Here is a 55,640-nt window from a genome sequence, read left to right on the forward strand (position 1 = left end):
AGGGCTTGGCCGAGCGGGCCGCCAGGATGTACCAGCCGACCGCCCCGGAGAGCACGTAGGTCAGCATCCGGTTGCCGAACTCGATGGCGCCGTGGAAGCCCTGTGCCTGGGTCGCGATCAGGCTGTCGTCCGTGCACTTGGGCCAGGTGTCGCAGCCGAGTCCGGAGCCGGTGAGCCGCACAGCGCCGCCGGTGACGACGATGGCCACGCTCATGAGGAGCGCGGCGAGCGCGGCGCGCCGGACGATCCGGGGTGACGGAGTCCAGCGACTGGCGATGAAGGCGAGTGGGTTCAACACGGCCCCTATCGTAGGCGGAGCCTTGTGCAAAGTTTCACGAGGGGGTGGCCGGTGGTGCGTCGAGGCCGGCGGTCAGCCGGAACCGGGCGCCCGCCGGGTCGCCCTCCTCGTGCCACCACACGTGGATGCGCCAGGGGACGCCGGGGCCGGGATGGTCCGCCGAGGCCTCGAACCCCCGTACCAGTTCAGCCCCTATGTCTGCTGCTGTCCTGTTCCTCACTTCCGTGGCGCTGTGCCAGGGATGGGCGAGTATGTTCCACAGTCCGTCAGGACCCCGAACCTCGACGCGCCACACCGCGAGCCAGGGAGTGACCTCCAGCATCGTGCGCACCTGCTCGGCCTCCAGGCCCAGCCGGGCCGCGATCCCGGCCTCCGGCGCCCCCTGGACGCGGGCGGCCACCACGGCCTGGGGCAGCAGCCGTTCGGGCAGCAGGCCCTGTGCGCGCAGGCCCGCCAGGGAGTCGAAGGACAGGAAGCGCAGGCGCAGTTCCAGCTGGTGCCCGATGTGGTCCAGGGCCTCCTCGGCCTCCGCGGACTCCTCCGAGCCGTGGTCCGCGAGCAGCAGCTGCCGGAAGTCCGACTCGGCGTCCACCGCCCAGGCCACCGCGTCCTCGGCGGCGCCGAGCTCCGCGAGGCGGTCCCCGAGGAACACCTTCGCCTGGGCCAGGCCGCGGCGGTTGACGGGGTCCCGCTGGTCCAGGCCCGCCCAGACGGCGACCGCGGCCCGGGTCAGGTCGCGGGCGCGCTCCCCGGCCGCCCGCTCCATCGCGGAGGGCCCCTGCTCGGCGGCGGGGCCCAGCGGATGCCTCGGCAGCCGGTGCCCGTCGCTCAGCGGCCAGGCCAGCCACACCCCGTGGTTGATCAGCCCGCGGGCGTACCAGCGGGCGAACTCGGGCGCGTACGGCGCCGCGCGCTCGGAGCTGCGCAGCCCCTCCTCGATCAGCGCGAGGGCCGAGGCGCGGTCCCCTTCGGCGAAGCGCAGCGTGGCCCGGTCGGACAGGCGCAGGCCCAGCAGCGCGGCGCACTCGGGGTCGTCAGGGTGGGTGCGCAGGGCCCCGATCAGCTCGTCGAGCAGCCGCTCGCGCTCCCGGGGCTCCGCGTGCGCCGCCCCCGACCGCACCCGCGCCCACTGCTCGTCCAGCCGTAGAACGGCCTCCCGCTGCACCATGTCCGCCCCCCGGCTTCATGTGTGGAGGCGCCCATCCTCCCGGGAATGCCGGCGGGAGGGGAAGGGATTCACTCCCAGCGGAACCACCGTGCGGCGGCCCCCAGGCCCACGGCGGCCCAGGCCGCCAGCACGGCCGCGTCGCCCCACGGCAGCGCGGCTCCGTGCTGGAGCACCTCGCGCAGGCCGTCGGACAGGGCCGTGATCGGCAGCAGGCCCAGGGCGGACTGGACGGCGTCCGGGAACTTGTCCAGCGGCACGATCACCCCGCCGCCGACCAGCAGCAGCAGGAACACCAGGTTGGCGGCGGCCAGGGTCATCTCGGCCTTGAGGGTGCCGGCCATCAGCAGGCCGAGCCCGGAGAACGCGGCGGTGCCGAGCAGGACCAGCGCGGCCGCCGACAGCGGGTTCCCGTGCGGGGACCAGCCCAGCGCGAAGGCGATCGCCGTCAGCAGGGCGATCTGGAGCACTTCGGTGACCAGCACGGACAGGGTCTTCGCGGCCATCAGGGCCCAGCGCGGGAGCGGGGAGGCCCCGAGCCGCTTGAGGACCCCGTAGCGGCGGTCGAAGCCGGTGGCGATGGCCTGGCCGGTGAAGGCGGTGGACATGACGGCCAGCGCCAGGATGCCGGGGGCGAGGAAGTCCACGGACTTCTCGGAGCCCGTCTCGACGATGTCCACGGAGGAGAAGAGGGTCAGCAGCAGGGCCGGGATGATCACGGTCAGCAGCAGCTGCTCCCCGTTGCGCAGCAGCATCCGGGTCTCCAGGGCCGTCTGCGCGAGGATCATGCGGGACACGGGCGCCGCGCCCGGGCGGGGGGTGAACGTGCCGGCGCTCATCCGCGCAGCTCCTTACCGGTCAGCTCGAGGAAGACGTCCTCCAGGGTGTGCCGCTCCACGGAGAGGCTGTCCGGCATGACGCCGTGCTGCGCGCACCAGGAGGCGACGGTGGCGAGCAGCTGCGGGTGGACGTCGCCGGTGACCCGGTAGACGCCGGGGGTGAGCTCGGCGGCCCGGGTGCCGTCGGGCAGCGCCTTCAGCAGGGAGGCGAGGTCGAGGGAGGGGCGGCCGGTGAAGCGCAGGGTGTTCTCGGCGCCGCCCCGGCACAGCAGCTCGGGGCTGCCGTGGGCGATGACCCGGCCCGCGTCCACGATGGCGACCTCGTCGGCGAGCTGCTCGGCCTCGTCCATGTGGTGCGTGGTGAGGACGACGGTGACCCCGTCGGAGCGCAGTTCCCGTACGAGGTCCCAGGTGGCGCGGCGGGCCTGCGGGTCCAGGCCGGCGGTGGGCTCGTCGAGGAAGACCAGCTCGGGGCGGCCGACCACGGCCATGGCCAGGGCCAGGCGCTGCTGCTGGCCGCCGGAGAGCCGGCGGTAGGCGGTGCGGCCGCAGCCGCCGAGGCCGAGGCGCTCCACCAGGGGGCCCACCTCGAGGGGGTCGGCGTAGAGCTTGGCCATGTGCTGGAGCATCTCGACGGCCCGGGCTCCGGAGTAGACCCCTCCGGACTGGAGCATCACGCCGATCCGCGGGCGCAGCGCCCCGGCCTGGGCGACCGGGTCGAGGCCGAGGACGCGGACGGTACCGGCGTCGGGGCGGCGGTAGCCCTCGCAGGATTCCACCGTGGTCGTCTTGCCCGCGCCGTTGGGACCGAGGACCGCGGTGACGGAGGCCTTGGGGACGGTGAGGTCCAGGCCGTCCACCGCGCGCTTGGCTCCGTACCTCTTCACCAGTCCGCGGATCTCCACGGCGGGGTCGTTGCTCATGGGGGATGAGTCTACGGAGCCGGGGGAGGGGCCCTAGGTCCCGGGGTCGGGGGGTGACGGGCCCGTTCATTGATGACCTTTTCCGTGCCGTCCGGGGCCGGTCGGCGGCCTAGCGTCGAAGGGTGAACAGCATCGCTCAGAACGTCGAAGCCACCTCGGGACAGGCCGAGCACAAGGCCCACGACCTGGGGCATCCGCCGCGCTACTTCGTCTCGGCGATGCTCGCGGGCGCGTACATCGGGGTCGGCGAGGTGCTGCTGCTCGTGGCGATCTCGCCGTTCGTGGCGCAGGGCTCGGCGGCGGTGAAGCTGCTGGAGGGAGCGGTCTTCCCGATCGCGCTGACGATCGTGATGTTCGCCGGCGCCCAGCTGTTCACCAGCAACGTCATGGTGATGCTGGTCGGTGCGCTGTCCGGCCGGACCGGGGTGCGGGACCTGGTCTCCTCCTGGTGCCTGTCGCTGGGCGGGAACCTGGCCGGGGCCTTCGCCTTCGGGGCGATGGTGCACGCCTCGGGCGTGACCTCCTCGCCGTCCGCGCGGGCGATGCTCGCCGAGATGGTGCACGGGAAGACGGCGCTGGGCGGCGGGCAGCTCTTCTGGCGGGCGGTGCTGTGCAACATGCTCGTCTGTCTGGCGATCTGGATGTTCACCCGGGCCCGTGGCGACGCGGCCAAGATATTCGTCCTGTGGCTGCCGGTGGCGGTTTTCGTGGCCGTCGGATTCGAACACTGTGTTGCGAACATGGCTGTTTTCAGCTTGGCGATCCTGGATGGCTCAGCGTCGTTCAGTGATCTTTTCCGGAATCTGATGTTCACGGTTCCCGGCAACGTCGTGGGCGGTGGATTGCTGGTGGGAGCGGTGTACTGGTTCACCGGAGGGGCTCGGAGAGAACCCGGAGCGTTCCCCTCCGAATAACTCTGCGTCGACAAATTAGGTAACCCTTAGTGATGGAGACCACCAGGAGTGGCCTCCATCACGGCTTGTCCGCGCTCGGTTAATTACGCAACAATGGCGTTGTGAAAAACGGCGAACGGCAGAACGAGGCCCCCCAGGGGGAGCTCGCCACCGGGGAGCGGTCCACCCGCAACCGGGTGGCGCGGTCCATCCTGGACCACGGCCCGTCCACCGTCGCCGACCTCGCCCAGCGCCTCGGCCTCACCCAGGCCGCCGTCCGCCGCCACCTCGACACGCTCGTCGCCGACGACGTGGTCGAAGCCCGTGAGCAGCGCGTGTACGGCGCACGGACCCGGGGGCGGCCCGCCAAGGTCTTCGCCCTCACCGACTGCGGGCGCGACGCCTTCGACCAGTCCTACGACACCCTCGCCGCGGACGCCCTGCGCTGGATCGCGCAGTCCGTCGGCGGCGGGGAACAGGGCGAGGCGGCCATCGCCGCCTTCGCCCGGGCGCGGATGGAAACGCAGGCGCAGACCTACCGGGAAGCCGTCGAGGCGGTTGCCCCGGAAGGCCGTGCGGAGGCCCTTGCGAGGGCATTGACCGCAGACGGGTACGCTGCTACGGCGAAGAGCGCTCCCGGTCCGCACAGCGGTGAACAGCTCTGCCAGCACCACTGCCCGGTGGCCCATGTAGCCGAGCAGTTCCCGCAGCTCTGCGAGGCGGAGACCGAGGTCTTCTCCCGCCTGCTCGGGACGCATGTGCAGCGCCTCGCCACGATCGCCCATGGCGACGGAGTGTGCACGACGTTCATTCCGCGCAGCGCGAGCGCCACACAGACCGACACATCAGTATCTGCAAGTACGGCCGGGAGGAACCCCGCATGACCACGGAGACTGCTCACCCTGAGCTCGATGGCCTGGGCACCTACGAATACGGCTGGGCCGACTCCGACGCGGCCGGCGCCGCTGCCAAGCGGGGTCTGTCCGAGGAAGTCGTCCGCGACATCTCGGCGAAGAAGTCCGAGCCGGAGTGGATGCTGAACCTCCGCCTCAAGGGCCTCAAGCTGTTCGACCGCAAGCCCATGCCGAACTGGGGTTCCGACCTCTCGGGCATCGACTTCAACAACATCAAGTACTTCGTGCGCTCCACCGAGAAGCAGGCCGCTTCCTGGGAGGACCTGCCCGAGGACATCAAGAACACGTACGACAAGCTCGGCATCCCGGAGGCGGAGAAGCAGCGCCTCGTCGCCGGTGTCGCGGCCCAGTACGAGTCCGAGGTCGTCTACCACCAGATCCGCGAGGACCTGGAGGAGCAGGGCGTCATCTTCCTCGACACGGACACCGCGCTCAAGGAGCACCCGGAGCTCTTCCAGGAGTACTTCGGCACGGTCATCCCGGTCGGCGACAACAAGTTCGCCTCGCTGAACACCGCCGTGTGGTCCGGCGGCTCGTTCATCTACGTCCCCAAGGGTGTCCACGTGGACATCCCGCTCCAGGCCTACTTCCGCATCAACACGGAGAACATGGGCCAGTTCGAGCGGACGCTGATCATCGTCGACGAGGACGCCTACGTCCACTACGTCGAGGGCTGCACCGCCCCGATCTACTCCTCGGACTCGCTGCACAGCGCCGTCGTCGAGATCATCGTGAAGAAGGGCGGCCGCTGCCGCTACACGACCATCCAGAACTGGTCGAACAACGTCTACAACCTGGTCACCAAGCGCGCCGTGGCGTACGAGGGCGCGACCATGGAGTGGATCGACGGCAACATCGGTTCCAAGGTCACCATGAAGTACCCGGCCGTCTACCTGATGGGCGAGCACGCCAAGGGCGAGACCCTGTCCATCGCCTTCGCGGGCGAGGGCCAGCACCAGGACGCCGGCTCCAAGATGGTCCACATGGCGCCGAACACCTCCTCGAACATCGTCTCCAAGTCGGTGGCGCGGGGCGGCGGCCGGACCTCCTACCGCGGTCTCGTCGAGATCGGCGAGGGCGCGCACGGCTCCAAGTCCAACGTGCTCTGCGACGCCCTGCTCGTCGACACCATCTCCCGCTCGGACACGTACCCCTACGTGGACGTCCGCGAGGACGACGTGACGATGGGCCACGAGGCGACCGTCTCCAAGGTCTCCGACGACCAGCTCTTCTACCTGATGGCCCGCGGCCTGACGGAGTTCGAGGCCATGGCCATGATCGTGCGCGGCTTCGTCGAGCCGATCGCGAAGGAGCTGCCCATGGAGTACGCGCTGGAGCTCAACCGGCTGATCGAGCTGCAGATGGAGGGCTCGGTCGGCTAGTACCGGCCGTCCCCCGCCCGGCAGCACATTCTTTGTAGACGTAGGAAGAGAGCAAGACGACAGCCATGGCTGAGGCTCAGAACATTCCGGCGGGCTCCACCACCGCCGGCGCGATCGCGGTGGCCGCCGAGTCCACCGTCGCCACCCGGATGAGTGCGCCCCCGTCCTTCGACGTGGCCGACTTCCCGGTTCCGAACGGCCGCGAGGAGGAGTGGCGGTTCACCCCGCTGGCCCGCCTCAAGGGCCTGCACGACGGCACCGCGGTCGCCAACGGCACCATGAAGGCCCAGATCGACGCGCCCGAGGGCGTCACGGTCGAGTCCGTCGAGCGCGGCGACGAGCGGATCGGCAAGGCCGGCGTCCCCGTCGACCGCGTCGCCGCCCAGGCCTTCTCCTCGTTCGCCAAGGCCACGGTCGTCACCGTGCCCAAGGAGACCGTGCTCGCCGAGCCGATCCGCGTCGCGCTGCACGGCGAGGGCGGTACGACCTTCGGGCACACCGTCTTCGACATCAAGCCGTTCGCCGAGGCGATCATCGTGATCGACCACACCGGTGACGGCGTGCGCGCCGCCAACGTCGACATCCTCGTCGGCGACGGCGCCAAGGTGACCTTCGTGTCCGTCCAGGACTGGGACGACACCGCGGTCCACACCTCGCAGCACAACGCCCTGATCGGGCGCGACGCCGTCTTCCGGTCCGTGGTCGTCACCTTCGGCGGCGACCTGGTCCGCCTGCACCCGCGCGTCCGCTACGCGGGCCCCGGCGGCGAGTCCGAGATGCTCGGCCTGTACTTCACGGACGCCGGCCAGCACCAGGAGCACCGCCTCCTGGTCACGCACGACGCCCCGCACTGCAAGTCGAACGTGGTCTACAAGGGCGCGCTCCAGGGCCAGGACGCCCACGCCGTCTGGATCGGTGACGTGCTCATCGAGAAGACCGCCGAGGGCACCGACACCTACGAGATGAACCGCAACCTCGTCCTCACGGACGGCGCCCGGGTCGACTCGGTGCCGAACCTGGAGATCGAGACCGGCGAGATCGTCGGCGCCGGCCACGCCTCCGCGACCGGCCGCTTCGACGACGAGCAGCTCTTCTACCTGCAGGCCCGCGGCATCCCGGCCGACGAGGCCCGCCGCCTGGTCGTGCGCGGGTTCTTCACCGAGCTCGTCCAGCAGATCGGTGTCGCGGACATCGAGGAGCGCCTGATCTCCAAGATCGAGACCGAGCTCCAGGGTTCCGTCTGATGAATTACGTCAAGGCCTGCACGCTGAGCGAGCTGGAAGAGAACACCCCCAAGCGGGTGGAACTCGACGGCACGCCGGTGTCCATCGTCTCCACCGAGGGCGAGGTGTTCGCGATCAACGACATCTGCTCGCACGCGAACGTCTCCCTCTCGGAGGGCGAGGTCGAGGACTGCATGATCGAGTGCTGGCTGCACGGGTCGGCCTTCGACCTGCGCACCGGCAAGCCCTCCGGTCTGCCCGCGACGCGCCCCGTTCCCGTATACCCCGTAAAGATCGAAGGGGACGACGTGCTCGTCTCCCTCACCCAGGAGTCCTGAGGTATCCATGGCAACGCTTGAAATCCACGACCTGCACGTCTCCGTCGAGGCCGAGAACGGCGCCCGCGAGATCCTCAAGGGCGTCGACCTCACCGTCAAGCAGGGTGAGACGCACGCCATCATGGGTCCGAACGGCTCCGGGAAGTCCACGCTGGCGTACTCGCTGGCCGGTCACCCGAAGTACACCATCACCGGTGGCACCGTGACCCTCGACGGCGAGGACGTCCTGGAGATGTCCGTCGACGAGCGCGCCCGCGCCGGCGTCTTCCTCGCCATGCAGTACCCGGTCGAGGTCCCCGGCGTCTCGGTCTCCAACTTCCTGCGCACCTCCGCCACCGCCATCCGCGGCGAGGCCCCCAAGCTGCGTACCTGGGTGAAGGAGGTCAAGGCCGCGATGGAGCAGCTCCAGATGGACCCGGCCTTCGCCGAGCGCAACGTCAACGAGGGCTTCTCCGGCGGTGAGAAGAAGCGCCACGAGATCCTGCAGCTGGAGCTCCTCAAGCCGAAGATCGCGATCCTCGACGAGACCGACTCGGGCCTCGACGTCGACGCGCTGCGGGTCGTCTCCGAGGGCGTCAACCGCGTCCGCGAGGGCGGCGAGGTCGGCACCCTGCTGATCACGCACTACACGCGCATCCTGCGCTACATCAAGCCCGACTTCGTGCACGTGTTCGCGAACGGCCGCATCGCCGAGTCCGGCGGTGCCGAGCTCGCCGACCAGCTGGAGGCCGAGGGCTACGACAAGTACGTGAAGGGTGGCGCGACCGCGTGACTCAGCTGCCTGGCCTCCTCGACATCGAGGCGATCCGCAAGGACTTCCCCCTGCTGGATCGTGTGGTCCACGACGGGAAGAAGATCGTTTACCTGGACAACGCGGCGACTTCGCAGAAGCCGCGCCAGGTACTCGACGCGCTGAACGAGTACTACGAGCAGCACAACGCCAACGTCCACCGCGGCGTGCACGTGCTCGCCGAGGAGGCCACGGCGCTGTACGAGGGTGCCCGCGACAAGGTCGCCACCTTCATCAACGCGCCGAGCCGCGACGAGGTGATCTTCACCAAGAACGCCTCGGAGTCGCTCAACCTGGTCGCGAACATGCTCGGCTGGGCGGACGAGCCCTACCGGGTCGACCGCGACACCGAGATCGCCATCACGGAGATGGAGCACCACTCCAACATCGTGCCGTGGCAGCTGCTCTCGCAGCGCACCGGTGCGAAGCTGAAGTGGTTCGGCCTCACCGACGACGGCCGGCTCGACCTGTCCAACATCGAAGAGGTCATCACGGAGAAGACGAAGATCGTCTCCTTCACGCTGGTCTCCAACATCATGGGCACGGTCAACCCGGTCGAGGCGATCGTCCGGCGCGCCCAGGACGTCGGCGCCCTGGTGCTGATCGACGCCTCCCAGGCCGCTCCGCACATGCCGCTGGACGTCCAGGAGCTCGGCGCCGACTTCGTGGCCTTCACCGGCCACAAGATGTGCGGCCCGACCGGCATCGGCGTCCTCTGGGGCCGCCAGGAGCTGCTGGAGGACCTGCCTCCGTTCCTCGGCGGCGGCGAGATGATCGAGACCGTGTCGATGCACGCCTCGACGTACGCCCCGGCGCCGCACAAGTTCGAGGCCGGTACGCCCCCGATCGCCCAGGCCGTCGGCCTCGGCGCGGCCGTGGACTACCTGACCGCGATCGGCATGGACAAGATCGCCGCGCACGAGCACGCGATCACCGAGTACGCGATCAAGCGCCTCGCGGAGGTGCCCGACCTGCGGATCATCGGCCCCACCACGGCCGAGGACCGCGGCGCGGCGATCTCCTTCGTACTCGGCGACATCCACCCGCACGACGTCGGCCAGGTGCTGGACGAGCAGGGCATCGCGGTCCGCGTGGGACACCACTGCGCGCGCCCGGTCTGCCTGCGGTACGGAATTCCGGCGACCACCCGGGCGTCTTTCTATCTGTACTCCTCTCCGGCCGAGGTCGACGCACTGGTCGACGGGCTGGAGCACGTACGGAACTTCTTCGGCTGAGCCAGGGCGACGAGGACGAGGACGCTGTGAAGCTGGATTCGATGTACCAGGAACTGATCCTGGACCACTACAAGCACCCGCACGGGCGTGGCCTGCGCGACGGCGATGCCGAGGTGCACCACGTCAACCCGACGTGCGGGGACGAGATCACGCTGCGCGTGAAGTACGACGGCGAGACGCTCACCGACGTCTCGTACGAGGGCCAGGGCTGCTCCATCAGCCAGGCCAGCGCGTCCGTGCTGAACGAGCTGCTCGTCGGCAAGCAGCTGGCCGAGGCGCAGAAGATCCAGGGCGTGTTCCTGGAGCTGATGCAGTCCAAGGGCAAGCTGGAGCCGACCGAGGAGATGGAGGAGGTGCTGGAGGACGCGGTCGCGTTCGTCGGCGTCTCCAAGTACCCGGCGCGTGTGAAATGTGCTCTGCTGAGCTGGATGGCGTGGAAGGACGCGACGGCCCAGGCACTGGGCGACGCGGAGAGGAAGTCGGCATGACCGAGAACGCGACGCCCGAGGCGTCGACCAAGCCGGCCACCGAGGAAGAGGTCCGCGAGGCCCTCTACGACGTGGTCGACCCCGAGCTGGGCATCGACGTCGTCAACCTGGGCCTGATCTACGGCATCCACATCGACGACGCGAACATCGCCACTCTGGACATGACGCTGACCTCGGCGGCCTGCCCGCTGACGGACGTCATCGAGGACCAGGCGAAGTCGGCGACGGACGGCATCGTCAACGAACTGCGCATCAACTGGGTCTGGATGCCCCCGTGGGGCCCGGACAAGATCACGGACGACGGCCGCGAGCAGCTGCGCGCGCTCGGCTTCAACGTCTGATCACCCGCGTGTGAGGGCCCCCGGCACGGTCGTGCCGGGGGCCCTCACCGTTGTCCGGGCTTCTCCGACAAGAGGGGCGGCGAGTACTCCTACCCGTACGCGCTCCACCAGGGGGACGGCGTCGCGGGCCGCGCGCCGGTCAAGCGGGCCGACCCGCCGACCGCTGACCGGGGCGGCCTGCTTCACCCCCGGCTGGCCCCGGGGCGCGTCGCGAAGGCCCCGCCGCGGTGCTCCCGGCGCAGCCGCCGGTCCGCGTACAGCAGGCCGGCGGCCAGCCGGGGCACGGGCAGCAGCAGGGTCGCGGCGAGCAGCGCGCCCGGCGGTCCGGACCCCGCGTACAGGGCGTACGCGGCCACCGGCGCGAGGACCCCGGCCGGCGCCGTGACGGCGAACGTCCGCCACCAGGCCCCGCGCACCAGCGCGGCCGAGCGGCGCAGCGCCGCCGCCGGGCCGAGCCCCTCGTACCCGGCGGCCGTGGGAGCCAGCGCGAACAGCACGCCCAGCCAGAGGGCGACCGGCGCGAGGGGGAGCAGCGCGAGCGGCGGCAGGCCCGCCGCGAGCGCGGCCCCGCCCGGCCCGGCGGCCGCCGCCAGGGCCAGCAGCCGGGTGCCCAGCACCGCCGGGATCCGCGGTACGGCGGCCCGCAGCAGCCCGGTGACGGTCACCGGCCGGCCGAGCAGGGCGGGCCGGAGCACCGCCGCGGCCAGGGCCGTCGCCAGCGCACCGGCGTAGAGCAGGAACAGCCCGGCGGCGGGGACGAGGGTGTGGACGAACACCCGGGTTCCGCCGGTACGGGTCGCGGAGGCCAGGGCCGCCGCCCCGGCCGCGGCTCCGACCGGCAGCAGCCCGCCCAGCAGCCCCAGGAGCAGGGCGCCGAGCAGCCGGGCGCCGTACCGGGACAGGAGGGCGAGGACCCCGCCGAGGAGGTCCCGCCGCCCCAGCGGGCGCAGGGGCACCACACCGGGCCGCGGCGAGCGAGGGGGCAGCCAGCCGCCGCCCCGGTGGGTCCAGTGCTGCGCCATGCGGGAGCCCCCAGTCGCCGGAGGCGGACAGGGTAGCGCCGGGGGCGGCAGGAGTCCCGGGAGAGGCGGCGGGGCTTCTTGTGTACGGTCGTACGCATCGATGTGTACTCTTGTACACATGCCCTATGTACTGCTTGCCGCGGCCATCGCCGCCGAGGTCGCCGGGACCACCGCCATGAAGTACAGCGACGGCTTCACCAAGCTGTGGCCCTCGCTGGGCACGCTGCTGGGCTACCTCATCGCGTTCACCCTGCTCGCGCAGACGCTGAAGACGATGTCGGTGGGCACGGCGTACGCGATCTGGGCCGGGGTGGGGACCGCCGCGATCGCCGCCATCGGGATGGTGTTCCTGGGGGAGGCGGCCACCGCGGCGAAGATCGCCGGGATCGCGCTGGTGATCGCCGGCGTGGTGCTGCTCAATCTCGGCGGGGCGCACTGATGGCCCCCGGCGCGCGCCGGTACGACCCCGGGCGGCGGCAGCGGATCATCGACGCGGCGATCCGCGTGGTGGCGGCCAAGGGCATCGCGGGCCTGAGCCACCGCAGCGCGGCCGCGGAGGCGGACGTACCGCTCGGGTCGACCACCTACCACTTCAAAACCCTGGACGATCTGCTGGTCGCCGCCCTGCGGCAGGCCAACGAGGGCTTCGCGCGGGCGGTGGCGGACTCGCCCGCGCTGGCCGACCCGGAGGCGGACCTCGCGGGTGCGCTGGCCCGCCTGCTGGGGGAGTTCCTCGCGGTGGACCGGGCGCGGGTGGAGCTGGAGTACGAGCTCTACCTCGCGGCCCTGCGGCGCCCGGCGCTGAGGCCGGTGGCGGCCGAGTGGTGCGAGGCCATGGCGGCGGCCCTGACCCCGCGCACGGATCCGGCGACGGCCCGCGCGCTGGTCGCGGTCATGGACGGGATGAGCCTCCAGGTGCTGCTGACGGACGTGCCGTACGACGAGCCGTACGCGCGCGAGGTCCTGGGCCGGGTGCTGCGGCGGGCCTAGGCGGCCGGCCCGGCCGTTCCGGCTGCCGCGGCGGACTCCCCGGCCTCGCCGACGGAGCGGGCCGCGGCCAGGGCCGCCCGGACGCTCGCCTCGATGTCCTGGACCGGGTAGAAGACCTCGCGCACCGTGCGGTCCCGGTCGAGGACCAGGGTCAGCCGCTTGAGCCGGGTCACGCCCGCCGCGCGGAACGTCGGCAGCCGCAGCGCCGCCGTCAGGGCGAGCTCCGCGTCCGAGAGGAGCGGGAAGCGCAGCCGCTCCTGCTCCGCGAACTCCCGCTGCTCGTCCGGGCGCTGGGTCGACACCCCGTGCACGGTGGCGCCCGCCGCGGTGAACTCCGCGAGCTGGTCGCGGTAGGTGCACGACTCGAAGGTGCAGCCCTTGGCGCCCGGGATCCCGGCCCAGCCCGGCGGATAGGACTCGGCGCGGGCGTACGCGCCCGGAAAGCAGTACAGGACCGTGGACGCGGTCTCGGCCACCGGGTCGCGCAGCTCGCCGAAGCGGTCCGGCAGCAGCAGCTCCGGCAGCCGGGTGCCGCGCAGCGCGTGGACGCGTTCCGCCTCCCGCGAGGCCTCGGCCGTCGTCGCCGTCATCTCTCCCTCTCCCAGGATCCAGCTGTCCCCCCAGTCCTGGAGGGCCACCAGCACCGGCAGCAACCCCCGTCCGCGCGGGGTCAGCCGGTACTCGTGCCGCACCGGACGCTCCCGGTACGGCTCGCGCGTCAGCACCCCGGCCTCGACCAGCAGCTTCAGCCGCTCGGCCAGCACCTTGCGGGACATCCCCAGCTCGCGCTGGAGCTCGTCGAAGCGGTGCAGGCCGCGCGCGGCGTCGCGCACGATCAGCAGCGTCCACCAGTCGCCCACCACGTCGAGGGCCTGGGCGATGGAGCAGTCCGCGTCGCCGAGGTGCGTGCGCTGGGCCATGGGCACTCCTTTGTCCGTTGACCCAAGGCTGTCATGCTGACATAGTCCGTTCCCAAAAGAAACTTACTCGGGGACGCGGGGGACACGGGTGTGCTGCAGGGGTTCAAGGACGTACCGAGGACGGTGTGGCTGCTGGCCGCGGGGGTCTTCGTCAACGCCGTCGTCAGCTGCACCTTCGTCTTCGTCTTCGTCTGGCTGACCGGGCCGCGCGGACTCGGGGCCGCACAGGCGGGACTGGCCGTCGGCATCGGCGGAGTCGGCCTGGTCGCGGGGAACTTCACCGGCGGCTGGTACGGGGACCGCTTCGGCCACCGCAGGGTGCTGCTCGCCGCATCCACCCTGGGCGGAGTCGTCCTCATGGCGCTGCCCGCGCTGTCCACCGCACTGCTGTACGGGGCCCTGCCGGCCGCCCAGTACGCCGCGGGCGTGGTCCGGGCCGCCAACTCCGCGCTGGTCGCCGTCACCGTGCCCGACGGATCCCGGCGCCAGGCCTTCGCCGTCACCCGCTGCCTGTCCAACGGCGGCTTCACGCTGGGCACTCCGCTCGGGGCCCTGGTCGCCACCGGGTTCTCGTACGACTGGCTCTTCGTCGCGGAAGGCCTCGGCACGCTCTTCCTCGCCCTCTGGACCGCCCGGGTCGTCCCGCCCCGGGCGGCCACAGCCCCCTCCGCGGCCCCGGACGGGGGTCTGGGCCGCGGAGGGCTGTGGCGGGAGCTGCGCGCGCGGCCCGCCGTACTCGTCCTGCTCGGCGCGATCGCCGTCGCCGACATCGTCTACCGGCAGCACTACACGACCTTCCCGGTCTCCCTGGCCGAGCACGGCCTGGACACCCGCGCGTACGGATTCCTCATCGCGATCAACGGCGGTGTCATCCTGCTCCTGGAGATCCCCGCCGCCCTCGCCCTGCGCCGGCGCTCCCCGCTGCACCTCGTCGGCACCGGGCTGGTGCTGGTGGGCGGCGGCTACGCGGTGCTCATGCTCGGCGTGGGTGCCGCGTCCGCCGTCGCGATGATGGTGCTGCTCACGCTCGGGGAGATCCTCTACAAGACCACGGCCACCGCGTACGTGGCGGACGAGTCGCCCGAGCACGCCGTCGGCCGGTTCCAGAGCCTGTACGCGGGCGTCTCCGTCAGCGGCGTGGTGCTCGCCGGGCCGCTGGGCGGGGCCCTGTACGTCACCGCACCGGGCCTGCTGTGGCCGCTGTGCGCGGTGCTCGCGGCGGGGGCGGGCGGGGCGGTGCTGTGGGCGGGCCGCCCCGCAGGCCGACCCGCTGGCCGACACGAGGGCCGACACGCGGTGAGACCGGCACATGAGACCGGTTCGCACCCTCGGGCGGTCGCCGGTTAGGTTTCTGGCATGACTGCTACGCGTACCACCGGCGCCGTCGCCGCCGGACTTGCCACCCTCACCGCTGACGGCACCGTCCTCGACACCTGGTTCCCCGCCCCCGAGCTGGTCGCCGACCCCGGCCCGGCCGGCACCGAGCGCCTCACCGCCGACCAGGCCGTGGAGCTGCTGGGCGCCGCCGCGGCGAAGGCGATCCGCCAGGACGCGGTCCGCGGAGTCGAGGTCGTGGCCGTCCGTACGGTGATCTCCTCCCTGGAGGACAAGCCGCTGGACGCCCACGACGCGTACCTGCGCCTGCACCTGCTCAGCCACCGCCTGGTCAAGCCGCACGGCCAGAACCTCGACGGGGTCTTCGGCCTGCTGGCCAACGTGGCCTGGACCTCGCTGGGCCCGGTCGCCGTCGACCAGGTCGAGACCGTCCGCCTCAACGCCCGCGCCGAGGGCCTGCACCTCCAGGTCACCTCGATCGACAAGTTCCCGCGGATGACGGACTACGTCGCCCCCAAGGGCGTGCGCATCGCCGACGCGGACCGCGTCCGCCTCGGCGCGCACCTCGCCGAGGGCACCACCGTCATGCACGAGGGCTTCGTCAACTTCAACGCCGGCACCCTGGGCACCTCCATGGTCGAGGGCCGCATCTCCGCGGGCGTCGTGGTCGGCGACGGGTCCGACATCGGCGGCGGCGCCTCCACGATGGGCACCCTCTCGGGCGGCGGCAAGCAGATCATCTCGATCGGCGAGCGCACCCTGATCGGCGCCGAGGCGGGCGTGGGCATCGCGCTGGGCGACGAGTGCGTCGTCGAGGCCGGCCTCTACGTGACCGCGGGCACCCGCGTCACCCTCCCGGACGGCCAGATCGTCAAGGCCCTGGAGCTCTCCGGCGCCAGCAACATCCTCTTCCGCCGCAATTCGGTCACCGGCGCCGTCGAGGCCCGCCCCTACAAGGCGGCCTGGGGCGGCCTGAACGAGGTCCTGCACAGCCACAACTGACCCGCACCGGGCCGGTACGCCAAGACGCCCTCCACCCCCGGCCGGGGGTGGAGGGCGTCTTGGCGTCTTCGCGGTCGCGGTCAGCGCGGCGGGAGCGTGCGGATCAGGCCCGCGAAGGCCTGCTGCTCCGCCTCGGTCAGCGCCACCGACTCCAGCGGGTGCGAGGCCGAACTGCGCTGGGCCGGGATCACCGGGAGGCCCTCGAAGGCGGCCGGCTCCGGGTGGTGGAAGCGGCTGTCCCACAGCATGTGGCCGAGGCCGACCACCCAGACGAGGGCGGCCGCGAACAGGACGGCGAGGCCGATTTCCTGGGCGAGGGAGATGGAGGGGAACACGCGGTCCTCCGGGGGTGGGGTACAAGGCGGTACAAGATCGGGCGTGTGGACACTCAACACCACGGGCGGGCGATTCGGTAGGGATGTGGCGAGCATCACGCCAGGGTCGAAAGTCCCCTACTTGTCCGGCAACGGCCCCCCGCGCTCGAGTCGCGGCGTGCGGCCCGCACGGCCGCGCGCGCATGGCAGAGGGCCCGGACGGGACGGCGTCCGGGCCCTCTGCGGTCGTGGGGGCTACGGCTTGAAGCGCAGCACCTGCGGGTCGTGGTCGCTGTTCTGGGCCGCGAACTCCGCGTTGATGTGCACGCTGTCGTACGTGAACTTCTTGATCGCCGGGCTGGTCAGGATCTGGTCCAGCACCTGGGCGTTGCCCTGGAAGACGTACGAGTAGCGCTCCGACTTCGGCAGCGACTTGATGGCCGGGTACAGCGCCCCGCCGTCGGCCAGCGCGTCCGTCGTCGCCGAGAACTCGAAGTCGTTGATGTCGCCGAGGACCAGCACGTTGGCGTTCTTGTCCGCCGCGAGGATCTCCTTGACGAAGCCGTTGACGGCCTGCGCCTGGAGCAGCCGCTTGGCCTCCGAGGAGCGCACCGGCGGCTGGTGGTGCGAGGTCAGGCCCTCGTCGCCGCCCTTGGAGCCGAAGTGGTTGGCGATCACGAAGACGGTCTTGCCGCGGAAGGTGAACTCGCCCGCCAGGGGCTTGCGGCTGTCGGCCCACGCCGGGTTCGCCGGGTCGACGCGGCCGGGGGAGTGGGTCAGGGCGGCCTTGCCGTTCTCCTTGACCACGCCGGTCGCCGTCACCGCGTCACCCGGGGCGCGCTCGGTGAAGGAGACCCGCGCCGGGTTGAAGAGGAGCACCTGGCGGATGTTGCCGCCGGGCTCGCCGCCGTCCTTCTTGTCCTCCGGGTTGACGGTCCGCCACTGGTAGGCCGGGCCGCCCGCCGCCGTGATCGCCGCCGCGAACTTCGTCAGCGTCTGCTCGGCGGAGACGGTGCCGTCGTTCTTGGCGCCGTTGTCGTCCTGGATCTCCTCCAGGGCGAGGATGTCGGGGGAGGCCAGGTTCTCGACGACCGCCCGGGCGAGGGCGTCGAACTTCTCCTGCGGGTCGGTCGGGTCGAGGTTCTCGACGTTGTACGTGGCCACCGCGAGCTCGTGGTCGGCCTGCGCCTTGGTCTTCTCGGGGGCGAGGGTGCCCGCCTTGACGGTGCCGAGGGTGCGCGCCACCAGGGTGTAGCCGCCGAACTGGTTGAAGTCCAGCGGGCCCTCGGTGGTGCCGGTCAGCTTGTCGCCGACGTTGGCCACCGGGAAGGGCTGCTGTGCGATGGGCGCGAGCTGCTGGATCTGCAGGCGGCCGGTGTTCTGGGACTCGTAGGAGCCGTAGAGCGTGCCGCCGCGCTTGGTGGGGTTCTCCCAGCCCTTCACGCTGACCCACAGCTCGGAGTACGGGTCGGTGGCGCCGACCACGCGGGAGGTGCCGATCTTGACGTTCATGCCCTCGAGGGACTCGTAGTAGTCCAGGGCGTAGCGCGAGGGATCCAGGGCCAGGCCGTTGATGCTGCCGGCGGCGGCCGGGTCGCCGGCGGGGGCGTACTCGGCGGGCACCGAGTACTCGTTGATCGCGGCGGCCTCGGGCAGTGCGTTGCCCGCGGAGACGACCGTCACGACCGGCTTGGATATCTGGGTCACCGACTGGTTGCCCGAGCCGGTGCCGCCGGGGACGTACTCGCCGACCAGGCCGGAGACCTTGACCGCGTCGCCCACGGCGACGGTGGGGACCGCGTTGGTGAAGACGAACACGCCTTCACTGGTCGCCTCGTTGTCGTCGGCGTCCGGGTCCTGGATCCAGAAGCCGCGCGAACCGTATGTCCGCACGCCCGTCACGATGCCCTCGACGTCGGCGACCTGCTTGCCGGCGAGGGGGGATATCCGGGTGGTGCCCTGGATGTCGTGAATGCGTACCGGACCGTCGGCCGCGGAGCCTTCGGCCGCGCCGGCGGAGCCCGCCAGCAGGCCGGTGGCCAGGGCGGTGGCGACGAGGGCCGCGACGGCGGCGGAACGGGGATGCGAGGAGCGCATGGGCGGGAACTCCGGTGTGGGATGAGGGAGACGGCAGGGATGGGGCGCAGGGACTGCGGCAGGACGTCTGCGGGAGGTTTGCGGCTCCCGAAACATCTACGCGCGTCAATTTCCTGTGTGGCCAGCAAAGTTGTCAAGGGCTCCAGGGAAGACGGCAGCTGACTGTGGGATGAACCAAAGGGGATGGCCCGCCGGAGCCGCCCGAAATGCGTCTACGCTGGGGCGCCGGGCAGGGCGGTCGGGCGGTGCGCCGACCGGCCTTCACGGCCTTGCCCCATGCCGTCCGGCTCCACCCGCTCGACCGGCGGGTGTGGCCAAGACCACCCGCTCCGCCCCACCCGCACCACCCCGCCCGCACCACCCCGCCCCACCGAGTCCGCGATCCGCGAGGAGAACCGCCCCATGTCCGCTGAGCCGCACTCCACGCTGCCGCCGGTACGGCTGCACTCCGATGCGGAGCTCGCCCGCGACGCCCTCGTCGCCCCGCTGTTCGCCCGAGCGGTACGCCTGGCGCGCTGGGCCGGCCCCGGCACCCGCGTGGACACCGGCGGCGAACTCGTCGCCGACCAGCTCCCCGAGGCCGCCGCGGCGCTCGGCCTCGACACGGCCGACGCGGACTCCGTGGTGTACGCGAGCCAGGCCTGGCGGGTTGCCGTGGACACCGGCCTGGTGGACGTGACCGAGCCGGAGGAGGACGGCCTCGCGGGCGGCGGCGCGGCGGACGGGGCGTCCGGCGCGTCCGGCGCGGACGGGGCGGAGGGGGCGCAGTTCGGCACCGCCGCGCCCGGGGAGGACCTCGCGCTGGTGACCGGCGGGGCGCCCGGCGAGGTGCTCGACCTGTGGCTGGCTGCCCTGGACACCGTGCTGGCCGACGCGGCCGTGCCCGACCTGGACGACCTCGTCGACGCCCTGGACGCGGGCGGGGACATCGACTTCGACCAGCTGGACTGGAACCCGCGGCGCGAGGCGGACTTCCTGGACGAGGTCCTCGCCAACCTCTACCTGCTCACCGTCAGCGAGGGCGGGGCCGCGGACCGGCCGGTTCCGCTGCCCGTGCTCGCCGCCTCCATGGTGGTGCCCGAGGACATGGGCGAGCCGACCGACGCCGTGCTGGAGCAGGTCTCGGACGCGATGATGCGCCTCGACGACCAGTTCCGGCAGCTGGAGCCCATCGGGCTGGTCGAGTTCCGGCCCGTCGACGAGGAGCTGATGGCGGAGGCGGACGACGAGCAGATCGCCGGTGCCGTCGCCGACGACGAGGACGTCTCCCGCTACGGGATGGTCCGCCTGACCCCGCTCGGCCTGTACGGGATCCGCGCCCGGCTGCTGGAGGCCGGGGTCGAGGCGCCCGCCGTGGGCGAACTGGCCGCCAAGGGCGCGGACGCCCTGCTCGACGCGGTCTCCCACTACCCCGAGAGCGCCGCCCAGGCCGAGATCGAGGCCTGGCTGGAGGGCCGTGAAGTGCCCGCGGCCGTCGCCGAACTGCTGGCCGCCGCCCGCGGTGACGACGAGGACGGCCCGCTGCGCCGGCTGCGCTGCCAGCAGGCCCTCGCTCCGGCCGGGCCGGAGGCCGAGCCCGCGGTCCGCGCCGTGCTCGACGACGGGGAGCTGGGCGGGCTCGCCCGGGTGTGGCTGGCCGAGCGCGGGGTGGCCGACGTACCGGCGCCGGACGCGACGATGGTCTTCTGGCTGACGGTCGACACGATCGCGGCGCAGCTCGCCGCCGACGGCGAGACCGAGGAGCTGCCGCTGCTGATGGAGACCCTGACCGCCCATCACGCCGGGTTCTTCGAGCAGGTGTGGCGGGTGGAACACCCGGCGACCGTCCACGTCCTGGAGGCGATGGGACGGCTGCACCCGGACAAGAAGGCGGCGAAGGAGGCCCGCAAGGCCGCGTTCAAGGCGCGCTCGCGGCGGTCCTGAGCACCGCCCGGGAGCGAGGCCCCGGGGGCCCGGGTGACGGGCGGGATGCCGGGGCCGAGCGATGACAATGCGTCATTTCCCGACCCGGAGTTGGCCATTCCCACTCCGGGCAAGGGGTCTCTCGCGCTTATCGGGTAGTTCAGCCGCCGTTCACGTGCGGGCGGGAGCGTGTGCGCCGACGACTGCACGACAGGCGCACCACTCCCCACCCCTGGAGACCCGATGCCGCTCAGCCGCAGAGACTTCACCGCCCGCACCGTCCTCGCCGGCGCCGGCGTCGCGCTCACCGGGACGGTCGGCGCACTCGCCACCGCCCCGGGCGCCCTGGCAGCCGACGACAGCACGGCCCGCGACGAGCACGGACGGCCCTGTGAGCCGGGCTACGGGCCGCTGCTCCCCGACCCGGCCGGCATCCTCGCCCTCCCCGCCGGCTTCACGTACCGCGTGATCACGCACAGCGGGGTCACCACCCTGGAGTCGGGCGAGAGCACCCCGTCCAACCACGACGGCACGGCCGCCTTCGAGGGCCGCCGCGGGGTCACCCTCCTCGTCAACAACCACGAGCTCAAGGGGAGCCGGAACAACTGGGCCCGCCCCGTTCCGCTCGCCGAGGGCCTCGTCTACGACCCGGCCGCGGCCGGCGGGTGCACGGTCGTCGAGGTCCGCCGCGGCGGCGAGGTCGCCGAATGGGTGGGCATCGCCGGTACGTCGACCAACTGCGCGGGCGGCTCCACCCCCTGGGGCACCTGGCTCACCTGCGAGGAGAACTCCGACCTCGCGGGCAAGAACGGCATGACCAAGGACCACGGCTACGTCTTCGAGGTCGATCCGCACGACCGCCGTGCCAACCGCGACCCGAAGCCCGTCAAGGCCTTCGGGCGGTACGACCACGAGGCCGTGGTCATCGACCCGCGGCAGGGCCACGCCTACCTGACCGAGGACGCCTCCGGCCCCAACGGGCTGCTCTACCGCTGGACCCCGCCCCGCGGCTTCCACCACGGGCGCGGCAGGCTGCGTACGCTGGCGGCCGACGCGGGCGTGCTCCAGGCCGCCAAGTGCATCGACAGCTCGGGCCGGTTCGTCGACGACCTCTCGCGCGCCACGAAGATCGGCACCGTCTACGGGGTCGACTGGGTGGACGTACCGGACCGCGACGCGCGGACCGTGCCGGTGCGCAAGCAGTTCGCCGACGGCGTCGTGACGCGGGGGCGCAAGCTCGAGGGCATGTGGTGGGCCGACGGCGGCGCGTACTTCGTGTCCTCCTACGCCCGGGAGGAGAGCCCGGGGGCGGCGCACGACGGCCAGGTGTGGTTCTACAACCCCAAGCGGCGCACGATCCGGCTGACCGTCCTGATCGGGGTCAACGCGGACCCGTCGGCGGACGGCGGCTACGACGGCCCGGACAACATCACCGTGTCGCCGTACGGGGGCCTGGTCATCGCCGAGGACGGCTCGGGCCTGCAGCACCTGTTCGGCGCGACCGAATCGGGCCGCACCTATCCGCTGGCCCGCAACGAGCTGAACATCGGGTCGGCCGAGGAGCCGGAGTACTCCGAGTTCACCGGCGCCTGCTTCTCCCCCGACGGGCGCACGCTGTACGCCAACATCCAGGACCCGGGCATCATGCTGGCCATCACCGGGCCGTGGCGGCGCGCTCACTGACGCGGCAGCGGAGGCGACAGCGGCGGCGGGCGTGGGGCAGCGGGCGCGACCACGCGGCGCGCCCCGCGGCCCCGCGCCTACGGGGCCGCGGAGACCTCCGGGTGGGAGGCCGCGGACCACTCGGTGAGCAGGAACTCATACGCCTCCGAGGGCCACTCGTCGTCCACCCGGCTCTCGACAAGGTGCCGTATCGCCTCGTTCGCCTCCGCGGCGGACGGGCGGGCGGGCCCTGTGGGGATGACTGACTCGTGCATGAGTTCAAGGCTACGGGCGGGCACTGACAGCCACCTCCGGATTACGCGTGGCATCCATCACCCGGCAAGCCGCCCGGGTGGCGCCGGGCGGCTTCCCGTGCCCGCCCACCTGCTCAGAGAGCCTGCGAAGCCGGCTTGACCATGCCGCGCACTGTGCGGGACTTCACAAAGTCGCCCATGGCCGTCATCTCCCACTCACCGCTGAACTGCTTGATGAGCTTCGCCATCATGACCCCGGTCTGCGGTTCGGCGGAGGTCAGGTCGAAGCGCACCAGCTCCTCGCCGCTCGCGGCGTCCATCAGACGGCAGTAGGCCTTGGCGACCTCGGTGAACTTCTGGCCGGAGAAGGAGTTGACCGTGAACACCAGGCCGGTGGCGTCGGCGGGGATCCGGCCGAGGTCCACGACGATCACCTCGTCGTCGCCCGCGCCCTCGCCCGTCAGGTTGTCGCCCGAGTGCTTGATGGCGCCGTTCAGGATCGACAGCTTGCCGAAGTAGCAGCTGTCGATGTGGTTGCGCTGGGGGCCGTACACGATGACGGAGGCGTCGAGGTCGATGTCCCGGCCGCGGAACGCGGGCTCCCAGCCGAGGCCCATCTTGACCTGCGAGAGCAGCGGGCGGCCGCCCTTGACCAGGGAGACGGTCTGGTTCTTCTGGAGGCTGACCCGGCCCTTGTCCAGGTTGATCTTTCCGGCGCCGGCCGCAGCCGCGGCCGGCGCCGGGGCCGCGGGCGGCGCGGGCGGAACCGGGGCGCTGGGAGTCGTGGGCGTCGTACCGCCGAGCCAGGGGGAGGGCGGGTAGGAGGCCGGCGGGGCCGGGGGTGCGGCCGGGGGCGCGGCCGGGGCGACGGGGGCGGGGGCGGCCGGCGCGGCGGCCGGCTCCTCCTCCACGGAGACGCCGAAGTCGGTGGCGATGCCGGCGAGGCCGTTCGCATACCCCTGGCCGACCGCGCGGACCTTCCACACGCCGCCGCGCTGGTAGACCTCGACGACCACGAGCGCCGTCTCGGAGCCGAGCTGCGGCGGGGTGAAGCTGGCGATCACCGCTCCGCCGTCCGCATTGCGCACGGTGGCGGTGGGCTCGACGCCCTGGAAGCTCTGACCGGCGGCGTCCGGGCTGGCCGTGACCACGATGCGCTCGATCCCGGGGGGCAGCGCGGAGGTGTCCACGGTGATCGAGTCCGGCGCCGCGCCACCGCCCGACCGGTAGCTGATACCGGGCCCGGAGGGCTGGTTGTAGAAGATGAAGTCGGCGTCGGAGCGCACCTTGCCGTCCGCCGTCAGGAGCAGTCCGGACACGTCGAGCCGTACCGGCGCAGCCACGTCCACCGTCACACGGACGGCATTGAGCGGCAGGTTGGATCCAGGGGTCATAGCGGTCATGCCCGGAGAACGACCGGAGGTGCTTTGCCGTTCCCTTACCCTCGCGACGGATTTCAGCGCCGGTTGCGGGGGTGGTTCTTCGCCATGCGCTCGTTGCCGAACTTGTACGCGCCGGTCCAGCGGGCCATGACCAGCTGCGCGTCGCCGGACTCCACCTCGGTCAGGAACTTCTCCGCGCGGCTCCCGCGCAGGGTGGCGGCGGTGCGGCCCTGGTGGGTGATGACGACGGAGTGGTCGCGGTGGCGTTCGTACGAGAATCCCTGCGGCTTCGGCATGCGCCGCAGCCTGCCCCGGCGGGGTCGGGGCGGGCAACGGATTTTCGGCGTTCCGGCAGGCCGGGGCGGCTTCGGGGCGGCTTCGGGGCGGGCTGGGGCCGGCCGCCGGCCGAAGGGCCGCCGGCCGCGGGTGGGCCGGGGCGGCCTCCGGACGGGTGCGGGCGGGGCCGCCCGGGGCGGGGCCTGCCGGAGCCGGTGGTCCGGGCGGGCCCGCCGGTCCCGGTGGTCCGGGCGGTCCCGCCGGTCCCGGCGGGCCCCGTCAGCTTTCGGAGGCTCCCGCGGCTCCCGCGGCTCCCGCGGCTCCCGTCACGCGGCGCGGCAGCCCGAGCGGGTTGGCCTCGCGCAACTCGGGCGGAAGCAGGGCGTCCGGCACCGACTGGTAGACCACCGGGCGCAGCCAGCGCTCGATCGCGGTCCCGCCGACCGAGGTGGAGTGGGAGGTCGCCGCCGGGTACGGGCCGCCGTGGTGCTGGGCCGGGGCCACCGCCACCCCGGTCGGCCAGCCGTTGACCACGATCCGGCCCGCCAGCTCCGTGACCTGCCCGATCAGCTCGGAGGCCGGGCCCGGCGCGCCCTCGGTCTCGGCGGCCGACAACTGGAGGGTCGCGCTCAGGTTCCCGCCCAGCCGCCCGAGCACCGCCGCCGCCTCGCGCTGGTCGGCGTACCGCACGACGACGGTGACGGGACCGAAGCACTCCTCCAGCAGCACCTCGTACGCCCCGCCCGGGGCGCTGTCGAGGATGCGGGCGGCCGCCACGGTCAGATAGCCGGCGCCGACGGTGTGCTCACCGCCCGATCCCGGAGTGACGGGTGCCTCGACGCCCGCCAGCGCGGCCCGCTCGCGCACTCCGGCGACGAAGTTCTCCCGCATCCGGTGGTCGAGCAGCACCCCCGGCTCGGTCTCCCCGAGCGCCTTGGTGAGCGCGCCCGCGAGGCGGTCGCCCGCCGCGCCCTGGGGGACCAGCACGAGGCCGGGCTTCACGCAGAACTGGCCCACGCCGAGGGTGACCGAGCCCGCGAGCCCGCTGCCGATCTCCTCGGCGCGCTCGACGGCCGCGGCCGGGGTGACCACCACGGGGTTGAGCGAGCCCAGCTCACCGTGGAAGGGGATGGGCACGGGCCGGGCGGCCGCCGCGTCGAACAGGGCGCGCCCGCCCCGGATGGAACCGGTGAATCCGGCGGCGGACACCAGCGGGTGGCGGATCAGCGCCAGGCCGGCGTCGAACCCGTGCACCACGGAGACGACTTCGGCCGGGAGCCCCGAGGCGACGGCCGCCCGGCGCAGCAGCGAGGCGCACAGCTCGGAGGTGGCCGGGTGGTCGGGGTGCGCCTTGACGACCACCGGGCAGCCGGCGGCCAGCGCGCTCGCGGTGTCCCCGCCGGGGACGGAGAAGGCGAGCGGGAAGTTGGAGGCGGCGTACACCGCGACGACGCCCAGCGGCACCTTGTAGCGGCGCAGTTCGGGGCGCGGCGGGCTGAGCGAGGGGTCGGCGCGGTCGATCCGGATGTCGAGGTGGGAGCCGTCCTCCAGCGCGTCGGCGAAGGCGCGCAGCTGGCCGGTGGTGCGGGCCAGCTCTCCCGTGAGCCGGCCCGGGCCCAGCGCGGTCTCGGCGTCGGCGGCCTCGACGACGTGCGCGGCGGCTGCGTCGAGCAGGTCGGCGGCGGTGCGGAGGAAGGCGGCGCGGGCGGCGGAGTCGGCGAGCGCGCCGCGGGCGGCGTGGGCGTTCCGTACGGCTTCGTCCACCTCCTGGGGTGTGGCCTCGACCGCAACCTGTTCGCGCTGCTTCCCGGTGCGGGGGTCCACACTCCAGACTGGTGTCGTTGTCATGGCCCACTGCCTCCTGGATCGTTCAGTATTCTGAACGCCGTTCCGGTGGATGAATGATCACATCTGCTGTGGACTCTATTTCCGCGTCCTCGGCGTGACAAGAGGCGGCCAGAGGGGAAGCAGGCGCATGACGACGACCGAATCGGGGGGCACGGTCCCGGCGTCGCCGGTCAAATCGGCGGTGCGGACGGTCCTGTTGCTGGAGCACTTCGCGGCGCGGCCGGGGCTGCACAGCCTCGCCGACATCCAGAACGACCTCTCCCTCCCCAAGTCCAGCCTGTACATGCTGCTGCGCACGCTGGTGAACCTGGGATGGGTGGAGACGGACGCGACGGGCACGCGCTACGGCATCGGCGTCCGGGCGCTGCTGGTCGGCAGCTCGTACATCGACGGCGACGAGGTGGTGGCGGCCGCCCGGCCCTCCCTGGACCGGCTTTCCGACGACACGACGGAGACCATCCACCTGGCCCGGCTGGACGGGACGAGCGTGGTCTACCTCGCGACCCGCCCGTCCCGGCACTACCTGCGGCCCTTCACCCGGGTCGGGCGGCGGCTGCCGGTGCACTCCACGGCGCTGGGCAAGGCGCTGCTGGCCACGCACACGGACGAGGAGGTGCGGGCCCTGCTGCCGCGGCGGCTGGAGGCGGTCACCGAGCACACCGTGACGGACCGGGAGCGGCTCATCGAGGAGCTGGCGCTGGTGCGGGAGCAGGGCTACGCGGTGGACCGGGAGGAGAACACGCTCGGGCTGCGCTGCTTCGGGGTGGCGGTGCCCTACCGCACGCCCGCCCGGGACGCGGTGAGCTGCTCGGTGCCGGTGGCGCGGCTGACGGCGGAGCACGAGCAGGCCATCAAGGCGGCCCTGTTCGAGGCGCGGGACCGGCTGTCGGTGGTCACGCGGCGGATGTGACGCGCCGGAGGGGGTGATTCCTCCCCCGGCCGGGGGAGGCGGTTCCCCATGGAGGGGGAGGCGGTGGGGCGGCGCGGGCGGGACCGTTGGTGCATGACCACACGAGCCGTTCACGCGACGTACGCGACGCAGCCGCCGAGCCCCGGCCCGAGCCCCGGTCCGATCTCCGGCCCGATCCCCGGTCTGGGGACCGGCCCGATCCCCGGACCGGGGACCGGCCCGATCCCCGGACCGGGGACCGGCCCGAGCCCCGGGCCGGGGACAGGCCGGCGGATCCTGCGGGCGGCGGCCATCGCCGCCACCGTGCCCTATCTGGCGCTCAAGACCGCCTGGCTGGCCGGGAGTCAGATCGGCATACCGGCCGGCAGCGCGCTGAGCGAGCCCAGCCTGTTCCTCACCGCGGCCAACTCCGTCACGCTGGCCATGGACGCCTGCGTGGTCCTGCTCGTGCTGGTGCTCACCCGCCCCTGGGGCCTGCGGGTGCCGTCCTGGCTGCTGACCGTCCCGGTCTTCTTCGCGACGGGGCTGCTGGCCCCGATCCTCCTCGGCTATCCGGGCCAACTGCTCATACGGCTGCTCGGGGCCGGGGCCGGGGCCGAGCCGGCCGCGGCGAGCGGGGGGCAGCCCTTCCTGGAGCCCTGGGTCTTCCACGTCGTCTACACCGGGTTCACCGTCCAAGGACTCGCCCTGGCCGGTCTGTTCGTGCCCTATGCGCGGGAGCGCTGGGGCCGGCGCAGGCCGGGTGCGCCGGGGCCGGGGTCCTCCCCGGACGGAGTCCGGGGGAGGCTGCCGTCGCCCACGGGGGTGGTGGCGGCGGCCTCGGCGGCGGCCGGGATCGCGGTCGCGGCGGTGCAGGCGTACTGGGCCTTCGGCGGCACGGCCTGGCTGGGGGCCGAGCGGGCGGCCGCGTACTCCGCGGAGGCGGGCGCGGCCACGGCCGTCCACGGGGTGTGCGCGCTGGCCGCGGGAGCCGGGGCCGTCCTCCTGGCCCGGGGCGGGCAGCACCGGGCGCGAGGGCCGCGGTGGGCGCTCGGTGCCGCCTGGATCGGTTCGGGCGCGACGCTGAGCTGGGGGACGTGGCTGCTGATCGCCGCGCTGGGGCCGGAGTTGGACGGGGGAGGAGGGCCCGGCGGGGTGGTCCTGCTGACCTACGCTGGGCAGATGATCACCGGACTGCTCTCGGCCGCCGTTCTCATACGGTTCCTCACGGCCGCCCGCGTCGAGTGAACCGGCTGTTCGGCGCCCGGGCCAGGCTGCGCTGGATCCACCTGATACTCGGCGGGGCCCTGCTGATGCCCTACTTCCTCCTCGCCCAGGTGGGGGTCGGCATGGCGGCCGGCGGGGTCAACGCCCTCAGCTCCCTCCCGCTCACCCTCGCCGCCTACGCGGCCGCCCTGCCCCTGGCCGCGGTGACCGCCGTGTACGGGCTGGTCCGGCCGCTGTCCGTGGCCGCCGTGCGGGCCATGTGCGCGGTGCCGGGGGAGCGGCTCGCCGCCGGGCCGGCGCGGTCCTGGGCCGCCCGGGGCCGGACCTCGGCCTGGTGGACCCTGCACCTGGGGGTGGGCGCGGTGGTCAGCGGGATGACCCTCGCTGTCCCACCCATGGCGGTGGCGCTGATCGCGCTGCCGTTCGCGGGCGGGCTGCGGGACGCCGGGCTCGGGCTGGGCCGGCTCAGTACCGGGGCCGAACCGTATCTCGCCCCGCTGCTCGGGGCGGGCCTGCTGGGCGGGCTCGCGCTGTGCGCCGCCGGAGCCGGGGCGCTGCTGGCCCGGCTGGCGCCCGTACTGCTGGGGCCGACGGCGGCGGACCGGCTGGCCGCCGCCGAGGAGCGGGCCGCCGACCTGGCCGTGCGCAACCGGCTGGCCCGGGAGCTGCACGACGCGGTCGGGCACGCGCTGAGCGCCGTCACCCTCCAGGCGGCCGCCGCCCGGCGGGTGCTCGACAGCGACCCCGGGTTCGTCCGGGAGGCGCTGGCCGCCATCGAGGACACCACCCGGCGGACGGTGGGCGAACTGGACGCCGTCCTCGGCCTGCTGCGGGACGGCGACCCGGCCCGGCGGGACGCCGCGCCCGCGCCGACGCTGGCCGCCGACCTCGACGGGCTGCTGTCCCGCACCCGGGCCTCGGGCACCCCCGTCACCGCCCACCAGGACCCCGGCCCCGGCCGGGACTGGGCGCACCTGCCGGCGATCGCCTCCCGCGAGGCGTACCGGATCGTCCAGGAGGGCCTCAGCAACGCGCTGCGCCACGGCGCGGGACCCGTGGACCTGCGGGTTCTCGTACGGGACGCGGCCGGGACCGGACACCGCGAACTGGAGATCACCATGACCAACCCGCCCGCCGCACCGCCACACGGGGAGCCGCGCACCACCGGGGGCCGCGGACTGCGCGGCGCCGCAGAACGGGCCGCCCTGCTCGGCGGCCGCGTCGAGGCCGGCCCGCACGGGGACCGGTGGCGGCTGCGAGCCGTCCTGCCACTCGCGGAGGACGCCCGATGACCGTGCCGAACGCGCCCGCCGCGGCGGGCCGGCCCCCGCTGCGCATCGTGCTCTGCGACGACGAGCGGATGGTGCGCACCGCCCTGCGGGTCATCCTCGAGGCCGAGGACGACCTGGAGGTAGTCGGCGAGGCGGCCACCGGGGTGCAGGCCGTCCCCCTGGTCCGCTCCCTCGCCCCGGACGTGGTGCTGATGGACGTCCGGATGCCCGAGATCGACGGGATCCGGGCCACCGAGCAGATCCTCGCGACCATGGCCGAGCCGCCGCGCATCGTGGTCGTCACCACCTTCGAGAACGACGCCTACGTCTACGGGGCGCTGCGCGCGGGTGCCGCCGGGTTCCTCCTCAAGCGGGCCGATCCCGACGAGCTGATCGGCGCGGTCCGGCTCGTCGCCCGCGGCGACTCGGTGCTCTACCCGGCCGCCGTCCGCTCCCTCGCCGCCGCCCACACGGCCGCCGCCGCGCCCGCTGCCGCACCCTGGGTGGCCCGGCTCACCGGCCGGGAGGCCGACGTCCTGCGGCTGATGGCCACCGGGCTGTCCAACCACGAGATGAGCGAGCGCCTCGGGGTCGGACCCCAGACGGTCAAGACCCACGTCGCCGCGGTCCTCGCCAAGACCGGAGCCCGGGACCGGACCCAGGCCGTCATCGCCGCGTACGAGGGCGGCTTCATGAAGAAAAGCTGAGAACCCCGCCACAATCGGGGCAGAGCGGAACGGCCGGGGCCGTTGGTACGTCCTTCTGGGGGATGAACAAGACGATCAGGCGTGCGTCGGTCTTCTGCCTGCTCCTGGTGCTGGCCCTGCTGGTCCGCGTCACCTGGGTGCAGGCATACCAAGGCCAGGCCCTCGCAGACGACAAGCACAACCGGCGCAACCTCATCGGGCAGTACGAGAACCCGCTGGGCAACATCATCGTGGGCGGGGAGGCGATCACGGGCTCGACGAAGACGGGCGGCAAGGACTTCGGGTACAAGCGGACCTACACCGACGGCCCGCTCTACGCGCCGATCACCGGCTACAGCTCCCAGGCCTACGGCACGACCATGCTGGAGGGCGTCTACAAGAACATCCTCAACGGCTCCGACAGCCGGCTGAAGACCATGATGGACATGCTCACCAACAAGCGGGCCGACCCGGGCAACGTCCTGACCACCATCGACCCGGACGTGCAGAAGGCCGCGTACGACGCGCTCCAGGGCAAGCAGGGTGCCGCCGTCGCCATCGACCCCGCGACGGGCGCGATCCTCGGCGTCGTCAACAACCCCTCCTTCGACCCGGGCCGGATCACGGGCGCCAACGACAAGGAAGCCTGGGCGGAACTCTCCGCCGACAAGGGCAAGCCGATGGAGAACGTGGCCCTGCGCAAGCCGCAGGCCCCCGGTTCCACCTTCAAGCTGGTCACGCTCGCCGCGGCGATCGAGAACGGGCTGGTCACCGACATCGACCAGCCGACCGGCATCCCCGACCCGTACACGATCCCCGGCACCCGCACCCCGCTGCCCAGCGAGGCGGGCTCGGCAGCCTGCAACAACGTTTCTCCGCGCACCGCCATGCGGCTGTCCTGCAACAACGTCTTCGCGGAGCTGGCGTACAAGCTGGGCCAGGACAAGATGCGCGCCATGGCCGAGAAGCTCGGCTTCAACACGCAGATCGACACCCCGGTCCGCACCAACCCGCCCAGCAAGTACCCCTCGAAGAAGATGTCGATCGACCAGGTCGCGCAGACGGGCATCGGCCAGTTCGACGTCCAGGCCACCCCGCTGCAGATGGCGATGGTCACGGCCGCGATCGAGAACGGCGGCAAGCTCGTCGCCCCGCACATGGTCTCCGAGGTCACCGACGCCGGGGGCACCGTGCTGGAGAGCTTCAAGGACCCCAAGTCCCAGCAGGTGATGAAGGAGAAGACCGCCTCGATGCTCCGCGACGCCATGCGGACGGTGGCCAGCGAGGGCGGCGGCAAGCCGGCCCAGGTGGCGGGCGCCGAGGTGGGCGGCAAGACCGGCACCGCCCAGCGCGGTGTGAACAACAGCCTGTCGCCGCTGGCCTGGTTCACCTCGTACGGGAAGCTGAACGGCAAGCAGATCGCCGTGGCCGTCGTGATCGAGCGGTCCGACACCGACCGTTCCGAGATCGGCGGCGGCAGGCTGGCCGCCCCCGTCGCCCAGAAGATGATGGAGGCGTGGCTCAAGAAGTAGCCACGCGGGCGGCGGCCGTCCGGAACGGACGGCGGCGGGCGCACACGCGGTACGGCGGCGGACGCGCCGGGAACCGGCACGGTTCCCGGCGCGTTCTCCTTTCCGTGATCAGGACCGCGCGCCCCGCAGACCTCGACGCCATCACAGCCCTCCACACCAGGGCCCGGGCCACCTACTACCGGGGCCGGGTCCCCGAGGAGACCTACGCCGGCGAACCGCACCGCGCCCTTGCCCGCGAGGCGTGGTCCCGCGCCGTCGCCCGCCCCGCCGCCGAGGGCGGGGTGCTGTGCGCGGAGCAGGACGGCGAGGTCACCGGTGTCGCCGCCTTCCTCACCGCGGACGGCGAGACCACCCTCACCCAGCTCCACGTCGATCCCGCCCACTGGCGCCGCGGCACCGGCGCCGCCCTGCATGCGGCCTGCCTCGACGCCTGGCGCCGCGCCGGAATCGAGCGGGTCCGCCTGGAGGTGTACGCGCACAACCTCCGCGCCCAGGCCTTCTACGCCACCCGCGGCTGGCTCCCGGACCCGGCCCCGGCGCCCGCCCACTCCGGCTCCCACCTGACCCTCTGGCTGACGGTGTCCGGGGAATGAGACGCACTTCCGGGTGGTTGAAGGGGGAACTGTCTGTTCACCCGTCCGGAGAGAGAAGAAGGAACATGCGCGTCGAGATCTGGAGCGACATCGCCTGCCCGTGGTGCTACATCGGCAAGGCCCGTTTCGCCAAGGGGCTGGCCGAGTTCGCGCACCGCGACGAGGTGGAGGTCGTCTTCCGGTCCTTCGAGCTCGACCCGAACGGCGCCAAGGGCGTCACCGCGCCCGTCCTGGAGATGCTCGCCAAGAAGTACGGCCGCACCCTCGACGAGGCGCGCGCCATGGAGGAGCACGTCGCGGCGAGCGCCCGCGCCGAGGGCCTGGAGTACCGCACCGACGGGCGTGACCACGGGAACACCTTCGACATCCACCGCCTGCTGCACCTGGCCGCGGCCCGCGGCCGTCAGGAGGAGCTGCTCGACCTCGCCTACCGGGCCAACTTCGCCGAGGAGCGGTCCGTCTTCGACCCCGAGGTGCTGGTCGCCCTCGCCGTGGAGGCGGGGCTGGACGAGGCCGAGGCGCGCACCGTCCTCGCCGACGACTCCGCCTACGCCGCGCAGGTCCGCGCCGACGAGCGCGAGGCCGCCGAGCTGGGTGCGAACGCCGTGCCGTTCTTCGTGCTCGACCGCCGCTACGGGATCTCCGGCGGCCAGCCGGCCGAGGTGTTCACCCGCGCCCTGGAGCAGGCGTGGGCCGGCCGGGAGGTCGAGGAGCCTGCGGCGGGCGCCGAGGCGTGCGAGCCCGACGGGGCGTGCGCCGTCCCCCAGGTATAAGCATTCCTTGAGGGTGGCGTACAAAATTAGGCAATGGACTTTGGGTCGCTCGCGGAGCAGAGTGGACCCATGGATCTTCCCATCGCCGAAGCGGTCCGGGCCGAGTTCGCCCATTCCACCGTCTACCTCAACACCGCCACCTGCGGGATCCTCCCGCGTTCCGCCGTCGCGGCCGTACGTGAGCTGGCCGACGCGGCGGGCGCCGGGATCCCGACCGGATTCGGCGACTTCGACCGCGTGAACCGGGTCCGGGCCGCCTTCGCCCGGCTGGTCGGGGTCGACGTCGAGAGGGTGGCCGTCGGCTCGGCCGTGGCCACCCATGTCGGGCTGGTCGCCGCGTCCCTCCCCGCCGGAGCCGAAGTGCTCTGCCCGGAGGGCGAGTTCGCCTCCGTCATCAACCCCTTCGTGGTGCGCGGAGACCTCAAGGTGCGCTTCGCACCGCTGGAATCCCTGGCCGAAGCCGTCGGCTCGGGCACCGCGCTGGTCGCGCTGAGCGCCGTACAGTCCGCCGACGGGCGGACGGCCGACCTGGCCGCGGTCCGCGCCGCCACCACCGCGCACGGCGCCCGCATGCTGGTGGACGCGACCCAGGCGGCGGGGTGGCTGCCCTTCGACGCCTCGCCGTACGAGTACACGGTCACGGCCGGCTACAAGTGGCTGCTCGGCGCCCGCGGGGCCTCGTACCTGACCGTGTCGCGGGAGGCCCAGGACACCCTGACCCCGCTGCACGCCGGCTGGGTGGCGGCGGAGTCCATGTGGGAGGCCACCTACGGCCCCATGCCGGAACTGGCCCACGGAGCCCGGCGGTTCGACGAGTCCCCCGCATTCCTCGCCTACCACGCGGCCGAGGCCTCCTTGACCCTGCTGGAGCGGATCGGCGTCGGGCAGCTCCACGCCCACAACACGGCCCTGGCCGACCGCTACCGGGCCGGGCTCGCCCGCCTGGGCCGCGAGCCCGTGCCCGGCGGGGGCGCCATCGTCTCGGTGCCCGGCCTCGCCGACCGGCAGGAGGCCCTGCTGGCGGCCGGCATCGCCACCGCCGCCCGCGCGGGCGCCCTGCGGGCCTCGTTCCACCTCTACAACACCGAGGCCGACGTCGACCGGCTGCTGGACGTCCTGGCCTGAGGCCCCGCCGGGCCGGTCAGCCGAGCGCCTCGGCCCAGGCCGTCCCCGCCGCGGCGAGGGCCGCGGCGGGCTCGGCGCCCAGCGCGGTCGCCAGGGCGGTGAGCGCGGCCCCGACGGCGGGCAGCGAGGCCGCCGTGCCGTAGTGGTTGACCCGGACCATCTCCCGCGCCAGCGCCCCGCCTCCCGCGGCGAGCGGCGCCGCCGGGTCCGCGGCCAGCGCCTTGGCCACCACCAGCGAGGCGTCCGCGACCCGCAGGGTCGTGGCCACCGGGGCGGCCTCCGCCACCCGGCCCACGTACGGGGCCGCCCCGAGCTCGGCCGCACCCGCGCGGGTCGCCGCCGCGGCCGCCGCGTGGCGGGCCGTCACCGAGGACAGCCCCTCCCGCGCGATGCGGTCCAGGCAGGCCTCCAGCGCCAGCATCTCCAGCTGCGCGGGAGCGTGCGGCAGCGCCTTGCGCCCGGCGTCGATCCAGCGCTCCTTCCAGTCCAGCAGCGACAGGTAGGAGCGGCGCGGGGCCGCCGGATTCTGCGCGAACCGGTCCCACGCCCGCTCCGAGACGGACACCGCGGACACGCCCGCCGGGCCGCCCATCGCCTTCTGCGCCCCGATCACGCACAGGTCCACGCCCCACGCGTCCGGCAGCAGCGGCTCCGCGCCCACCGAGGCCACCGCGTCCAGCATGAACAGGGCCCCGTGAGCCCGTACGGCCTCACCGATCTCCGCGACCGGGTTCGTGTTGCCGGTCGCCGCCTCCGCGTGGACCAGCGAGACGAAGTCGATCTCCGGGCGCTCGGCCAGTGCCCGCGCCACCTGGCCGGCCGTCACCGCGGTGTCGAAGGGGACCGCCAGGTCCACGACCGTCGCGCCGCAGTCGCGCAGCCAGTTGCCGAAGGTGGTGCCGTACGGCCCGGTGACCACGTTCAGCGCCGTCGAGCCGGGCTGCGCGCCCGAGCGGATGCACCCCTCCAGCGGCAGCAGCGCCTCGCCCTGGGTGATCACCACGTCCTGCCGGGTGGCGAGGAGCTCGGCGACCCCCCGCTCGATCGACGCGAAACGCTCGGCGGTGAGCGGCGGGAGGTCCAGCAGGGGGTGGGTCACGGTGGTGCTCTCTTCGTCCGGGGCTACCCGCAGAGCGTATCGAGCACGCCCGTACAGTGCCGACATGAGCGATGTGAGCGACGTGGGCGGGGCGGACGGCGTGAACGGTGCGGGCGGCCCGAGCGGTGCGGGCGACGTGGGCGGGGCGGACGGTGTGCTGCACGTGAAGGGCCGGGTGCTGGTCGGGCCCGACGAGGTCCGCGACGAGCTCTGGGTGGTCGGGGGCCGGATCTCCTACGAGCGCCCGCGCGGTGCCCGGGAGGTCACCACGGTGTCCGGCTGGGCCCTGCCCGGGCTGGTCGACGCGCACTGCCACGTCGGTCTGGACGCCCACGGCCCGGTCGACGCCCGGACCGCCGAACGCCAGGCCCTGACCGACCGCGACGCCGGAACCCTCCTCATCCGTGACGCGGGATCCCCCTCCGACACCCGCTGGATCGACGACCGCGAGGACCTGCCGAAGATCATCCGGGCGGGCCGGCACATCGCGCGCACCCGCCGCTACATCCGCAACTACGCGCACGAGATCGAGCCCGCCGACCTCGTCGCCTACGTCGGCCGCGAGGCGCTGCGCGGCGACGGCTGGGTGAAGCTGGTCGGCGACTGGATCGACCGCGAGGCCGGCGACCTGGCGGCCTGCTGGCCGCGCGCCGAGGTGGAGGCGGCCATCGCCGAGGCGCACCGGCTGGGTGCCCGGGTCACGGCGCACTGCTTCGCGGAGGACTCGCTGCGCGATCTCGTCGAGGCGGGCATCGACTGCGTCGAGCACGCCACCGGCCTCACCGAGGACACCATCCCGCTGTTCGCGGAGCGGGGGGTCGCGATCGTGCCGACCCTCGTGAACATCGCCACCTTCCCGAAGATGGCGGCGGGCGGCGAGGCGAAGTTCCCGCGCTGGTCGGCGCACATGCGCAGGCTCCACGAGCGGCGCTACGACACCGTCCGCGCCGCCTACGACGCGGGCATCCAGGTGTACGTCGGCACCGACGCGGGCGGCTCCCTGCCGCACGGCCTCGTGGCGGCCGAGGTCGGGGAACTGGTGAAGGCCGGCATCCCGGCGCTGGACGCCCTCTCGGCGACGGCCTGGGCGGCGCGCGAGTGGCTCGGACGGCCGGGGCTCACCGAGGGCGCGCCCGCGGACCTCGTGGTCTACGCCGCCGACCCGCGGGCCGACGTACGGGCGCTCGCGCAGCCCCTGCGGGTCGTGGTGAACGGCAGGGTCCGCGCCTGAGGGCTCCGGCGGCGGTCGGCGGGGTGTTGACGGCGCGTGACGTCCGCCGCCGAGCGGTCGTTAGGACTGCTCGCGCCCCTCGTGTGTCTGCGACAGGAGGGAACTCGCGTTCCTTCTGAGGCGTAGAAATTCGAATGTATGCGTGGAAACCACCCTTTGGGGTGAACTCACGTCAGGTGGCTGCCCGTTCACTCACAGTGCGTAAAGATTCCGGGGACGAGGCCGTCGGCGCGCGATGTCCCCCATGGCGGCGCGACGGCACCCATCTCCCTGGGGGTTCCACCACCTTGAACAGCAACACCTTCCGCATGCCCGCGGCCGTCCTGCTCGCCACGGGAGCGGTCGCCCTGCTCACCGCCCCGCCCGCGCTCGCCACGGGAGGCGGCGGGACCGGGGGCGAGGGCAAGGCCGGCGCCGTCGTCCTGCGCGCCGGACTCGACGTGGGCCTGCTCAACAAGACCGTGCACATTCCGCTGAAGACGACCCTCAACGAGGTGAGCGCCCCGGCGACGGCCGAGAAGACGGCGCTGGCGGTCACCCTGGACGGGGTCGAGGGAGGCAAGCCGGTCAGCGTGCTCCGCGCCGACGTCGCCACCTCCAAGGCGACCGCCGACAAGAACCGGGCCGAGGCGGAGGCCAACCTCGCCAAGGCGCGGGTGCACGTGCCGGGCCTGCCGGCGCTCTCGCTCATCGAGGTGGAGAAGGTCACCTCCAAGGCCGTCTGCGAGGCGGGCAAGCAGCCGGTGGCCACCTCGAACGTCCTCGGGACGGTCACCGCGCTCGGCAAGAAGGTCACCCTGTCGGCGGGCGGCCCCACCAAGGTCGAGGTGCCGGGCGTGGGCCTGGTCAGCCTGGAGCTGTCCGGCACCCGGACCACCTCCACGACGGCCGCCGCGACCGCACTGCGCCTGAAGGTGTCGGTGAACCCGCTGAAGCTGAACGTGGCCGAGGTGGAGGGCGAGATCGTGCTCGCCGAGGCGCACTGCGAGTCCCCGGCGGCCCCGGCCCCCGCCCCGTCCTCGAAGCCCGACGTCAAGCCGCAGACCGCGACGGGCAAGGGCTCGGCCGTCACCACCGACGCCAACCTGGCCGAGACCGGCGGCGGTTCGCTGACCCCGTACGTCGCGGGAGGCGCGCTGGTCCTGCTCGGGATCGGCGGGGGCGCGCTCGTCGTGACGCGCCGGGGCCGGGCCTCGTAGCGCACCGCCGCCGGGCCGCCGCCCGCGGAACACCCGGAGGGGAGTGTTCGGCGGGCGGCGCGCTCAGCGGGTGGCGTGCTCCAGGCCCTGGCCGGCCGCGCCGCGGGACAGCACGGCCTCGGTGACCTGCTCGTCGATCCGGGCGTACTCGCTCCGCTTGGCCGCGGGGAGCGTGGTGTCGGAGGCCGCGCAGGAGGCGCAGACGACGCGGAACGGCGGGCCCATGTCCGAGTACTGCGTGAGGAACTCGGCCTTCACCACCTCCCAGCGGCCCGCGTGGGCCGCCGCCGGGGCGAAGGTGAACCGGGGCACCGACGACTGGTTCCCGCGCAGCTTGTCGGCCGGCACGAAGCTGGCGACCTGGTCGCCCATGCCGAAGACCACCCAGGTGCCGTTGATCTTCTCGTAGGGCTGCGGCACGTGGTTGTGGGTGCCGATGACCAGATCGATGTCGGGGAGCCCGTCGGGCCCGCGGGAGGCGGTCAGCGCCTGCGCGAGCTCGCGCTGCTGCTCATCGGGGGAGGTCTGCCATTCGGTGCCCCAGTGGACGCTGAGCACCACCACGTTCGCGCCGCCGGCCCGGGCCGCACGGGCGTCGGCGAGGATCCGGTCCTTGTCGATCAGGTTCACGGCCCACGGCTTGCCCTCGGGCAGGGGGATGCCGTTCGTGCCGTACGTGTAGTCCAGCTGGGCGACCTTCGCGCCGCCGGCCGACATCAGGGCCGGGGCCTTGGCCTCCTCCGCGCTGCGGGCGGAGCCGACGTGCGGGATGCCGACCCGGTCGAGGTGATCGAGGGTGCGCGCGAGGCCTTCGTAGCCGTCGTCCAGGGTGTGGTTCGAGGCGGTGGAGCAACTGTCGTACCCGGCGTCCTTCAGGGCGTCGGCCAGCTGGTGCGGGGCCTTGAAGAGCGGGTAGCCGGTGTAGGGGCCGCCGGGGCGGCCGTACGGTATCTCGTGGTGGCACAGGGCCAGGTCGGCGCCGGAGACCAGGGGTTTGACACCGGCGAATATCTTCCGGAAGTCGTAGTCGCCGGCCGTGCCGGCATCGTCCGCGGACCGCTGGATGATCGACGGGTACGGGATGATGTCGCCGGTCGCCACGAGCGTGAACGGCCCCTGCCCTTGCCCTTGCCCTGGCCGGGCGGGTTCGGGGGAGGCGGCGCTCGCCGCCGGGGCGGGCCCGCTCCCGAGCCGCTGCTCCGGCGCCGCCGCCCTGCCGCCGTGGTCGAGGAGCCGCGGCCCTACGAGGAGCCCGCCGCCCACGACGGCCAGCCCGGCCACGGCCGCGCCCATGCGTGCGGATGTCTTCATCGCTGCCCCCTGTACGCGACCCCGGCGGCCCCGTGCACCCGCCCCCGAGCCGCCATCGTAGGCGCGCCCGCCGCTCCGCGCCTTTCCAGGCCGTGCCCCCAGGACACCTTCCGGCCCGCGCCCGGCCAGCTCCGCACCGCCGCCCGCCCGGCCCGCGCCCAGGCCACGCCCCGGCGCGCATGGGTGCCGAACCGGCGCACCCCCCGGCCCGGACACACCGGGCCCCGGATACCCCCGGGCCCCGGACCGGCGGGCGGCGGGCAGAACCTGGTGGCCCACGCCCGGGAGCAGCCCGCTGGCTCGGGCGGGTGTGCTCCGGCTGGTCCGCCCCCGGGGCCGGGTCCGGCGTGTGGCGGGCAGGGCCGGGTGGCGCAGGTGCGGGAGCAGCCTGCCGGTTTGGGCGGGTGTGTTCCGGCCGGGGTCGCCCCCGGGGTCGGTCCGGCGTGTGGCGGGCAGGGCCGGGTGGCCCAGGTCCGGGAGTAACCAGCCGGTTTGGGCGGGTGTGCTCCGGCTGGTCCGCCCCCGGGGTCGGTCCGGCGTGTGGCGGGCAGGGCTGGGTGGCGCAAGTCCGGGAGTAACCAGCCGGTTTGGGCGGGTGTGCTCCAGCCGGTCCGCCCCCGGGGCCGGGTCCGGCGTGTGGCGGGCAGGGCCGGGTGGTGCAAGTCCGGGAGCATCCTGCCGGTTCGGGCGGGTGTGCTCCAGCCGAGGTCGCCCCCCCCCGCAGGTGTGTTCCGGCCGGGCCCCCCGGCCGGGTCAGCCGGTGGTCAGGGTCAAGGCGTGGTCCAGGGCCTGCAGGAGGCGGCCCGTCGTGGCCCGGTCGCGGACCGCCAGGCGCAGCCAGGACTCGTCCAGCCCCGGGAAGGTGTCCCCGCGGCGGACGGCGAAGCCCAGCGCGCGCAGCCGGGCGCGCACCTGCGCGCCGCCCGTCACCCGGATCAGGACGAACGGCCCCTGCGCCGCCTCCACCACCGTGACCTCGTCGAACTCGGCGAGGCCGGCCAGCAGATGGGCCCGGTCCACCGCGATCCGCCGCGCCGCCTCCTCCGCCTCGGCCAGCGCCGCCGGAGCCACACAGGCCTCGGCCGCCACCAGCGCCGGGGTGGACACCGGCCACAGCGGCTGGGCCGCGGCCAGCTTCGCGATCACCTCCGGCTCGGCCAGCACGTAGCCGATCCGCAGCCCCGCCAGGCCCCACGTCTTGGTCAGGCTCCGCAGCACCACCAGCCCGGGCAGGTCCGTCCGCCCGGCCAGCGCCTCGCGTTCGCCCGGGACCGCGTCCATGAACGCCTCGTCCACCACCAGGATCCGGCCCGGCCGGGCCAGCGCGGCCAGCGCGGCCGCCGGGTGCAGGACCGACGTCGGGTTGGTCGGGTTGCCGACCACCACCAGGTCCGCCTCCTCGGGCACCGCCGCCGGGTCCAGCCGGAATCCGTCCGCCGCGCGCAGCACCACCCGCTCCACCCGGTGGCCGGCGTCCCGCAGCGCCGCCTCCGGCTCGGTGAACTGCGGGTGCACCACGACCGGCCGGGCGGCCTCCAGTGCCCGCGCGATCAGTACGAAGGCCTCCGCGGCCCCGGCCGTCAGCAGCACCCGGTCCACGGGCAGCCCGTGCCGCCGCGCCACCGCCGCGCGGGCGGACCGGCCGTCGGGGTAGGCGGCGAGGTCCCCGAGGGAGGCGGCGATCCGCTGCCTGAGCCACTGCGGGGGCGTGTCCGCCCGTACGTTGACCGCGAGGTCCACCAGGTCGGAGCCCGCGTCGATCACCTCCGCGTCGCCGTGGTGGCGCAGGTCGTGCGCCCGCGCCGTGGCCACCGCGCAGGTCGCGGCCATCGACCGGCGCTTCGGGACGAGGAGTTCGCCGCCGCCCGCGAGCGCCGCGGCCTCCGCCACCGAGGGGGTCCCGGCGGAGGTGCGCACCGCCTCCGACGGATGCGGCACGTCGATCGAGGCCAGCTGTTCGGCGGGGTAGCCGATGAGCGGAACGCCGAATCGTTTCGCCGCGCCCGTCAGCCCCGCCTCCTGCGCCTTCGAGTCCACCGTGGCCAGCGCCTTCACCGCCTCCGAGGCCAGCCCGGCCCCCCGCAGCGTCTCCTCGACCAGGGCGCAGACCTCCGCCACGGAAACCCCCGCGCGCCCGCCGACCCCGACCACCAGCTGTGTCACGTACTCGCCCACCGGGGCCCTCCCTGCGTAGTCATCGTCAACAGTCCGCCGCCCGCCACCCGGGCGCGGAAGTGCGCGCGGGCCGGGGAATCGGTATTCAGGGGCACATGGCCGTGATCGTGGCACTGGGCGCGTTCCTGATGACCCTGGCGGGCGGATGGGCGGCGCAACGCGTCACCGACCGCCGCCACCTCGTGCTGGGACTGGCGGGCGGGCTGATGCTCGGCGTCGTCGGCCTGGACCTGCTGCCGGAAGCCCTGCACGCGGCGGGCCGCGAGGTGTTCGGCGTCCCGCTCGCCCTGCTGCTCTTCGTGGCCGGGTTCCTCGTCGCGCACGTCGTGGAACGGCTCCTCGCCGTCCGCCAGGCCGCGCACGGAGCGGAGGACGGGGCCCGGGTCCCGCAGGTCGGGCTCACCGCGGCCGCCGCGATGGTCGGCCACAGCCTCGCCGACGGGGTGGCCCTGGGGGCCGCGTTCCAGGTCGGCGGGGGGATGGGGGTGGCCGTGGCGCTGGCCGTCATCACCCACGACTTCGCCGACGGGTTCAACACCTACACGCTGACCCGCCTGTACGGCAACGCCCGCCGCAAGGCGCTGATGATGCTCTTCGCGGACGCCGCCGCCCCCGTGGTGGGCGCGGCGTCCACTCTGCTGTTCACCCTTCCGATGGAACCGCTCGGCGCGTACCTCGGCTTCTTCGGCGGGGTCCTGCTGTACCTGGCGGCCGCCGAGATCCTGCCCGAGGCGCACCACGAACACCCCGCCCTGTCCACGCTGATGTGCACGGTGGGCGGGGTGGCCGGGATCTGGCTCGTGGTCGGCCTCGCGGAGTGATCTCACGGCCGGGCCGCCGCCGCCCCGACGAAGCGCAGGGCGACGGACGGCTGCGCGGCCCAGTGCGTGTGCAGGTAACTGGCGTGCACGCCCTGCCGTACGAAGCCCTCGACGCGGCGCTCCGGGTGCGTGAACCCCCACGCCGGGGCCGCACCGGCGCCGGGCTCGACCACGGTCCGGTGGAACTCGTGCCCGCGCAGCCGGGTTCCGGCCGCCGCGAGGGCGCTGTCGGAGACCGCCACGGCCTCGCGGTAGCCCAGGGTGAGGCGCTCCGACATGCGGGCGTCCGCGTCGAGCACCCCGCACATGGGCTTCCCGTCCAGGGACCGCGCGAGGTAGAGCAGGCCGGCGCACTCGGCGGCGAGCGGGCCGCCGGCCGCGGCGAAGGCGGCCACGGCCGCGCGCAGGGGCTCGTTGGCCGACAGCTCGGGGGCGTACACCTCGGGGAAGCCGCCGCCGATGACCAGGCCGGAGGTTCCCTCCGGCAGCGCCTCGTCCCGCAGCGGGTCGAAGGCGACGACATCGGCCCCGGCGGCCGTCAGCAGCTCGGCGTGCTCGGCGTACGAGAACGTGAACGCGGCCCCGCCGGCGACGGCGACCACCGGTCGTGGACCGGGGCTCGGCCCCAGCCCCCGCGCCTCGCCCGCCGCCGAGGCCGGATTCTGGCTGATGGCGTCCGCCGGGCGCGGCCGTTTCAGCCCCTCCGGCGTTTGGGGAGCGGGGTCTGGGGCGGAGCGCCGGCTGTGCGCCAGCGCAGTCGCGGGCGACCAGGCTTCGCACGGCAGGGCCGGGGCCGTGCGGGCCAGAGCCATCAGCGCGTCGAGGTCGCACCCGGCCCGGACCTGCTCGGCCAGCGCGGCCACCGAGTCCAGCGCATCGGCCCGCCGCTCGGCGACCGGCACCAGACCCAGGTGCCGTGACGGCGCGGCCACCTGCGGAGCCCGCCGCAGCACGCCGAGCACCGGCATGCCGGCCTCCTCCAGGGCCTCCCGCAGCATCACCTCGTGCCGGTCGGAGCCGACCTTGTTCAGGATCACGCCCCCCAGCCGCACCTGCGGGTCGAAGGACGCGAAGCCGTGCACCAGCGCCGCCACCGACCGCGACTGCGAAGAGGCGTCGACGACCAGCACCACCGGCGCCCGCAGCAGCTTCGCCACCTGCGCGGTCGACGCCAGTTCACCCCGGCCGGCGGCTCCGTCGTACAGGCCCATCACGCCCTCCACCACCGCGAGGTCGCACCCGGCGGCCCCGTGCGCGAACAGCGGAGCGACCAGCTCCGGCCCGCACATGAAGGCGTCGAGGTTGCGGCCCGGACGGCCGGTGGCCAGCGCGTGGTAGCCGGGGTCGATGTAGTCGGGCCCGGCCTTGTGCGGGGACACGGCCAGGCCGCGTTCCGAGAAGGCCGCCATCAGGCCCGTCGCGACGGTGGTCTTGCCGCTGCCGGACGACGGCGCGGCGATGACCAGCCGGGGCACGTTCACGGACGTCACCACTCGATGCCTCTCTGGCCCTTCTGGCCGGCGTCCATCGGGTGCTTGACCTTGGTCATCTCGGTGACGAGGTCCGCGAACTCCAGCAGCTTCTCCGGCGCGTTGCGGCCGGTGATCACCACGTGCTGGGTGCCGGGACGGTCGCGCAGCACCTCGATGACCTCGTCGACGTCGATCCAGCCCCAGTGCATCGGGTACGCGAACTCGTCGAGCACGTACAGCTTGTGCGTCTCGGCCGCCAGGTCCCGCTTGACCTGCTCCCAGCCCTCCTTGGCCGCCTGCTCGTTGTCGAGCTGCGCGTCCCGCTGGACCCAGGACCAGCCCTCGCCCATCTTGTGCCAGACCACGGAGCCGCCCTCGCCGGAGGCGCCGAGCACCTTGAGCGCGTTCTCCTCGCCGACCTTCCACTTCGCCGACTTGACGAACTGGAACACCCCGATCGGCCAGCCCTGGTTCCAGGCGCGCAGCGCCAGCCCGAAGGCCGCCGTGGACTTGCCCTTGCCCGGGCCGGTGTGGACGAAGACGAGCGGACGGTTGCGGCGCTGGCGCGTCGTGAGCCCGTCGTCCGGAACGACGGTCGGCTGTCCCTGCGGCATTACGCGGCCCTCCTGTGGGAGTCGGAAGCGGAAGATGACACTGCGGTACGTACGTTCTTCACGAGCCCGGCCAGCGAGTCGGCCCGCAGCCCGTCGAGGCTGACGGCGGGCCCGCCGAGATCGGCGGCCAGCACCCCGGCCAGCCCCAGCCGGACCGGCCCGCTCTCGCAGTCCACGACCACGGACGCCACGCCCGCGGCCTGGAGCAGCCGGGCGCTGCGCCCGGACAGCTCGCGCGGGTCGCCGCCGACGGCACCGGCCGAGGTGGCCCTCCCGTCGGTGACGACCACGAGCAGCGGCCGTCGCGAGGGGTCCCGGAGCCGCTCGATCCGCAGCACCTCGTGCGCCTTCAGCAGCCCGGCGGCCAGCGGGGTGCGGCCGCCGGTCGGCAGCTTCTCCAGCCGGGCCGCGGCCGCGTCCACCGAGGAGGTGGGCGGCAGCGCCAGCTCGGCCGCCGCGCCGCGGAAGGTGATCAGACCGACCTTGTCCCGGCGCTGGTAGGCGTCCAGGAGCAGCGACAGCACGGCGCCCTTGACCGCGCTCATCCGCTGCCGGGCAGCCATCGAGCCCGAGGCGTCGACGACGAAGAGGACGAGGTTGCCCTCGCGGCCCTCCCGCGTGGCCTGGCGCAGGTCGTCCTTGCGGATCACCAGGCCGCGCCCGGCGCGGCCGCGGGCCTTCTGGTGCGGGGCGGCCGCGTGCACGGTGGCCGCCAGGTGCAGCTTCGTGAGCTGGCCGGCGGGGCGCTGGGCGCCGGTGGTCCGGCCGTGGGCGGTGCGGGCGCGCGAACGCCGCCCGGCGGCGCCCTCGCCGAGGCCGGGCACGCTCAGCATCTTGGTACGGAACGGCTCCGCGGCCCGTACGGCGGCCTGTTCGGGACCGCCGGCCCCCTGGGCGGAGGGCTGCGGGGCCTCGGGGGCGTCCGCCGGCGCCTCCTCGGGGGTGTCGGCCGGCGCCTCGGGGGCGTCGGCGGTCTCCGGCGGGGTTCCGGCTTCGGTCTGGGGGCCCGATCCCTGCGGGGGCACCCCGCCGCCCCCGCCGTCGGGGCCGCCGCCGTCGTCCTCGGGGCCCTCGGGCTCCGGCTCGGGCTCGGGCTCCGGCTCGGGGTCCTCGTCGGGGAAGCGGTCGAGGATCTCGTCCAGCTTGTCCTCGTCGAGGCCCGGCGCGTCGAAGGGGTTGCGCCGCCGCCGGTGGGGGAGCGCCAGCAGGGCGGCCTGGCGGACGTCCTCCTTCAGCACCTCGGTCCGCCCGGCCCAGGCGGCCAGCGCCGTCGCGGTCCGGGCCATCACGATGTCCGCCCGCATGCCGTCGACCTCGAAGCCGGCGCAGGTCGCGGCGATCCGCAGCAGCGCCGTGTCCCCGAGCCGGACCTGCGGGAGCAGCGCCCGCGCCGCCACCACCCGGGCGCGGACCTCGTGTTCCTCGTCGGCCCAGCGGGTCGCGAAACCGGCCGGGTCGTCCTCGTACGCCAGCCTGCGGCGCACGACCTCGACGCGCTGGGCGGGCTCGCGGGAGGCGGCGACCTCCACGGTGAGCCCGAACCGGTCCAGGAGCTGCGGGCGCAGCTCGCCCTCCTCGGGGTTCATGGTGCCGACGAGCAGGAACCGTGCGGCGTGCCGGACGGAGACCCCCTCGCGCTCCACGTACGAGGCCCCCATCGCGGCGGCGTCGAGCAGCAGGTCGATGAGGTGGTCGTGGAGCAGGTTGACCTCGTCGACGTACAGGATGCCGCGGTGCGCGTCGGCGAGCAGGCCGGGCTCGAAGGCCTTCACGCCCTCCGCCAGGGCCCGTTCGATGTCGAGGGCCCCGACGAGGCGGTCCTCGGACGCCCCGACGGGCAGCTCCACCATGCGGGCGGGCCGCGCGGCGCCGGCGCCGGGCTCGTGCGGGCCGTCCGGGCAGGCCGGATCCGGCGCGGCCGGGGCGCACGAGAACCGGCACCCGGGCACCACGTCGACCTGCGGGAGCAGCGCGGAGAGCGCGCGCACGGCGGTGGACTTGGCGGTCCCCTTCTCGCCGCGCACGAGCACACCGCCGACGGCCGGGCTCACGGCGTTGAGCAGCAGCGCCAGGCGGAGGTCGGACTGGCCGACGACCGCGGTGAACGGGTAGGGCGTGCTCACGTGTGGCTCACTCCTTGGTGTGGTGCGATGGGCTGAGCGGCGCGGGTGCGGGGGCCGCTGCGCGGGGCCTCCCCGCCCCTTCTCCGTTTCCCGGGGCTCCCCAGACCCCGCACCTCGAACGCCGGCGGGGCCGGATGGCCCGGAGGGCGATTCCAGCCGCGCGGCGATCGAGCGCACGGGCGCGCAGCGCACGTACGGGGGGCCGGGGACTTGCCCCCGGTTTCGGGAAGGGGCGGGGTGGGGAAAGCCGTCCGCAGGGCCCGGCCCCTCACGGCGCGCCCGGCGGGAGGAACGGGAGGCCCGCCGGGGCCCCGGTCTCGATCAGCCGGAGCAGGGCGTCCGTGTCCGCGTGCTCCGCGATCAGGTCGCCCAGCAGGTCCAGCTGCTCCTCCCGCAAGGAGGCGAAGGACGTGTCCGGAGCCGGGACGAAGCGGCGGCCGGCGGCCGCGGCCACCTCGCGCAGGAACGCCCGGCGGAAGCCGTCCGACTCCAGCGAGCCGTGCCAGTGGGTGCCCCACACCGCGCCGACCCGGCAGCCGTCCAGGAAGGGGTCCCCGCCCAGCACTTCGGCCACGCCGTGGTGGATCTCGTACCCCGCGACCTCCTCGCCCAGCGCCGAACCCACCGGCCGGGCCAGGGTCTTCTCCCGCTCGAAGCGGACGCGCACGGGCAGCAGGCCGAGCCCGTCCACCGCTCCCGCCCGCGATTCGACCTCGTCCTCGATGTGCTCGCCGAGCACCTGGAAGCCGCCGCAGATCCCGAGCACCGGCCGGCCCTCGGCGGCCCGCCGGGCCAGCGCGGCCGCCAGCCCGCGCTCGCGCAGCCAGGCGAGGGCCTTCACGGTGCCGCGCGTCCCCGGTACGACGACTAGGTCCGCGTCGGCCAGTTCCTCGGCCCGGTCCACGAAGCGCACGACCACCCCGGGCTCCGCCGCGAGCGCGTCCACGTCCGTGAAGTTCGACATCAGCGGCACCGCGCACACCGCGACCCGCAGCACGTCCTCGCCCACGGGCGGCGCCACCACGGACTCCCGTACCGCTCCCCGCAGGGAGACCCGCAGCCCGTCCTCCTCGTCGATGCCCAGCCCGTGCTGGAAGGGCAGGACCCCGAAGGTGGCGCGCCCGGTCAGGCCGCGGAGCATCTCCATGCCCGGCTCCAGCAGCGAGACGTCGCCGCGGAACTTGTTGACCAGGTATCCGGCGATCAGCGACTGGTCCTCCGCGGACAGCAGAGCCGTCGTGCCGAAGAAGGAGGCGAAGACCCCGCCCCGGTCGATGTCCCCGACCACGACCACCGGGAACCGCGCGGCCCGCGCGATGCCCATGTTCACGATGTCGGTCCGGCGCAGGTTGATCTCGGCCGGACTGCCCGCCCCCTCGCAGATCACGGCGTCATACGTGCCCCGCAGCTGCTCCAGGCAGTCCGTGACGATGCCGAGGAGCTGCTCCTGCCGGCCGCCGTGGTAGCCGCGGGCGCTCATCTCGCCCACCGGCTTGCCCAGCAGCACCACCTGGCTGCTGCGGTCGCTGCCCGGCTTGAGCAGCACCGGGTTCATCAGCGCGGTCGGCTCCACGCCGGCCGCCTGGGCCTGCATGGCCTGGGCGCGGCCGATCTCGGCCCCCTCCCGGGTGACGAAGGAGTTCAGCGACATGTTCTGCGCCTTGAAGGGCGCCACCTTCACGCCCTGGCGGGCCAGCCAGCGGCAGATGCCCGCCGTGACCACGCTCTTGCCCGCGTCCGACGTGGTTCCGGCGACCAGCAGTCCGCCGCCGCGCTTCGCGCCACTCATGCGCGCCCCCTCCGTATGGTCCGTGCGACCAGCATCCGGGCCGCCACACAGGTCCCCAGCGCCAGCCAGGTCACCTGCCGCGACAGCCGTACCGCCCGCTCTATGTCCGCGACCTCCACGGGCCGCCCCGAGGCGCCGTTGAGCACCGCCCGGTGTTCGACCCGGCCCCCGTACGCCAGGGTGCCCCCCAGCCGGACGCCGAGCGCCCCCGCGAAGGAGGCCTCCACGGGCCCGGCGTTCGGGCTCGGGTGCCCGGCGGCGTCCGCGCGCCAGGCCCGTACGGCTCCCCGCCGGTCGGGTCCGGCCGCCACGGCGGCCAGCGCGGTCAGCCGGGCCCCCGGCCAGCCCGCCAGGTCGTCGAGCCGGGCGGACGCCCAGCCGTAGCGCAGGTAGCGGGGGGACTTGTGGCCGACCATCGCGTCCAGGGTGTTCACGGCACGGAAGGCCAGCAGCCCGGGGACCCCGGCGACGGCCCCCCACACCAGGGCGCCGACCACGGCGTCGGAGGTGTTCTCCGCGACCGACTCCACGACGGCGCGGGCCATCTGCTGCCCGTCCAGGGACTGCGGGTCGCGTCCGCACAGGTGCGGCAGCCGCTCCCGGGCCACCTCGGCGTCCCCGGCGGCGAGCGCGCCGCCGATGGCGCGGGCCTCCCGGCCCAGCGAGGTGCCGCCGACGACGGCCCAGGTGGCGGCGGCGGTCAGGGCGATACGGGCGGCCGCGGGGCGGGAGCGCACGGCGCGGGCGCCCAGCGCGCCGACGGCGGTCGCGCCCCCGGCGCAGACCAGGGTGTGCAGGAGGCCGCGGGCGCGGTCGTCGCGCCACAGGGCGCGCTCGACGGCGGCGGCGGCTCGTCCGAAGGCGGCCACGGGGTGCCCCCGGCGCGGATCCCCGAGGATCCGGTCGCCGATCAGGCCCGCCGTGACGCCGTACGCGAAGACGCGATCGGCACGCATGGTGGCAGGTATGTCCTCACTCAGGGTCCGCGCCCTGGTTCGACGTGTCCGGCGGCGAGAGTTCCTGGCTCCCGGGTCGCACTCGGTCGAGTGCCCCGGTGACAGTGGCGGGACCGCGCCGGATTCGCACCGGACTTCCTCTCCATGCCGCCGTATTGGCTCGGGCAGTCCACCACGCACCGCGAAGGCCCGTCAACTCGCCGTTGACCTGCGGTGGGGCGGTGGTGGGGAGGGGACGGGGGTACACGAAAGCTCCCCCCGGGAAACCCGGGGGGAGCTTTCACACGCGACGTCTCAGACGACGATCAGGTAGATCCCGTACGCCACGGCCGCCGCGCAGAGCGCGAAGCAGGCGTACGCGCCGCTGCGGGCCAGGATGGCCGCGCCGCCCCGCTCGGTGGCGGCCTCGTGCTTGGACAGGCCCACCAGGCCGAGGGTGAACAGGGCCACGAGGGCGACGGTGGCGGAGAGGCTGACTCCGAACACGGAGCCGAGTGCTTCCCAGTCGATCTTCATACCGCTGATTCCTCTGTCGTTCTCGGGGTCAGAGCGCCGCGGCCGGAGCCGCGGGCGCCGCGGTCGAGGCCGGGATGGTGGCCCGCAGGTCCTCATCCGCCACGGCGGCGGTCGTACCGGCCGCGGCGGCGGTCGGCGGGACGGTGACGGCCGCGATCGCCGTGGTGACGACGCCCGGGTCCTCGGCCCCGGCCGTCGACACGTCGTTGACGTTGTGGTGGTCGACGACCTGGCGGCGCGAGACGAGCCAGATGGCGAGGCAGGAGCCGACCAGGAAGACCGTGACGGCGGCGATGCCGATGTCACCGGTGCGCATGACCAGCTCGGCGCCCGCGGAGACGAGGGCGGCGGCCGGCAGGGTCAGGCCCCAGGCGATGAACATGCGGGTCGCGGTGGACCAGCGGACCACACCGCCCTTGCGGCCCAGGCCCGCACCCATGACCGCGCCGGAGCACGAGTGGGTGGTGGAGAGCGAGAAGCCGAGGTTCGAGGAGGCCAGGATGACGGTGGCGGCCGAGGTCTGGGCGGCGAAGCCCTGCTGCGGCTGCAGGTCGGTCAGGCCCTTGCCCATGGTGCGGATGATGCGCCAGCCGCCCAGGTAGGTGCCGAGCGCGATCGCGACGCCGGCGGAGAGGATGACCCACACCGGCGGGTTCGCGTCGGGCGCGATGGCGCCGCCGGCGATGAGCGCCAGGGTGATGATGCCCATCGTCTTCTGCGCGTCGTTGGTGCCGTGCGCGAGGGAGACGAGGCCGGCCGAGGCGATCTGGCCGGCGCGGTAGCCCTTGGCCGAGGTCTTCTCGCCGACCTTGTCGCCGAACTTGTACGTGACCTTCGTGGCCAGCATCGCCGCCAGGCCGGCGACGAGCGGGGCCGCGATCGCCGGGATCAGCACCTTGGTGACGAGCGTGTCGCCGTTGACCGCGCCGAGGCCGGCCGAGGCGACCGCGGCACCGATCAGGCCGCCCATCAGGGCGTGCGAGGAGCTGGAGGGCAGGCCGACCAGCCACGTGAGGAGGTTCCAGAGGATCGCGCCGACCAGGGCGGCGAAGATCACCTCTGGCTGGATGCCTTCCTCGTTGACCAGGCCCTTGGAGATCGTCTTGGCGACCTCCACGGACATGAAGGCGCCGACGAGGTTGAGCACGGCGGACATGGCCACCGCCGTCTTGGGCTTGAGGGCGCCAGTGGAGATGGTGGTGGCCATCGCATTGGCTGTGTCGTGGAAACCGTTCGTGAAGTCGAACACGAGAGCGGTGATGATCACGATCCCGAGGAGAAGCGTTATGTGCTCCATTTACCCAGGCTTCTGTTTGACGTCAGTGGCTCGGCGAACGTAGGCAACCTGGATGAACGGAAGGTGAACTGACTCGGGCGTAATGGTGACTCCGTCCGGGCCGTGATCGGGCCATTCGTCCCGATTCTGACGTAGGTATCTCGATAAATGCACGTCAAAGCGGGGTGAACGAACCCCTCCGGTCGGGACCTCCGGCCGGTCGGCCGCCCCCGCCGGAGGAGTGAAAGAGAGCTAGATCACCTCCCCGGCGGCGCCCATCGGAACGATCGCCTCCGGTGGCCCGCCGAAGCCCGCGCCTCGACACTGGAGCGGTGCGTACCGCGACAGCGACGGCAGCGGCCGTCACCACGACCCTCCTGGGCGCCGGCGTGGCCGCCGTCGCGGCCGGCCGGTACGCCGCCGGCGCGGCTCTGCGGCCCGAGCCCGGGCGCCCGCTGCCCGGCAGCCCGCGCCTGAGCGTCCACTCCACCGCCGCCGGCCGGGTCGTGCTGACCCGCTCGCTCGGTTCCCTGCGCCCCGGCACCTACGGACTGGACGCCCCCGGGGTGCACGCCGTGGTCGGCCCCGTCCTCCCCGACGCCGAGCACGAGCCGGACACCGTGGTCCGCCGCCTCGTCGCCGTCACCCACGGCAGCCTCGACCCCGGCACCCGGGTCACCCTGACCCCGCAGGTCCACCTCGGGAACCCGCGCTCCGCCCTCGGGCTCGAACACGCCGACGTCGACGTCCCCGGGGAGCTCGGCGCCCTGCCCGCCTGGTTCGTGCCCGCCGCCCGCGACACCTGGGTCATCACCGTGCACGGCCTCGGCTCCGGCCGGGAGCACCCGATGGTGCTCATGCCCTTCCTGCACCGGCACCGGCTGCCCGTCCTGGACCTCGCCTACCGCGGCGACCTCGGCGCCCCCGCCTCCCCGGACGGCCTCGGCCACCTCGGCGAGTCCGAGTGGCGCGACCTGGACGCCGCCATCCGCTACGCCCTGCGCTACGGCGCCCGCCGCGTGATCCTGCACGGCTGGTCCACCGGCGCCGCCATGGCCCTGCGCGCCGCCGAACGCTCCGCGCTGGCCGGCCGGATCTCCGGGCTGGTCCTGGACTCGCCCGTCCTCGACTGGCACGCGACCCTGCGCGCGCTCGCGGCGGCGCGCCACACCCCCGGTCCGGTGCTCCCGCTCGCGGTCCGGGCCGCCGAGAGCCGCGCGGGACTGCGCGCCGACCACCGGCCGCCCCTGGCCGACCCGGGCGGGCTGGCCGTCCCCGTACTGATCTTCCACGGGCCGGACGACACCCTCGCCCCCTGGGAGCGCTCGCAGCGGCTCGCCGCCGCCCGCCCCGACCTCGTCACCCTGCACACCGTGCGCGAGGCGGGCCACGGCGCCATGTGGAACGCCGACCCGGCCGGTTACGAGGAGGCCCTGCGCCGCTTCCTCACCCCCCTCATGTGACCGCCCGTCCGGCTCCTCCCGGCCCTCCTTCCACGGCCCCTCGTGTGAAGGGGATGTGGCGGCTGGAGCCCTGCGGGTGAGTTGCCCCGGTCTGCACCTCGGGCCTGCCTTGGAAACGGCTGGTTCCGTTTGGGCTTTCGGCCAGTGACGGGCGAGACTGCTTCCGTGACGTCCCGAAAGCCTGATGAGCAGTTGGCTCGCGACTCCAGACTCCGACTCGTCCCCCCGCGTTCCGTCGCCGCGGCCCGCAAGGCGGTGACGGACCGGCGCACCCGGCCCGCCCCGAGGCCCCCGGCGGGTACCCCCGCCACGGCCGACCTCGCGAACCGGGCCCGGGCCTCGCTCGCCGACGCCGTGCGCCTGACCCGCTGGGCCGAACTCAACCTCGGTGCCGGCGACGGGAGCAGGCCCGCCCCCACGGGCGCGCTGCGCCCGGAGGACGTCGAACGCGCCGCCGGGGAACTCAACCTGACGCACGGCCAGATCAGCGTCGGCTGGGACCGCGCCCGGCTGGCCGGCCTCGTCGAGGTGCACGGCGGCCACGCCCGGCCCGGCTGGCGCCTGCGCGCCTGGGACCGCGACGACACCGCCGTGCTGCGCGGCTGGGTCGCCCTCTTCGACGCCTGGTCCCTCGTGCACCCCGCCCCCGCCGACATCGCCCCCGCGGCCGTCGCCGAGGTCGTCGAGGCGATGCCCCAGCTGCTGTCCCTGCTCCAGCTGTCCGCCGGGCCGGTGACCGTCCCCGACCTCCTCGACCTCCTCGGGCAGCGCGTCACCGAACTGCGCGACGAGCGGTGCGAGATCCCCTACGACACCGAGCCCGCGGCGGCCCGGGCGGACGGGCCGCACGCCCCGGTCCCGAACGGCGCCCCCGTCCCGAACGGCGCCCCGGCCGCCGGCCCCGCCGAGAACCGGCCCGTACCGCTGGCCCGGCTGCTGCGCTGGGCGCTCGGCGGACTGGCCGCCGTGGACGCCGTCACCCTCGGCCCCGCCCGCGCCGCGCTCACCCCGCTCGGCAGCTGGGCGGTCTGGGTCAAGCTCGAGCAGATCTGCGTGGCCGCGCAGAGCCCCGCCGGGAACATCGAGCAGTCCGCCGCCGCCATGCTGCACGGCTGCGCCCGGCTCACCCCGGGACCGGCCCGCGCCGAGTACCAGGCCTGGCTCGCGGCCCGGCCCGTCCGGCACGCGGTCAGCGAGCTCCTGCACGCCGCCCGCGGCGAGGACGCCCTGCTGCGAGGCCTCGCCTTCGAGGCGCTGCGCGTGGTCGGGGCCCCCGCCGAGCCCGAGGTGCGGGCCGCCGTCCGGGAGCCCGCGCTGCGCCCCTACGCCCTGCTCTGGCTCGCGGAGCACGACGGGGTGGACCCCGACGAGGCGCAGGACGTCCTCACCCCCGAGGAGTCGACCTGGCTCTGGGTGGACACCGCGGCGGCCATCGCCGACCACGGCGAAGCCGACCTGCTGGCCCGCCACCTCGACTCGGCCGTCCGGACCACCGTCCCGAGGCTGCTGGACGAGGTCCGCGCGGTCGGGCACCCGCGCACCGTGCAGGTCCTGGTCGCGCTGGCGGCGGCGCACCCCGACCCGGCCCTGGCCAAGGCGGTCCGCAGGGCGGCCTTCCAGGTCCACACCGGCGGCGCGTAGCCCTGCGGCGGGAGCGGGAGCGGGGGCGTACCCGCCGCGGGTCTCAGACCTGCGGGGCGTACGTCCCGAAGCTCCAGAGGTTGCCCTCGCCGTCCCGGGCCATGTAGTCGCGGGAGCCGTAGTCCTGGTCGGTGGGCTCCATCAGGATCTCGGCACCGTGCTCGGCGGCCCGCCGGTGGTGCGCGTCGACGTCCTCGACCACGACGTAGACCCCCGAGGGCCCGGCGTCGCCCATGGCCTTGTCGAAGACCCCTCCGGTGCCCTTGCTGCCCAGCATCACCACGCCGTTGCCGTAGGCCAGCTCCGCGTGCACCACCGAGCCGTTCTCACCCTCGTACACCGCGACCTGGCTGAAGCCGAAGGCCTCGGTCAGCAGCTTGATGGCCGCCTTCGCGTCGCGGTAGACCAGCGTGGGGCAGATGGACGGAACGCCTGCCATGACGATCACTCCCTCTCGTGACGGTGACCCACGTCACAGCATGGCAGGCGCCGCCGACAGTCAGCGGAAGGTGTTGCACTGGGCCATGTCACCGGTGCGGTAGCCCTGGTAGAACCACTGCTGGCGCTGCTCCGCCGACCCGTGCGTCCAGGACTCCGGGGTCACCCGGCCCTGCATCTTCTCCTGGATCCGGTCGTCGCCGACCGCCGCCGCCGCGTTCAGCCCGTCCCGGATGTCCTCGTCGGTGAGCTTGGTGATCAGCGGCCGCCCGGTGGACTCGTCCGGGGTCCGCGTCGCGTTGTGCGCCCACACCCCGGCGTAGCAGTCCGCCTGGAGCTCGACCTTGACGGCGTTGCTGGCCGCGCCCTGCTGCCCGTCCTGGGCCCGCTGGAGGGTCCCGGTCAGGTTCTGGATGTGGTGCCCGTACTCGTGGGCGATGACGTACGCCTGAGCGAAGGGGCCGCCGCTCGCGCCGAACTTCGTCCGCAGGTCCTCGTAGAACGTCAGGTCCAGGTAGACCCGCCGGTCGGACGGGCAGTAGAAGGGCCCGACCGCCGAGGTGGCCGCCCCGCAGGCGGTGTTCACGCGGTCCTTGAAGAAGAACGTGGTCGCGGGGCTGTAGGTGCCGCTGCGCCGGGTGAACTCCTGCCGCCAGAAGTCCTGGGTGCTGTTGACCACCGCGACCAGCCGGCAGTCCTCCCGGGTGTTCGCGTCCCGCCCCTTCTTGCAGGTCTGCTCCACCTGGCTGACGGAGCTCGCGGCGGGGGCCGGCTCCGGGTCGCCGGAGGACAGCCCCAGCTGCTCGGGCCCCACCCCGAACAGGAGGCCCATGACCAGCGCGATCAGCCCGACGATGCCGCCGCCGATCGTGGCCCTCCCGCCCGGGACGCGGCTGCCGCGCACGTCCTTGACCTCGGAAGTGTCCAGATCGGCGTCGTCGTCGAACTGCATGCCGCACCGCCCTCCACTCGTGGGACCAGTGGGGGCCGCGTGGCCGCCCCTGCGGCGAGTATCGACCCATTCATCCCGCCTCGCGCCCCGGCCCGCCGGTGGGCCCGCTGGGCCGGACGGGGGGCACGGCGCAGGGCCGCCGGGGCGCCCACCGGCCCGGAAACCAGTTGCACAGCCCCGGTAGAATGTCTCTCATGGCAAATCTCCTCGCGGATTAGCGGCGTCGAAGTCTCGCGTCCTGCCCCCCTTCCGCCGTCCCGACCGCCCTGGAGCATTTCCGTGATCACCGCCACCGGTATCGAGCTGCGCGCCGGCGCCCGCATCCTCCTCGAGTCCGCCTCCTTCCGCATCGCCAAGGGCGACCGCATCGGCCTCGTCGGCCGCAACGGAGCGGGCAAGACCACCCTCACCAAGTGCCTCGCGGGCGAGGGCCAGCCCGCGGCCGGCAGCATCACCCGGTCGGGCGAGGTCGGCTACCTCCCGCAGGACCCGCGCACCGGCGACCTCGAGGTCCTGGCCCGCGACCGGATCCTCTCCGCCCGCGGCCTGGACGTGCTGATCAAGAAGATGCGCATGAACGAGGAGCGCATCGCCACCGGCTCCGGCGGCACCCGCGAGAAGGCGCTCAAGCAGTA

At 73.7% G+C, this 55,640-nt stretch carries 53 protein-coding genes and 1 riboswitch (2 of these 54 only partly in view); of the genes, 29 read left to right on the plus strand and 24 right to left on the minus strand.

The window, feature by feature from the left end:
- From AB0D66_RS15020 to AB0D66_RS15035, 4 genes are all read right to left on the minus strand, one after another.
- Positions 1–328, minus strand: the start of a protein-coding gene (locus AB0D66_RS15020; protein ID WP_362302138.1) for a COX15/CtaA family protein. The gene continues 662 nt to the left of window position 1, outside the view; 328 of the gene's 990 nt are visible here — the first part of the coding sequence; the start codon lies at positions 326–328; its stop codon lies beyond the left edge, outside the window.
- A 4-nt stretch (positions 329–332) separates the two neighbouring features.
- A complete protein-coding gene (locus AB0D66_RS15025) occupies positions 333–1,466 on the minus strand; it encodes a hypothetical protein (protein ID WP_362302141.1) in 1,134 nt (377 codons plus the stop codon).
- 68 nt (positions 1,467–1,534) lie between these two features.
- A complete protein-coding gene (locus AB0D66_RS15030; protein ID WP_362302144.1) occupies positions 1,535–2,302 on the minus strand; it encodes an ABC transporter permease in 768 nt (255 codons plus the stop codon).
- A complete protein-coding gene (locus tag AB0D66_RS15035) occupies positions 2,299–3,225 on the minus strand; it encodes an ABC transporter ATP-binding protein (protein WP_362302147.1) in 927 nt (308 codons plus the stop codon). Before AB0D66_RS15035 ends, AB0D66_RS15030 begins: the two co-directional genes overlap by 4 nt.
- Before the next feature lie 122 nt (positions 3,226–3,347).
- Between AB0D66_RS15035 and AB0D66_RS15040 the strand changes: the two genes are divergently transcribed.
- From AB0D66_RS15040 to AB0D66_RS15080, 9 genes are all read left to right on the plus strand, one after another.
- Positions 3,348–4,139, plus strand: coding sequence for a formate/nitrite transporter family protein (locus AB0D66_RS15040; protein WP_362302150.1), 792 nt, complete (start codon positions 3,348–3,350; stop codon positions 4,137–4,139).
- A gap of 101 nt (positions 4,140–4,240) precedes the next feature.
- Positions 4,241–5,002, plus strand: coding sequence for an ArsR family transcriptional regulator (locus tag AB0D66_RS15045; RefSeq protein WP_361751892.1), 762 nt, complete (start codon positions 4,241–4,243; stop codon positions 5,000–5,002).
- Positions 4,999–6,414 (plus strand): Fe-S cluster assembly protein SufB, encoded by a 1,416-nt coding sequence (gene sufB / locus AB0D66_RS15050; RefSeq protein ID WP_362302155.1) that lies wholly within the window; start codon positions 4,999–5,001, stop codon positions 6,412–6,414. The genes AB0D66_RS15045 and sufB overlap by 4 nt, the downstream gene beginning before the upstream one ends.
- Positions 6,415–6,479: 65 nt before the next feature.
- Positions 6,480–7,658, plus strand: a complete 1,179-nt coding sequence (sufD, locus tag AB0D66_RS15055; RefSeq protein ID WP_362302158.1) for a Fe-S cluster assembly protein SufD — start codon at positions 6,480–6,482, stop codon at positions 7,656–7,658.
- Complete coding sequence (locus tag AB0D66_RS15060) at positions 7,658–7,975, plus strand: bifunctional 3-phenylpropionate/cinnamic acid dioxygenase ferredoxin subunit (RefSeq protein ID WP_362302161.1); 318 nt, start codon at positions 7,658–7,660, stop codon at positions 7,973–7,975. The genes sufD and AB0D66_RS15060 overlap by 1 nt, the downstream gene beginning before the upstream one ends.
- A 7-nt stretch (positions 7,976–7,982) precedes the next feature.
- Positions 7,983–8,747 (plus strand): Fe-S cluster assembly ATPase SufC, encoded by a 765-nt coding sequence (gene sufC, locus AB0D66_RS15065; RefSeq protein WP_031148089.1) that lies wholly within the window; start codon positions 7,983–7,985, stop codon positions 8,745–8,747.
- The gene (locus AB0D66_RS15070) at positions 8,744–10,000 is read left to right on the plus strand and encodes a cysteine desulfurase (protein WP_362302166.1); all 1,257 of its coding nucleotides are present in this window, start codon (positions 8,744–8,746) and stop codon (positions 9,998–10,000) included. The genes sufC and AB0D66_RS15070 overlap by 4 nt, the downstream gene beginning before the upstream one ends.
- A 26-nt stretch (positions 10,001–10,026) precedes the next feature.
- Entirely contained in the window at positions 10,027–10,488 is a 462-nt protein-coding gene (gene sufU / locus AB0D66_RS15075) for a Fe-S cluster assembly sulfur transfer protein SufU (protein WP_069919757.1), read from the plus strand.
- Positions 10,485–10,829 carry a metal-sulfur cluster assembly factor gene (locus tag AB0D66_RS15080; protein WP_030027092.1) on the plus strand — a complete coding sequence of 115 codons (345 nt, stop codon included), beginning with the start codon at positions 10,485–10,487 and terminating at the stop codon, positions 10,827–10,829. Before sufU ends, AB0D66_RS15080 begins: the two co-directional genes overlap by 4 nt.
- 182 nt (positions 10,830–11,011) lie before the next feature.
- Here the strand turns inward: AB0D66_RS15080 and AB0D66_RS15085 are convergent, their stop codons facing one another.
- Positions 11,012–11,851 carry a hypothetical protein gene (locus AB0D66_RS15085; RefSeq protein ID WP_362302171.1) on the minus strand — a complete coding sequence of 280 codons (840 nt, stop codon included), beginning with the start codon at positions 11,849–11,851 and terminating at the stop codon, positions 11,012–11,014.
- A 118-nt stretch (positions 11,852–11,969) separates the two neighbouring features.
- Between AB0D66_RS15085 and AB0D66_RS15090 the strand changes: the two genes are divergently transcribed.
- Together AB0D66_RS15090 and AB0D66_RS15095 are read left to right on the plus strand one after the other, a co-directional pair.
- Positions 11,970–12,290: a multidrug efflux SMR transporter gene (locus AB0D66_RS15090; protein WP_362302174.1), complete on the plus strand. Its 321-nt coding sequence runs from the start codon at positions 11,970–11,972 to the stop codon at positions 12,288–12,290.
- Positions 12,290–12,841 (plus strand): TetR family transcriptional regulator, encoded by a 552-nt coding sequence (locus AB0D66_RS15095; RefSeq protein WP_362302177.1) that lies wholly within the window; start codon positions 12,290–12,292, stop codon positions 12,839–12,841. Before AB0D66_RS15090 ends, AB0D66_RS15095 begins: the two co-directional genes overlap by 1 nt.
- Here AB0D66_RS15095 and AB0D66_RS15100 read toward each other — a convergent pair.
- Positions 12,838–13,761, minus strand: a complete 924-nt coding sequence (locus AB0D66_RS15100) for a winged helix-turn-helix transcriptional regulator (protein ID WP_362302180.1) — start codon at positions 13,759–13,761, stop codon at positions 12,838–12,840. The two genes, AB0D66_RS15095 and AB0D66_RS15100, sit on opposite strands and share 4 nt — an antisense overlap.
- Positions 13,762–13,854: 93 nt before the next feature.
- Here AB0D66_RS15100 and AB0D66_RS15105 point away from each other — a divergent pair, with 93 nt between their 5' ends.
- Positions 13,855–15,108 carry an MFS transporter gene (locus tag AB0D66_RS15105; protein ID WP_362302426.1) on the plus strand — a complete coding sequence of 418 codons (1,254 nt, stop codon included), beginning with the start codon at positions 13,855–13,857 and terminating at the stop codon, positions 15,106–15,108.
- 9 nt (positions 15,109–15,117) lie between these two features.
- Positions 15,118–16,098 carry a 2,3,4,5-tetrahydropyridine-2,6-dicarboxylate N-succinyltransferase gene (gene dapD, locus AB0D66_RS15110; protein WP_362302183.1) on the plus strand — a complete coding sequence of 327 codons (981 nt, stop codon included), beginning with the start codon at positions 15,118–15,120 and terminating at the stop codon, positions 16,096–16,098.
- 80 nt (positions 16,099–16,178) lie between these two features.
- Here the strand turns inward: dapD and AB0D66_RS15115 are convergent, their stop codons facing one another.
- Entirely contained in the window at positions 16,179–16,433 is a 255-nt protein-coding gene (locus tag AB0D66_RS15115) for a hypothetical protein (protein ID WP_362302186.1), read from the minus strand.
- A gap of 234 nt (positions 16,434–16,667) precedes the next feature.
- On the minus strand, positions 16,668–18,509 hold the full coding sequence (locus AB0D66_RS15120) for an endonuclease/exonuclease/phosphatase family protein (protein WP_362302189.1): 1,842 nt from the start codon (positions 18,507–18,509) through the stop codon (positions 16,668–16,670).
- A gap of 402 nt (positions 18,510–18,911) precedes the next feature.
- Here AB0D66_RS15120 and AB0D66_RS15125 point away from each other — a divergent pair, with 402 nt between their 5' ends.
- Both AB0D66_RS15125 and AB0D66_RS15130 read left to right on the plus strand, forming a co-directional pair.
- Positions 18,912–20,432 (plus strand): hypothetical protein, encoded by a 1,521-nt coding sequence (locus AB0D66_RS15125; protein WP_362302192.1) that lies wholly within the window; start codon positions 18,912–18,914, stop codon positions 20,430–20,432.
- A 222-nt stretch (positions 20,433–20,654) separates the two neighbouring features.
- Positions 20,655–22,094, plus strand: a complete 1,440-nt coding sequence (locus tag AB0D66_RS15130) for an alkaline phosphatase PhoX (protein WP_362302195.1) — start codon at positions 20,655–20,657, stop codon at positions 22,092–22,094.
- A 77-nt stretch (positions 22,095–22,171) separates the two neighbouring features.
- Here the strand turns inward: AB0D66_RS15130 and AB0D66_RS15135 are convergent, their stop codons facing one another.
- From AB0D66_RS15135 to AB0D66_RS15150, 4 genes are all read right to left on the minus strand, one after another.
- Complete coding sequence (locus tag AB0D66_RS15135) at positions 22,172–22,348, minus strand: hypothetical protein (protein WP_362302197.1); 177 nt, start codon at positions 22,346–22,348, stop codon at positions 22,172–22,174.
- A gap of 113 nt (positions 22,349–22,461) precedes the next feature.
- The gene (locus tag AB0D66_RS15140) at positions 22,462–23,721 is read right to left on the minus strand and encodes a TerD family protein (RefSeq protein WP_362302429.1); all 1,260 of its coding nucleotides are present in this window, start codon (positions 23,719–23,721) and stop codon (positions 22,462–22,464) included.
- A gap of 62 nt (positions 23,722–23,783) precedes the next feature.
- On the minus strand, positions 23,784–24,005 hold the full coding sequence (locus AB0D66_RS15145) for a hypothetical protein (protein WP_362302200.1): 222 nt from the start codon (positions 24,003–24,005) through the stop codon (positions 23,784–23,786).
- 259 nt (positions 24,006–24,264) lie between these two features.
- Positions 24,265–25,833, minus strand: a complete 1,569-nt coding sequence (locus AB0D66_RS15150; protein WP_362302203.1) for an aldehyde dehydrogenase (NADP(+)) — start codon at positions 25,831–25,833, stop codon at positions 24,265–24,267.
- A gap of 127 nt (positions 25,834–25,960) precedes the next feature.
- On the opposite strand from AB0D66_RS15150, the gene AB0D66_RS15155 reads away from it, so the two are divergent.
- The 8 genes from AB0D66_RS15155 to AB0D66_RS15190 all read left to right on the plus strand — a co-directional run bounded on the left by AB0D66_RS15155 (position 25,961) and on the right by AB0D66_RS15190 (position 33,929).
- On the plus strand, positions 25,961–26,743 hold the full coding sequence (locus tag AB0D66_RS15155; RefSeq protein ID WP_362302206.1) for an IclR family transcriptional regulator: 783 nt from the start codon (positions 25,961–25,963) through the stop codon (positions 26,741–26,743).
- A gap of 93 nt (positions 26,744–26,836) precedes the next feature.
- The gene (locus tag AB0D66_RS15160) at positions 26,837–27,970 is read left to right on the plus strand and encodes a hypothetical protein (RefSeq protein WP_362302208.1); all 1,134 of its coding nucleotides are present in this window, start codon (positions 26,837–26,839) and stop codon (positions 27,968–27,970) included.
- Positions 27,967–29,241: a histidine kinase gene (locus tag AB0D66_RS15165; protein ID WP_362302211.1), complete on the plus strand. Its 1,275-nt coding sequence runs from the start codon at positions 27,967–27,969 to the stop codon at positions 29,239–29,241. The genes AB0D66_RS15160 and AB0D66_RS15165 overlap by 4 nt, the downstream gene beginning before the upstream one ends.
- A complete protein-coding gene (locus AB0D66_RS15170) occupies positions 29,238–29,927 on the plus strand; it encodes a response regulator transcription factor (RefSeq protein ID WP_362302214.1) in 690 nt (229 codons plus the stop codon). Before AB0D66_RS15165 ends, AB0D66_RS15170 begins: the two co-directional genes overlap by 4 nt.
- Positions 29,928–29,989: 62 nt before the next feature.
- Positions 29,990–31,438, plus strand: coding sequence for a penicillin-binding protein 2 (locus AB0D66_RS15175; protein WP_362302217.1), 1,449 nt, complete (start codon positions 29,990–29,992; stop codon positions 31,436–31,438).
- Between the two features lie 104 nt (positions 31,439–31,542).
- Entirely contained in the window at positions 31,543–32,031 is a 489-nt protein-coding gene (locus AB0D66_RS15180; RefSeq protein WP_362302220.1) for a GNAT family N-acetyltransferase, read from the plus strand.
- 65 nt (positions 32,032–32,096) lie between these two features.
- On the plus strand, positions 32,097–32,804 hold the full coding sequence (locus AB0D66_RS15185) for a DsbA family oxidoreductase (RefSeq protein WP_362302223.1): 708 nt from the start codon (positions 32,097–32,099) through the stop codon (positions 32,802–32,804).
- A gap of 69 nt (positions 32,805–32,873) precedes the next feature.
- The gene (locus tag AB0D66_RS15190; RefSeq protein ID WP_362302226.1) at positions 32,874–33,929 is read left to right on the plus strand and encodes an aminotransferase class V-fold PLP-dependent enzyme; all 1,056 of its coding nucleotides are present in this window, start codon (positions 32,874–32,876) and stop codon (positions 33,927–33,929) included.
- A gap of 16 nt (positions 33,930–33,945) precedes the next feature.
- Here AB0D66_RS15190 and AB0D66_RS15195 read toward each other — a convergent pair whose 3' ends face one another.
- Positions 33,946–35,028 (minus strand): aminotransferase class V-fold PLP-dependent enzyme, encoded by a 1,083-nt coding sequence (locus AB0D66_RS15195; protein WP_362302233.1) that lies wholly within the window; start codon positions 35,026–35,028, stop codon positions 33,946–33,948.
- Positions 35,029–35,182: 154 nt separating this feature from the next.
- On the opposite strand from AB0D66_RS15195, the gene AB0D66_RS15200 reads away from it, so the two are divergent.
- Positions 35,183–36,259: an amidohydrolase family protein gene (locus AB0D66_RS15200; protein ID WP_362302432.1), complete on the plus strand. Its 1,077-nt coding sequence runs from the start codon at positions 35,183–35,185 to the stop codon at positions 36,257–36,259.
- Between the two features lie 287 nt (positions 36,260–36,546).
- Positions 36,547–37,458 (plus strand): SCO1860 family LAETG-anchored protein, encoded by a 912-nt coding sequence (locus tag AB0D66_RS15205; RefSeq protein ID WP_362302236.1) that lies wholly within the window; start codon positions 36,547–36,549, stop codon positions 37,456–37,458.
- Positions 37,459–37,521: 63 nt separating this feature from the next.
- On the opposite strand, the gene AB0D66_RS15210 is transcribed toward AB0D66_RS15205, so the two are convergent.
- Positions 37,522–38,769 (minus strand): CapA family protein, encoded by a 1,248-nt coding sequence (locus tag AB0D66_RS15210; protein ID WP_362302239.1) that lies wholly within the window; start codon positions 38,767–38,769, stop codon positions 37,522–37,524.
- 753 nt (positions 38,770–39,522) lie between these two features.
- On the minus strand, positions 39,523–40,932 hold the full coding sequence (gene cobC, locus AB0D66_RS15215; RefSeq protein ID WP_362302435.1) for an Rv2231c family pyridoxal phosphate-dependent protein CobC: 1,410 nt from the start codon (positions 40,930–40,932) through the stop codon (positions 39,523–39,525).
- A gap of 107 nt (positions 40,933–41,039) precedes the next feature.
- On the opposite strand from cobC, the gene AB0D66_RS15220 reads away from it, so the two are divergent.
- Positions 41,040–41,765, plus strand: a complete 726-nt coding sequence (locus tag AB0D66_RS15220; RefSeq protein ID WP_362302242.1) for a ZIP family metal transporter — start codon at positions 41,040–41,042, stop codon at positions 41,763–41,765.
- Between the two features lie 2 nt (positions 41,766–41,767).
- Here AB0D66_RS15220 and AB0D66_RS15225 read toward each other — a convergent pair whose 3' ends face one another.
- The 7 genes from AB0D66_RS15225 to AB0D66_RS15255 all read right to left on the minus strand — a co-directional run bounded on the left by AB0D66_RS15225 (position 41,768) and on the right by AB0D66_RS15255 (position 50,532).
- Positions 41,768–43,258: a cobyrinate a,c-diamide synthase gene (locus tag AB0D66_RS15225; protein WP_362302245.1), complete on the minus strand. Its 1,491-nt coding sequence runs from the start codon at positions 43,256–43,258 to the stop codon at positions 41,768–41,770.
- Positions 43,252–43,851: a cob(I)yrinic acid a,c-diamide adenosyltransferase gene (gene cobO, locus AB0D66_RS15230; RefSeq protein WP_361765578.1), complete on the minus strand. Its 600-nt coding sequence runs from the start codon at positions 43,849–43,851 to the stop codon at positions 43,252–43,254. Before cobO ends, AB0D66_RS15225 begins: the two co-directional genes overlap by 7 nt.
- On the minus strand, positions 43,851–45,974 hold the full coding sequence (locus AB0D66_RS15235; RefSeq protein ID WP_362302248.1) for a putative cobaltochelatase: 2,124 nt from the start codon (positions 45,972–45,974) through the stop codon (positions 43,851–43,853). The genes cobO and AB0D66_RS15235 overlap by 1 nt, the downstream gene beginning before the upstream one ends.
- A 268-nt stretch (positions 45,975–46,242) precedes the next feature.
- A complete protein-coding gene (locus AB0D66_RS15240; RefSeq protein ID WP_362302251.1) occupies positions 46,243–47,763 on the minus strand; it encodes a cobyric acid synthase in 1,521 nt (506 codons plus the stop codon).
- On the minus strand, positions 47,760–48,719 hold the full coding sequence (locus AB0D66_RS15245) for a cobalamin biosynthesis protein (RefSeq protein ID WP_362302254.1): 960 nt from the start codon (positions 48,717–48,719) through the stop codon (positions 47,760–47,762). Before AB0D66_RS15245 ends, AB0D66_RS15240 begins: the two co-directional genes overlap by 4 nt.
- 58 nt (positions 48,720–48,777) lie before the next feature.
- Positions 48,778–48,861, minus strand: a riboswitch (cobalamin riboswitch).
- 152 nt (positions 48,862–49,013) lie between these two features.
- Complete coding sequence (locus AB0D66_RS15250) at positions 49,014–49,235, minus strand: hypothetical protein (RefSeq protein ID WP_362302257.1); 222 nt, start codon at positions 49,233–49,235, stop codon at positions 49,014–49,016.
- 28 nt (positions 49,236–49,263) lie between these two features.
- On the minus strand, positions 49,264–50,532 hold the full coding sequence (locus AB0D66_RS15255) for an inorganic phosphate transporter (protein ID WP_362302260.1): 1,269 nt from the start codon (positions 50,530–50,532) through the stop codon (positions 49,264–49,266).
- 311 nt (positions 50,533–50,843) lie between these two features.
- Between AB0D66_RS15255 and AB0D66_RS15260 the strand changes: the two genes are divergently transcribed.
- Positions 50,844–51,974, plus strand: a complete 1,131-nt coding sequence (locus AB0D66_RS15260; RefSeq protein ID WP_362302263.1) for a hypothetical protein — start codon at positions 50,844–50,846, stop codon at positions 51,972–51,974.
- A gap of 255 nt (positions 51,975–52,229) precedes the next feature.
- Positions 52,230–53,615, plus strand: coding sequence for a hypothetical protein (locus AB0D66_RS15265; RefSeq protein WP_362302438.1), 1,386 nt, complete (start codon positions 52,230–52,232; stop codon positions 53,613–53,615).
- Between the two features lie 43 nt (positions 53,616–53,658).
- Here AB0D66_RS15265 and AB0D66_RS15270 read toward each other — a convergent pair whose 3' ends face one another.
- Together AB0D66_RS15270 and AB0D66_RS15275 are read right to left on the minus strand one after the other, a co-directional pair.
- Positions 53,659–54,054 (minus strand): VOC family protein, encoded by a 396-nt coding sequence (locus AB0D66_RS15270; RefSeq protein ID WP_362302266.1) that lies wholly within the window; start codon positions 54,052–54,054, stop codon positions 53,659–53,661.
- A 60-nt stretch (positions 54,055–54,114) separates the two neighbouring features.
- Entirely contained in the window at positions 54,115–55,005 is an 891-nt protein-coding gene (locus tag AB0D66_RS15275; protein ID WP_362302269.1) for a neutral zinc metallopeptidase, read from the minus strand.
- A gap of 279 nt (positions 55,006–55,284) precedes the next feature.
- On the opposite strand from AB0D66_RS15275, the gene AB0D66_RS15280 reads away from it, so the two are divergent.
- On the plus strand, positions 55,285–55,640 hold the beginning of the coding sequence (locus AB0D66_RS15280; protein WP_362302272.1) for an ABC-F family ATP-binding cassette domain-containing protein. Its footprint extends 1,243 nt past the window's final position; the window shows 356 of its 1,599 coding nt (coding positions 1–356); it begins with the start codon at positions 55,285–55,287; the stop codon falls past the right edge of the window.

Origin of the sequence: Streptomyces sp. NPDC048270, from assembly GCF_040652335.1 — a bacterium.
Lineage (GTDB): Bacteria > Actinomycetota > Actinomycetes > Streptomycetales > Streptomycetaceae > Streptomyces.

Excerpts from the sequence above, each read along its gene's own strand:
- AB0D66_RS15025 (WP_362302141.1), bottom strand. The coding sequence starts at position 1,466 with ATGGTGCAGCGGGAGGCCGTTCTACGGCTGGACGAGCAGTGGGCGCGG.
- AB0D66_RS15030 (WP_362302144.1), bottom strand. The coding sequence starts at position 2,302 with ATGAGCGCCGGCACGTTCACCCCCCGCCCGGGCGCGGCGCCCGTGTCC.
- AB0D66_RS15035 (WP_362302147.1), bottom strand. The coding sequence starts at position 3,225 with ATGAGCAACGACCCCGCCGTGGAGATCCGCGGACTGGTGAAGAGGTAC.
- sufB (WP_362302155.1), top strand. The coding sequence starts at position 4,999 with ATGACCACGGAGACTGCTCACCCTGAGCTCGATGGCCTGGGCACCTAC.
- sufD (WP_362302158.1), top strand. The coding sequence starts at position 6,480 with ATGGCTGAGGCTCAGAACATTCCGGCGGGCTCCACCACCGCCGGCGCG.
- AB0D66_RS15060 (WP_362302161.1), top strand. The coding sequence starts at position 7,658 with ATGAATTACGTCAAGGCCTGCACGCTGAGCGAGCTGGAAGAGAACACC.
- sufC (WP_031148089.1), top strand. The coding sequence starts at position 7,983 with ATGGCAACGCTTGAAATCCACGACCTGCACGTCTCCGTCGAGGCCGAG.
- AB0D66_RS15080 (WP_030027092.1), top strand. The coding sequence starts at position 10,485 with ATGACCGAGAACGCGACGCCCGAGGCGTCGACCAAGCCGGCCACCGAG.
- AB0D66_RS15085 (WP_362302171.1), bottom strand. The coding sequence starts at position 11,851 with ATGGCGCAGCACTGGACCCACCGGGGCGGCGGCTGGCTGCCCCCTCGC.
- AB0D66_RS15090 (WP_362302174.1), top strand. The coding sequence starts at position 11,970 with ATGCCCTATGTACTGCTTGCCGCGGCCATCGCCGCCGAGGTCGCCGGG.
- AB0D66_RS15095 (WP_362302177.1), top strand. The coding sequence starts at position 12,290 with ATGGCCCCCGGCGCGCGCCGGTACGACCCCGGGCGGCGGCAGCGGATC.
- AB0D66_RS15100 (WP_362302180.1), bottom strand. The coding sequence starts at position 13,761 with ATGGCCCAGCGCACGCACCTCGGCGACGCGGACTGCTCCATCGCCCAG.
- dapD (WP_362302183.1), top strand. The coding sequence starts at position 15,118 with ATGACTGCTACGCGTACCACCGGCGCCGTCGCCGCCGGACTTGCCACC.
- AB0D66_RS15120 (WP_362302189.1), bottom strand. The coding sequence starts at position 18,509 with ATGCGCTCCTCGCATCCCCGTTCCGCCGCCGTCGCGGCCCTCGTCGCC.
- AB0D66_RS15125 (WP_362302192.1), top strand. The coding sequence starts at position 18,912 with ATGTCCGCTGAGCCGCACTCCACGCTGCCGCCGGTACGGCTGCACTCC.
- AB0D66_RS15130 (WP_362302195.1), top strand. The coding sequence starts at position 20,655 with ATGCCGCTCAGCCGCAGAGACTTCACCGCCCGCACCGTCCTCGCCGGC.
- AB0D66_RS15135 (WP_362302197.1), bottom strand. The coding sequence starts at position 22,348 with ATGCACGAGTCAGTCATCCCCACAGGGCCCGCCCGCCCGTCCGCCGCG.
- AB0D66_RS15140 (WP_362302429.1), bottom strand. The coding sequence starts at position 23,721 with ATGACCCCTGGATCCAACCTGCCGCTCAATGCCGTCCGTGTGACGGTG.
- AB0D66_RS15145 (WP_362302200.1), bottom strand. The coding sequence starts at position 24,005 with ATGCCGAAGCCGCAGGGATTCTCGTACGAACGCCACCGCGACCACTCC.
- AB0D66_RS15150 (WP_362302203.1), bottom strand. The coding sequence starts at position 25,833 with ATGACAACGACACCAGTCTGGAGTGTGGACCCCCGCACCGGGAAGCAG.
- AB0D66_RS15155 (WP_362302206.1), top strand. The coding sequence starts at position 25,961 with ATGACGACGACCGAATCGGGGGGCACGGTCCCGGCGTCGCCGGTCAAA.
- AB0D66_RS15160 (WP_362302208.1), top strand. The coding sequence starts at position 26,837 with ATGACCACACGAGCCGTTCACGCGACGTACGCGACGCAGCCGCCGAGC.
- AB0D66_RS15170 (WP_362302214.1), top strand. The coding sequence starts at position 29,238 with ATGACCGTGCCGAACGCGCCCGCCGCGGCGGGCCGGCCCCCGCTGCGC.
- AB0D66_RS15175 (WP_362302217.1), top strand. The coding sequence starts at position 29,990 with ATGAACAAGACGATCAGGCGTGCGTCGGTCTTCTGCCTGCTCCTGGTG.
- AB0D66_RS15185 (WP_362302223.1), top strand. The coding sequence starts at position 32,097 with ATGCGCGTCGAGATCTGGAGCGACATCGCCTGCCCGTGGTGCTACATC.
- AB0D66_RS15190 (WP_362302226.1), top strand. The coding sequence starts at position 32,874 with ATGGATCTTCCCATCGCCGAAGCGGTCCGGGCCGAGTTCGCCCATTCC.
- AB0D66_RS15210 (WP_362302239.1), bottom strand. The coding sequence starts at position 38,769 with ATGAAGACATCCGCACGCATGGGCGCGGCCGTGGCCGGGCTGGCCGTC.
- AB0D66_RS15220 (WP_362302242.1), top strand. The coding sequence starts at position 41,040 with ATGGCCGTGATCGTGGCACTGGGCGCGTTCCTGATGACCCTGGCGGGC.
- cobO (WP_361765578.1), bottom strand. The coding sequence starts at position 43,851 with ATGCCGCAGGGACAGCCGACCGTCGTTCCGGACGACGGGCTCACGACG.
- AB0D66_RS15240 (WP_362302251.1), bottom strand. The coding sequence starts at position 47,763 with ATGAGTGGCGCGAAGCGCGGCGGCGGACTGCTGGTCGCCGGAACCACG.
- AB0D66_RS15245 (WP_362302254.1), bottom strand. The coding sequence starts at position 48,719 with ATGCGTGCCGATCGCGTCTTCGCGTACGGCGTCACGGCGGGCCTGATC.
- AB0D66_RS15250 (WP_362302257.1), bottom strand. The coding sequence starts at position 49,235 with ATGAAGATCGACTGGGAAGCACTCGGCTCCGTGTTCGGAGTCAGCCTC.
- AB0D66_RS15255 (WP_362302260.1), bottom strand. The coding sequence starts at position 50,532 with ATGGAGCACATAACGCTTCTCCTCGGGATCGTGATCATCACCGCTCTC.
- AB0D66_RS15270 (WP_362302266.1), bottom strand. The coding sequence starts at position 54,054 with ATGGCAGGCGTTCCGTCCATCTGCCCCACGCTGGTCTACCGCGACGCG.
- AB0D66_RS15275 (WP_362302269.1), bottom strand. The coding sequence starts at position 55,005 with ATGCAGTTCGACGACGACGCCGATCTGGACACTTCCGAGGTCAAGGAC.